The organism is Persephonella sp. (assembly GCF_027023985.1).
Lineage (GTDB): Bacteria > Aquificota > Aquificia > Aquificales > Hydrogenothermaceae > Persephonella_A.
The window spans coordinates 1-57,671 of sequence record NZ_JALVTW010000025.1; the positions used below are offsets into that span (position 1 = coordinate 1).

Here is a 57,671-nt window from a genome sequence, read left to right on the forward strand (position 1 = left end):
CCATTTGAAGGATTAATACCTTTTTCTAAGAATTTTTCATAAAAGGAAAAAGCCACTATGTTTTCAGTTAGGTTTAAAAACAACCCTACATTTTTTTCAGCTTTGGGTGATGGGATATCATATTTTGATAGTAATTCTTCTAAAAAGATAGATTTAAGTAGATAGTTAAGGTATTTGTTTACTTCCCTAAAAGTCTGATTTTTTGATATGGAATAATTTAGCAGGTCTATGGCTTCTGAAATAGAAAAAAGATTTTTAAGGGTTAGTGCTTTTTTAGTCAATATCTCAAATCCTAATGAATAATCTGGGTTTTGTGGAAAACTTATTTTTTTGTATAAATGGATTTTGTTAATTTTTCCTGTTTTGTCCAAATAGATTATGTTTGTGTTCTGATTTTTTAATGTGGATACTATCCAAACCGGAAGATAAAAGATAGTGAAAACGTTTTGTATATCATTTATGTTGATTTTGGTTATATCCTCTTTTTTGTGGACAAATATATAACTGTCTTCTATGGTGAGGTTTAGAGGATTTTCTTTGAAAATGAACATATTTTTACGGATTAGATAGTCTTTCATTTCTAAGAACCTCAAATTTTGAATGATTTTGTATTTTATAAACGATGATTTTTAAAAAATCTGACATCTAATCTGTACCGGATATGAATATGATATAAATCATAAAATCCTCTCTAAAGGGCTTAAAATCTGGATTTTATAATTGAGATAATATTGAGATTTTAAATTTGACAAAATCAAGGAAAATTAGTATTCTAATAACAGGTCTGTCCAGAGTAAAGGTTTCTTGGAAACTGAATATGTTGATTTTCAACGATTACAGAGGGGGCTCTTGAAACTGACCCGTTTAATGAGGGTATTGCGACTTTTATTCAGGTATTCTTCTATTTCTTCCCTGTATTTCTCTTGAAACTGACCCGTTTAATGAGGGTATTGCGACTTTGGTTGCCATTATGTCCATTATTATTGCCATATCTTGAAACTGACCCGTTTAATGAGGGTATTGCGACTCTGGGATATAATTTTCAAGCATGGTTTGGAATTCTCTTGAAACTGACCCGTTTAATGAGGGTATTGCGACATTGCGACCTCCTGTTATACAAGCTGAATCACGATGGACTTGAAACTGACCCGTTTAATGAGGGTATTGCGACCACCGGTGCATCACATAACTGGACGCCGCCTTGGCATTCTTGAAACTGACCCGTTTAATGAGGGTATTGCGACCACCGGTGCATCACATAACTGGACGCCGCCTTGGCATTCTTGAAACTGACCCGTTTAATGAGGGTATTGCGACGCATCTTCATGCACCTCCGTAGTTATTAGCTACACTTGAAACTGACCCGTTTAATGAGGGTATTGCGACTAAACCGCATTTATTCTTTCTTCTGGTGTTTCATATCTTGAAACTGACCCGTTTAATGAGGGTATTGCGACGCAGGACAGCTGCAGAAAATATGACTCTGCCATTTTCGTCAACTTGAAACTGACCCGTTTAATGAGGGTATTGCGACATTCTCTTTAACATCCCAGTGCAGTCTTTAATGCCGTCTTGAAACTGACCCGTTTAATGAGGGTATTGCGACAATATAGAGAAATGTTTTCAATATTCTGTCCACGCTTGACTTGAAATTGACCCGTTTAATGAGGGTATTGCGACAATCATATCCCGCTTCTTTTAGCTCAGTAATAGGAACCTTGAAACTGACCCGCTTAATGAGGGTATTATGTAGCAAATTATAGAGAAAAATAAGAGAAGATTAGATTTTAAGACTAATTTGAGTAAATACTTCCAGGGCTGATTTTGTATTAGGATTTTTATATTAAAAAATACTTTTTAGTCTGCTATCTTTTATATCAAAAACCGGATAGTATTTATCTTCCGGTGCTGAAGCATTAAAGTTGAAGTTATAAACATACCCATCCCAAAAGTGTCCAATAGCCATTCCCAATGCAAAAGCAATCGGAACAGGAACACTAAGGAAAAAGTGATATTTCTGAATCTGGTATTTCACCTTAAGCACATTAAGGACAGAATAAATCTCTGATACATATCTAATCCAGTAGTCCTCAGGAATATCCTCAAAATCCTGAGGCAAAGGAATATCACCCTGAAATTCCCTTGACTCAATCTTTATTAAAGGCCAATTTCTTCCAGTAGTCTCAAGATAATTTTGAACATCTCCATAAGGACTATGACTTGCCAGCCAGATAGCAACAGCTACGTTTTCCCAGCTCTCTATATTTTCTGGTATTTCAACTTCTATATTTTTCATCTGTTTTTGTATATTTTTGCGAATATATTTTATTTTTCTCAGTTTTGCGGTCGTAGATAAATCTATAACAGGAATATACTCATCTGATTGGTAATGATAAACTAAAACAGGTTTCTTGGTTCCCAATTTTATTCCAAGCCCCATTGCCAGAGATATAGGAACAGATAAACCTATATGCAACACTCTTTTTTTTAAATCTACTTTTGAATAGATATTTTTTAATTTTTCCTCAAAATTCAAAACCTGCTTAATCCATTCATTTTCTTCTGAGAGTTGTTCTGGCGTTATAGCTGGAAGGGAATTCTCATAAGAAATAGCTAAATCTTTTCTTTCAATACCTAAAATATTTTTCAAACCATTAATAGAAAAATCCTTTTCCTTTTTCTTTATTTTCTTCTCTATTTTATTTAATGCTATGGTTGTTTCCTGTGGTGGTCTTTTTACCAAATAGACAAAAGGAATATCTACAGGTTTATCTCCAAGCCAGTAAATAAGTTCGTCTATTTTATCAAGGCTATCCGGAGTTATAAGTTTAAGATTATGTGATTTGGCAATTTCTTCTTTTTGAGGAATATATGAAACCTCAAATATTTCTCCCTCTTCGTTAACCACTCCGGTAAAAGCAAAATTTTTTATATTTTCTTCAGGAAGCAATAAACCTGCTGTAACTGCCAGCATAAAGGATTTTCCGGTGAAATCTCTGTCAAAAACTACAAAAAAGTTTTGAATTTGGTGTTTCTTAGTTTTCAGCAGTTGTTTTATAGTGCTTAAAGCCTGCCTTATTTCTAAATTTGACGAAAAAGTTAATGTATCTATCGGTTTCGGGAGAGGTATTATATAGGCTGTTGCAAGTTCTCCTTTATTGTTTAAAGCAATTGGGAATTTTACCTCTATTGGTGTTGATTTGAATATTTTTTTAGTGTTTAGCTCTGAAGTTTTTAGAAGTTTAGAAAGTTTTTCTATATCAAATAAATCTTCTCTTTTTTTTATTTGTGTCCATATTAAGAATTTAATTTCATTAGAGGTGGTTTTATCATTTAGAAGCTGATATAGTTCATCTACTTCTTTTGGTTCAACGGCTCCGCTTCTTAAAATCTCTTTAAGCCTTTCTGGTTTATTTTTATACTTTAATAATTCCCCCAATTATTTGACCTCTTTTATGGTTATGTTTTGTCCAATATAGTCTATGTTAATATTATCTTTGAACTCTTCCGGAATAGCTATTTGTATAACTTTTGGAAGATTTTCAAACTCATATTTTTCACCGAAAATTTCCAGCGCCGCAGGTTTATCTATTAGCTCTTCAGCTGGTTCTAACTCAAGGATTTTTTCTTCTTTGTTGTAAAACAGGGTAAAATTCTTACCTCTGTAAACAGTCTTTTCTTCCCCTGCAGCCAAAAGCTGTTTTTCTAATCTTTCAGGGGAAAGTTCTATAATAGTTTCCTCTTCCCAAAACTCAGGGGATTGAGCAAATACTTGCATTTTAAATGTCCTCTCAATTTCATCTTTTAAAAATTGTTCCTGATAAAATCCCTCTCCTTCAGGATAAGAAAGACCTCTTCTATCTTTTGGGAGTTCTTCAATTTCTCCGTTATAGAATTTTTGAAGTATATCTATATCCTCTTTCTTCAATTTTCCAATATAAATAGCTTCATTTTTAATAAATTCTTCATCTAAGTTTAAAATTATTGGTAAAACAGCAAATTTGTTAGAAATAGGATGTTCAAAATCTACGATAAGAGCTTTATCAGAAGCAAGTTGCCAGTAAGGTGTCATAACAAGAGCTATATATAAATCTTCTGTTTTATCCAAAATTGTGAAGAATATAGGTAAATTCTCGTCGGGATATTCATATACATTTCCGGCTTCAATTTTTTCATTTTTTTCAAATTTTGAAGGGGATACTTTATCTAATATTTTCAAAATTTTATCTACCTCCTCTTTGGAAACTTTAAATTCCGGAGCTTCACCTTCTACTTTTTGCTGTGAAAGAGCTTTTTTGTATTCGTTGTATATCAATTCTATTAGACGCATATCTGTTCTCCTCGCTAACTTCCTTTTAATAAACAAACTTTTTTACAAATTTCTGACATCAGAATACCTTTTTCTACGGCATATTCATAAATTTCGTAAGGAAACTTATGCTTCAGCATAATATCTTTTAATTTTTTTCTGTATCTTTCTCTGCCTTTATAGGTAGCGTCTTTTGAGCTGTCTTTTATGCAATCTTCAAGGTTATATTCATCAAAACAAAGAACTTTTTTCTCTTTTTCAGTTAAATTTTTTTGCAATAAATCAGTTAGATGATTTGCTTCATCAAATAATAAAATTTCATTTTCCAGATTAACAGGACTTTCCAGACTTTCTTCCCGGGTCTTGTCAGTGCTTTCCTTGTGTTCAGGCTCATTTAAAGATATCTTTTCAAATGCAAGTTCAGATTTGTATTTTTTTAAAGGGTCTAATATGAAGTTGTTTTTTACAATGGTTTTTAGATAACTCTTTATATAGGACTGATTTCTATTCTGTATCACATTCAGGATTTTTTCTTTTTCTTTGTAGATTTTTGTTACCAAAAAAGGAAAAATTTCTTCAACGCAGGATATAATTTTGTCTGAATAGGAATCTTCACAAACATACTCGGTTGTAAGCAGTTTGTATTTGTAATTAGTTGTATCATCTTTGAGAAAATCTTTTATTGCAAAATATATAATTTTTTTGAGCTCTATAAATAAAAATTCCAGCTCTTTATCAGAAACATTATTTTCATTAGTTAAAAATTTATATAAACCTTCTTTAAATTCCATTCTTAGCCTCTTTGATATTTCTTAATTTGCTTATATATATCTTCAATTTCTTGTTTATCACAAAATCCACAGGGTTGTGCTATATATTTAAGTTGCTCGGTGGTCAGTAAAAAAATTATTTTGTTTCCCCATAATCTAAAAACCTTTGATTTATTTTCCCATTTAAATAGTTTATTTTTACAAATACAGACTTTTTTTGTGCAGTTATTTATATTGATAGGAAGGAAATCTCCCTTTGTAGTTAGAAAAATTATTTTCTTTATAATCTTTTTATTTTTAGACAAAACTATTAATGGCCTACAATCTCGTCCCCTCTGACTTCCTAACGGGACTTTAAGAGTTTTTTCTGCTTTGTTAACTTCTGACAACCATAAGGAAGCAAAATCATCTTTTTGTAGTTTTTCTTCAATCTTTGTTTGTAATATTTTCTTTAATTCTTCTCTGAAATTCATATCACTTTAAATAATAATAAAATCTCAGCAGCGGTGTCAAAAGTCATTGATTTTTTCCGTTAATTAATAAAAATCCTATAGGAGAAGGAAATGGCTAAGAAAAAAATAAGGCAAAATAAAATGGCTGTTGCTGTAAACAAATCTATTGCGAACAGACAGGCCATTAGCACACTTGGAAGAGCAAGAATGTTTAAAAACAAGAAAAAGTAAAAGCCTCCTAAAAAAATCAAAAATATTGATGAGTTTTTATATTAGGTGTCAGATTTTTGGAAAAATATCTGTTAATAAAATTAAAAAATCTTTAAGGAGGTAAGTTGATGAAAAACTTTAACTTTGACGAGGAAAAACTTAAAAAGTTTGTTGAGGAGAATATCCCTAAGGTTACCGAGAAAGATATACAGAGGGTTTTAGATAAAGAAAAGGAACTCCGTAAAAAGTTTCAGGGCAATACTCCTCTGGGGCAGTTTGTTAAAGACTTAAAAATTTTGTTTTCTATGATAAAAGATTATGCTAACGGCTTATATAGAGAAATACCCTGGTTATCTATCGCTGCAATAGTATTTGCTCTCTTGTATGTTCTATCTCCCGTAGATTTTATACCTGATTTTATCCCCGGAGTTGGGTATGTAGATGATGCCTTTGTTATGGGACTTGTCCTGATGATGATAAAAGAAGATTTATACAGATATAGAGAGTGGAAAGTCCAGAGTGAGCTTAAAAACTCTACGCAGGGAGGGGGAGAAAATATAACATAACCAATTACTTTTGGGGTATCCCCCTCTTTTTTAACTTTAAATAATATTCTTCTGTTGTAAAGTCAGTTTGATTAATAACTTAATCATTTTTACAAACTTGATTGCAACTTTGTATGTCTTATAATAGTTTTAGTTAGGAATAATATTACCGAGGCTAAGATGGATATACTGCATAATATTGCATTATGGATTTTGGACTTATTTGACCACGGGTTAAAAGCATTTGAACCTTTACAGGGGAGAGTTGATTTAGATGAAAAAAAATATACTGCAATGCAGGGGATTGTGCACTTTATAGGTTGGTCTGTTGCTATAGGAATTATCATCTGGGTATTTAAATATATGAAAAAACATGCCCAGCAAGATGAAAGAATGAAAAAGTATTACGGTAAATCAGAAGAGGATAAACCTCAAAATTGAAACTCTTTTTGAAGAACTTTTTCCTTTTTATCTTTCCATGAAAGTTTTCTCAAGATTGTAATCACTACTTTATCCGGTTTTGAATCAATAAAGAAATCCATCTCTTTCCATTTTCCAAATTTTAGAGGGTCTTTGGAATTTATTATCTGCATCTGATTAAAGATTTCATCTCCATTTTTAAATCCTGTCAAGTATATATAAAGCTTAGGTTTTCCGTTATCAGCTGTAGGAACTGAATGGGGTATTCCTGTGTTTTTTATGCTAAGGGTAAGGATATCATCATCAATGGAAACCTTAACCTGAAAATCCTTTTCAGAGGCTATAGAAGCAGGAAATTTATGGGAATGGATATCTTTTTTAGAATGCAGGTATGTAAACGGGAATTTTTGGATAAGTCTGCCCTTTTTGGCTGGCATGTGGCATTCCTGACAGTTTCTCTTTGAAGCTGTCTGTTGCCATTGCTGATAAGTTTTTTGATGGCAGGAAGAACAAACCTTTGATGTTATATAAACAGGGTCATAAGTGGAGTAGTGAGGCGGAGAAAATACATCATAGGGACCATGCATTGAATTTGTTTCTTCTTTGTAATGGCAGGAAAAGCAGTTAACTCCTTCTTTCCTAAGTTTATTTCTTAGCTGTGGTTTTTCTTCAGGATGTATCTCAAGGGGTGCGTGGCAGGAAAGACATTTAGTTTTAGTATGGTTATTACTTGCTTCTATATAATGGGGAGAAGTCCATGCTTTTGCATGTCTGGAATCAAGCCATTGGTTGTATATGTTTTGATGGCATTCTGAACATCTTTTGGCAGGAGGACGCTGGAGCAGGTCCTCCTCTAAGAATAATTTTTCTACTTTGTCGCAACCTGCTATGAAAGCCGCTAATAATAGCAGGAGTAAAGGCATTTTTAATCACCAAATTTTTCTTTAAGCAAATAAAGTGTTTGGTGAACATTATGGCATTTAACACAATTGTTTTGTGCTATCCAGCCGATATGGGTTGAAATAGCTTTTTTGTCTGATTTTTTGATAGCTTCCTGAAGGGCATTTATATGCTTTTGAGTTCTCTCTCCAAAGTATATCTTTTCTGAACCTTCTTCCTGTGTATGACACTCACTGCAGGATTGGGATAATCCTTTCAGTCTTTTTGTAAATGAAAGACCGGCTTTTTTTGCTTCTTTGTTTTTTCCTTCTGTAAGGTATACTTTCAGCAGTTTCATATCATTTGCTACATTTTTCATATAATCGCCGTATTCAAGCTTTTGACCGGATACCGGGTCTTCAACATTTATTTTCTTAAAATCAGGGGTATGATATTTAACTTTTACAGAGGCCTGATATGTTCTATGACACTGGACACAGGTTCTTCCTATTGCTTTTAGATTTTCCATTGCTGTTGCTTTGTCTTTGTTTTTAACTGCTTCTATTAATTTCTCTGCATTGGCTTTTTTTAGGTTTCTATCCCATTTTTTGACCATTTGGCCGATTTTTAGATAATTTTCCTGTAATTTTTTAGCCCATAATTGTGCATTCTGCCAGTCTTCTCCTTTAAGATTTACAACCAGACCGGTCATTGATGTTGAAAGCTGATGCATCAGGCTTAGAAATTCATATTTTTCAGATTTAGGTGGATAGTATTTTGAAAGTTCATCTGGGGGGTCTTTCAGTTTTACATTTTTTGCAAAAGCAGATGTAAGTAGTAATAAACTTAATATCCCTGCTAAAGCTCTCATTTTTGTCCCTCCTGTCTTTTTATTTTATAAATTTGCAGGAGGGGAATTTATCTTTTTATGGCCATAATCATAAAAACAGGATAATCTCTTTTTTGCCCTTCTCTTTCTTTGGTTATGGTATGGACTATCTGGTATTTGACTTTTTCCAGACCGCTTTCTTTTAGCCAGTTTTCAACCTCTTTCTCATCAAAGCCAAAATGTTTTACATCTGTATTATCTGAATGAAATGTGCCATCTTCTTTGTAGAGGTCTATTACTGCAATATAGCCCCCTGTTTTAAGATATTCCTTTAGCTTTTTTAGGACTTCAATTGGGTCATCAAGATGGTGAAATGTCATTGAGGTGATAATCAGGTCAAAATCCTTTTCAGGAAAGCCCTCTGATATAATGTCATGTTTATAAATTCTTATGTTGTTTATATTATTTTTCTCAATTTTTTCTTTGAAAACATTAAGCATTCCTTCAGAAAGGTCAAAAGCTACAATCTCTTTTACGTAAGGTGCAAGCATTATATCCAGAATACCTGTGCCTGCTCCTATATCCATAACTTTAAAGCTCTTGGTATCAGGAAGATTGTTTAAAATAGCCTTCAGGAAATCCTCAGACCTTTTGTATTTTTCCGGGGTGTCGTATCTGTTTGCAACTGCGTCAAATCTTTTTCCTATATCCATCAGTCAATCCTGTAAAAATGGGATTTAGGATATTCACAAACAGGACATCTCCACTTATCAGGAAGTTCCTCAAATCTTATTCCTGGGGAAATAGCCCTTTTTTCATCTCCTTTTTCAGGGTCATATATATACCCGCAGACTTTACATCTAAACCTGCCTATAGTCCTGTCCTTGATAATCACCTTTTCCTTCATATCTAAAATATAGCATAAAATTCATATCTTTGAATTTTGTAGAATTATCTTGTGCAAGCTATTAAGACAATAATTATAAATTGTAGTAGTTCCTTATTAATAATTTTCAATAATTTTCAAAACAGCATTTATATGTTTTTCTCCATGCTTCTTGCACCAATCACTTTCGATTTTATAATACTTAAAATTGCTTTTCTTTTTTGTATAATATTTTTTCCAAGGACTAATATTTTCGCCTTTTAAACATCCACAAGAAATAACTAAGTAATTCTTAAACTTTTCTTGATTTAAAACATTATATATGTTTTCATCAATTCCTATTACCGTTTTGTTAGAAAAACGTTTCACATTTTTCGAGATTAATGCTGCATTATTGATAGCATTACCTGCCCAAACAAAGAATTTATCATCTCCTCTTTGTCCAATTAGTTTTACTAATAGATCTCCTTTAGAAATTCCGATTCCAAAAGAAAGATTTACACCATATTTATTTTTGAATTTTTCCCTTACATACTCTTCTTGAAACGTTTTGAACGTTTTAGCTGCCAGAAAAGCTTTAATTTCCGCATATTCACCAGAGAAAAGAGATATTCCCCCATCTCCTTTTATGTCAATAAATTCGGAACCAAAGCTTTTGCTAATCTTTACAAATGGATATCCCGTATACTCTAAAAATTTAGCATAAACTCTTTTTGTTTTTCTATTAGAGATCTGTGTTGAATTCTTTAAATCTACAAGAACAACTACAACGTTATCAACTCTATTCCAAATTGGCTTTTCTACTTTTGCATTATTTATTGCTTGTTCTATAGTATTGTAGGTTTCTATTCTAATATTTTCTAAATAGCTTAGTTTTTCTTTTAATTTCTCAAAGAAACCCCAAAGTTCCATGAGAATTTAGCCCTATATATTTTGGGTAGTTAATGCTAGTTTTTTATATCCTATTTTATATATTTAATTTTATTTTCTACATGTAGTAGTTTTAGAGATTACCCTTATATGTTTTCGAGATTGATTTTGAATATTTTGCATAATCAGCCATCAAAGAAAAATATTAGATATGTGTGCTCATGTCTATAAAATTATAAGATATTGTTGCTTAATTAATAATGTGTTCTGAAATTTTTATTGCCTTTCAGAATATATTTTTATCCAAAATCCAAATTTTCATCTGTTTCAAGTGCTATATCCAAATCTGAGAAATATGAGGCTCTTCCGGTGGCAAAGGAACTAAAAAGATAAAGCCTGAATGAAATTTTAATATTTTCCCTGAAAATGCTCACAATCTCTTCTAAAAGCCTTGCTATTTTTTCATCTTTGTAAGACAAACTTTTTATCTTTTCCATACTATAAAGTCTAATTACCTTTGAGTTTGTTGTAAACTAATAAAAAAAATAATAGGAGGAAGGAATGGTAACAGCAAGTTTGATAGATATTGAAGGAACAGTTTCACCTATAACATTTGTAAAGGATGTTCTGTTTCCTTATTCAGAAGAAAAAATGGAAAAGTTTATAAAAGAAAACAAAGACAAACCTGAAATAAAAAATATTCTCCAGCAGGTTCAGGGGATAGAAGGAAAGGATATGGATATAGATGAGATAATCCAGATATTAAAAAGATGGATAAAAGAGGACAGGAAAATAGCACCTTTGAAAGATATACAGGGATTTATATGGAAAGAAGGCTTTGAAAGTGGTCAGATAAAAGCTCCTCTTTATGAAGATGCATACCGCAAAATGAAAGAATGGAAAGAAAAGGGATATAAGCTTTATATTTACTCTTCCGGTTCTGTTCAGGCTCAAAAATTATTTTTCTCTCATACAGATAAGGGGGATATTCTGGACTGGTTTTCAGGGCATTTTGATACCAAAATAGGAAACAAAAAAGAGTCAGAATCTTACCGCAAAATCGCACAGGAGATAGGACTAAAGCCTGAAGAAATACTATTTTTATCAGACAATCTTGATGAGATAAAAGCTGCTGCACAGGCAGGAATGAAAGTTTACAGACTGGTAAGGCCGCAAGATGCGGAATATATTGAAAATTTTGAATACCCTCAAATAAAAAGTTTTGACGAGGTTCAACTGTGAAGAAAGGACTTGTTATAGATAGAGAAGCGCAGATGATAGGGGTTTATACCCTTGATGATAAGAAGACATACAGAGGAATACCCAGAAAAAAAGTGTTAAAAAAGACAAAGATATATGCAGGAGATTATGTTTACGGTGAAGTTGTTGATGAAAACACATTTGCCATAGAACAGGTGGAAGAAAGGAAAAATTTCCTTGTCAGGCCACCTGTTGCAAATGTTGATAAAGTGCTGATTGTTTCTGCTATAAAAATGCCCGAGTTTGATAATTTCCTGATGGACAATCTACTTGTTGTTTATGAACATTTTCAGACAGACCCGGTTATTATTTTTAATAAGATTGACCTGCTTAATCAAGAAGAAAAAGCAGAATTGGAAAAATGGACACAGATTTACACAGATGCCGGTTATGATGTGCTCTGGGTCAGTGCAGCTAAAAATGAGGGAATTCAGAAACTAACAGACTATCTGGAAGGAATGATTTGCGTTCTTGCAGGACCTTCAGGAGTAGGTAAGTCTTCAATCCTATCCAGACTTGTTGGTGTTCAGCTGGAAGTAAGGGAAGTTAGCGAGAAAACAGAAAGGGGAAGACATACAACAACAGGTGTAAGGCTGTTTCCATTTGGGGAAAACTCATTCATAGGCGACACCCCTGGATTTTCCAGCGTTGATGCGCTGTATTTCCTTAAACCAAATGAAGTAAGGCTTTATTTCAGAGAGTTCCTGAGATACGACTGTAAGTTCCCTGATTGCACACACACCAGAGAACCGGGATGTCAGGTCAGGGAAGCAGTAAAGAACGGTGAAATATCCTGTGAAAGATACAAAAACTACATAAAAATAATAAAGGAAGACCCTGCCTTATGGCAGGAATTATGTCAATAGATGGAGCTTATAGACTGCTCCTCTTCTTCTTTATTTTCTGGTTTTTGTATGTTTTCCCCTTCAATTAATCTTTCTGCCAGATAGTCTGCAAGGTGGACAACTTTTATATTTTTGTAATCTCCGTGTTTATACATTCCATCAGCTATGTTAAATATACAACCTGGGCAGTCACTTAGGACATACTGAGCTTGGGTTTTTTCTATATCTTTAACCTTTCTCTTTTGTATTTCTGTAGCAACTTCATAATTTGATACTGAGAAATATCCTGCAAAACCACAACACATCATTGCATCTTCACCTTCTACATACTCAGCATCTATAACACCTTTCAGAAGGTCTCTGTAAACGTTCGGGTCTGTTGACATAGCTGTGTATGAGTGACATGGAAAGTGAAATGTTACCCTTTCACCTTCTCCTTTGAACACCAGATAACCTTCTTCTCTCAGTATCTCTGCAAAGTCTTTTACAGGATAGCCATATTCCTCTTGGAGAGCTCCACCACAGGTTGGACATGCAACAACGATATAATCAAATTCATACTTATCTATCTCTTCCTTGTTGTGTTTGTAAAGTTTTTCAAACAGTTCAACATAACCACCGTATAACTGGGGTGCACCGCAACATCTTATATTTTCAGGGACAACAACCTCGTAACCTGCCTTTTCCATAAGTTTTATAACACTTTCACCTGTTTTGCCGTAAAAGGCATCTATCATGCAACCTGTAAAGAATAATAGTCTTCCCTTGGGTTTTTCAGGTTTTACCTCTACTCCCCTTAGACCAAATGGTTTTGCTGTTGGTTTAGGAAGTAGTTTTGTAAACTTTGGAATTCCTGTATTAAGAAAAACTGCGTTATATTCAGGGACATCTTTTTTAAACATCTTTCCATAAGCATTCATCAAAGAAGGGGCAAATTTCATAGATACCTTTGTTACAAAATTACCTGTCATTGCAAGGCCTTGGTAGACAGCTGTTTTAACAGGGTCAAACTTGGATTTTTTCTTTTCCTCGGCCATAGCCCTTGCCCTGAACATAATATCCTTGTATTCAACTTCATTAGGGCATATCCATTCACATCTTCTACACATTGCACATTCATTCCACTGCTGAGCTATCTCTTCTGTCAGAGGAAGAACCCCATCAACAACAGCTTCAGCAAGTGCTAATCTACCTCTTGGAGATGACCTTTCCTGTTTCACAACAGAATAGGTTGGACATACAGAGCGGCATGCAGAACATTTTACACACTGGTGCGCCAGATTTTCTGGCAGTGTTACATCTATAATATCACCCATTTTGTTCTCCTTTTACACCTAAGATTTTGTTATGACATTTATCTATCTCAATCAAACCATCTATATAAAGTTCATTTACTAATTTTTGAATACTATTTCTATCAATACCGGTTAGTTTTTCCAGTTCTCCTACCTTTAGAGGTTTGCCTGCTTCTTTGACAATTTGAAAAATCAGCTGTTTTTTGCTCAATTTCCCTGCCTCTTCTTCAGGTATAAACTGAATATAAAAACATTAATATTTAAACACCATAACCAAAATCATAAAAGTTAGTAAAGGTTAACCCAACAACCATTGACACAAAATCCTATTAATAGTATTCATTAATAATATAAGACGATAATTAATATAAAATTCAGGTTAGGAGGGAAATATGGGATTTATAAAGTTTAATGACTCTTCAGATAGTAATATCCCTGAAAAAAATGATACACCTGCCCCGCCTCAAACACAACAATCAAAAAATATTTTTCCAATGGGAGATAGCATGGACTTAAAACAGCTTGCCCAGAATTTATTAAGTAAAATTCAAGAGGGTATGGCTGCTATCGAAGAACTGAAAGGAACAATGGAACAGATTGCTGCTGCCGCTGAAGAAAGTGCAGGAGCAGCAGAAGAAAGTTTAAGTGCAGTTACAGAAATCAAACAGAATGCTGCTTTAATGCAAAAAGAAACAGAAAAAGCTCTAATTGTAATAGAAAATTTTGAAAATCTAATCAAAAATGCCACCGAAGATGTGAATGAAAGCGGAGCAGGAATGGCGAGAACTGCCGACAGTGCCCGTAAAATAGCCCAGAAAACAGAAGAGTTATTTAATGCAGGCAAAAATATAACCGATGCAGTAGACCTTATAACAAAACTTGCTAAAAAAACATCTTTACTCGCTTTAAATGCAGCTATAGAAGCTGCCAGAGCAAAAGAAAAAGGCAAAAGCTTCACAGTAATGGCCTCAGAAATTAGAACAATGGCATCAAAATCAAATACTTATGCCCAGAAAATAAAAGATATAGTTAAAGAAATTCAGGACAAAATAAAACTAACAAGAGATGAAATGGAAAAATTAGAAAAAGAGATGTTAAACGCCTCAGATGAAAGTAATATAGCTGTTCAAAAAATGGAAGAGTTATTAAAGGCCTTTGAGGATATAGTAAGAAAAACAGAAGAGATGCTTGACCAGGTTAACAGGGTTGTAAATGAGATAGATATTCTACATCAAGGCTCTGAGACAATAGCGGCAGCAGCAGAAGAAGCAGCAGGAGCAACCAGTGAGGTGAGTAATACAGTTGCTTCTGAAGTTGTTGCTTTTTCTCAGATTGAAGAGGCTGCCCGCTCAATACTGGAAATCTCCATAAAAATAGATACAAAAAATAGCCAGATTGTAGCCAATGAGATTGCAACTGCATCTGAAGAACTTTCTGCATCTATAGAAGAACTGGAAAAATCTATGGAACAGATAGTTGAAGCTCTCAACCAGATAGAAGAAGCAGCCAAAATATCCGAAGAAGATGCCACTAAAAACTCGAATGTTGCCCAGAACTGTGTAAGCTACATTGAGCAGGCAAATAACTCAATTCAGAATATAGTTAATACCCTCCAAAAACTGTTTGAAGACTATAATCAGATTTTTGAAACAGTAAAGAAAACCCGCCAGTTATCAAAACAAAATACAGAAAAATCAGAAGGGCTGAAACTTCATCTGAACCTGATTAAATCAAAGATAAACTCATTGAACAATACAATCCGTAAAATTGAGCTGGCACTGGTTCAGACCACAGCTTTATCAATTAACGGAGCAGTTGAGGCAATAAGAATAGGGGAATTAGGGGAAGGCTTTAGTGAGGTAAGCAGAGATATAAGGGAGCTTGCAACAACTTCAGAGGAAAATCTGGATAAGGTTATAGAAATCATAGACCATGTAAATGAGGAAAATGACATAATTCTGGTTGAGCTAAACAACATAGTTCTTACTCAGGATAGAGAAAATGAAAAACTTCAGAAATTAGAAGTAGATTTCGGAAAAAATTTAGACTCCTTCAAAGATCTTATGGAAACTATGGAAAAGCTAAAAAAATCTATAGAAGAAACAAAAGTAGCCCTTGAACAATCAAAAATAGCAGCAGACCAGATAAAAGAAGCTGCAGAACTTTCCCTCAAAAATGCCTCGGAATCTAAACAGGCAGCAGAGCTGATACTAAACACCGTTAGAGAAATGGACACAGCAGTTAATATACTCTCTGCTGTTGCAGAAAAACTGTCTAAAGGTGTGTCAGCATGAAAGTGAGTGTTCTGGAGTTTACCATTGGGAATAGTTTATTTGGAATTCAGGCAGATTATATAAAACTCATATTTGATGTAGAAGTTATAAAAGATGTAGATATGATGCCTGATTATGTAATTGGTATAACAAGATATGGGGAGAATGTTTATCCTCTTATATGCACAGCCAGAATTCTGGAAATGGAAGGGGATTTTTGCAGTCAGCCTATAGGTAAAACTGCCATTGTTGTAAAGACCAGAAAAGGTCTGTATGCACTTCTTATTGATGAAATAATAAAAATTCAGGAGATAGAAAAAACAGATGAAAACAGCATAATAAACTTTTATAAAGAGCAGGATACAGTTTTAGAAGAAATCACCCCAAAATTTATTGAACGAAGGGTAAATATTCCCAGCTTTTTTGAGAAAAAAGAAAAAGAATTTGCAAAAACATTATCACAGGAAGAAAGAGCCTTTGTTTTATCTGAAATAGAAGATAGGATTATTGGATTTGATATTGATTTAGTTAAAAAGGTTGAAGATATAGAAGAGTTAACCCCCTCAAAAATCCCAACAGAAAATTGGGTAAACAGGGTTTATTCCCTAAAAAATATAATTATTAAAACAGGCAATCTTAGAAAATTGCTTAATATCAATGAAAAAAAAGGAGAAAATCTCATACTATTAGGCAAAGGTAACAAAATCCTGGGAATTGAGGTGGATAGGATAAACGATTTTGCTGCAGTTCCAGAAAATGAAATAAGTATTTCAACAGAAGAGGAAATTTTTGACAGATATTTTATACATAATGGGAAAATTGTGTCTGTTATAGCAAACAAGCATATAAATAACTGGATAGACCAGTATGCCCTGAAATCTGAAGTTCACCACGAAGAAGAAACAAAAAGAAAAGATACAAAGGAAATCCTACTGATAAAAATAGGAAATAAAAGATTTGCCTTAAGAATGGACGAAATTGTGGAAGTCTTGAACTACGAAGATGTAAAAATCTCAACATATCCAACAAAAAATCCTTATATAAAAGGAATAATGGCCTTTAGAGAAAAAACATATTATTTAATTTCATTTGAGACAGCACTTAATCAGAAAATAGATATTGATGAAAATACTAAAATATTGATATTCCAGAAGGACGGTAAAGAGGGAGCTCTTATAATATCAGAAATAGAAGATATCTTATCTGTTCCAGAAGAGAAGATAATTCCTGTTTCATCAGAGGATTCATTTATAGATGGAGCCTTTATTTCAGATACAGGGGATATTATTAACTTCTTGAATCCAAACTGGATATATAATGCAGGAGGATTAAAAGGAGAGCTGGTGGAGCATGGGCAATAAGAAAATACTTGTTGTAGATGACTCTGCATTAGTTCGGAGAATTCTGTCTAAAATTATTCAGGAATTAGGATATGAGGTAGATACAGCAAAAGATGGAGAGGAAGCTCTCCAAAAAATTCAGCAGGAGAATTATGACCTGATTACTCTGGATATTGAAATGCCTGGTAAAAATGGCATAGAAGTCCTGAGAGAAATTATGGAAAAAAAGCCTACACGGGTGATGATAATCAGCTCCTACGCAACTGATAATGCAGATGTCACACTGGAAGCACTGGATTTAGGGGCTCTTACCTATATAACAAAACCAGGTAAACTGGGAGTAGACCTTAAGAAAATAGAAGAGGAAATAAAAGTAAAAATAGAAGAATCCCTAAAAGTCCCCAAATACAAAATAATAGCCAATAGAAGAAACAAAACCCCAAAAATAATCCACAAAGAGATATCTACAACAGATTTTGTTCCCAAAAAAGACCATAAATATGTTCTGATAGGAGCCTCCACAGGAGGACCCAGACTTATTGAAGAAATAGCAAGAACACTTCCAGAGAATTACCCTTATCCAATATGTGTGGTTCAACATATGCCTGTGAATTTCACAAAAAAGTTTGCCGACAGGTTAAACAGTATCAGTAAGCTTACCGTTGTTGAAGCTTCCAACGGAGAAGAAGTTGTTCCCGGGAAGATGATAATAGCAAAAGGCGGATATCATCTGCATTTTAGAAGAAGACAGGATGATGTTATTGTGTGCAAACTGGTATCAAACGCCAGAGGTAGAATTTTCGTTCCATCTGTAGATGAGATGTTTTTCTCAGCTTTAGAAGTTATGAACCCAAAAGATATAATTGCAATTCTTCTTACAGGAATAGGGGATGATGGCGCAGATGGTATGGTGGCTCTCAGAAAAGCAGGAGCTTACACCATAGCAGAAAGCGAAGAAACGGCAACAGTTTACGGAATGCCTAAGGAAGCTTATGTCCGAGGTGGAGCTTCGAAGGTTCTACCATTTCCAGAAATATTAGAAGAACTAATAAAATTAGGAATGGAGACAGATGTTCAAAAAGCATGACCAGACTTATCATATACAGAGGTTTAAAGAGTTTGACGAAGCAAGGGTGTTTATAGAAGATATGAGCAAAGATGAGGAAAGCACCCTTGCAGCTATTGATTATATGATTACCCATAAGGAGTATTACTTTTTACTGAAAAATCTACTTAAAAACATAAAAAACAACAGACTAAACAGAAAAATGTATGAGTATGCTCTGTTATCCCTTGATAAATGCCCTAAAAGAGAAGAAGAAAAAGAAATCTACAGACAGATTTTAAGAACAGAGAGAACTGCTTTTGTGGAACCTTTAATAGACTTTCTCAAAAGTTGCAGCTGTGAGTTAAAAGATTTTCTGTTTTCACTTATGGATGAAAACAGTCCGGAGCTACGTAGAATAGCAGTAAAGGCATTGCAACACTGTCCTGATAAAACAGCGGATAATCGTATTCTTCAGCTTGCAGTAAAAGAAAGAAACCAAAAGGTTTTAAGGGAAATAGCAAAATATATTCAGCTATTTATAACAGATAAACAGAAGCTGGAGGAGGTGATACAAAAAAACTCAGAATTAAAAACGATAATAAGGAATTATACACAGGAAGGTTAATTGTATGGATGTATCAACGCAACAGTTAAAAAAGCTTAGAGATTTTATCCAAACACATATAGGAGTTTTTATAGATGATGAGAAGTTAGATAATATATACAAAAGAAAAATAAAAGAACTTCTCGTCAAAAATAATTACAGGGATTTTGATTCTTTTTACAGGGATGTATTAAGAAATCAATCCCTCAGGCAGGAGCTATACAACGCAGTTACCGTAAATGAAACATATTTTTTTAGGGAAGAATACCAGTTTAAAACCCTTGTTAAGTATATAATTCCTGAGCTGGATAAAATTCGTCCTCCAACTGAGCCTATAAATATTCTCAGTGCTCCCTGTTCAACAGGGGAAGAGGTCTATAGTATCGCCATTTATATAATGGAAGAAGGTCATTACATCAAAAAAAGGGATTTTATGCTTCTTGGAATAGATATAGATAGTGATGCCATAAAAAAAGCCAAACAAGGAATATATTCAGAAAGGAGTATAAGTAAATTACCACAGCATATAAAAGAAAAATACTTCAAGAAAATAGGAAATCAGTATCAGGTCATTGACCAGCTGAGGAAAGCTGTTTCATTCAAAGTGGTAAATGTGATGGATAAGCACACAATGAAACGACTTGGGAAATTTGATGTGATTTTTTCAAGAAATATGCTGATTTACTTTAACGAGATACACCGTAGAGAGATACTATCCACTTTTTACAATATGCTAAAACCAAACGGTTATCTTTTTCTGGGACATGCAGAGCGTATTCCTCCAAATTTGAAGCTGTTTAAACAAATCAAATTGGGGGAAAGCTTTGTATACAAAAAGGAGTAAGTATGGCTTAGAAGAAGGGAAAATTTATATGATAGAAACAGATAAAGATTTAAATATCTTAGAGGTGCCCCAGAAGAATTTCTTAGGTTATAAAAATATAAAAGGGGAGAATTTTGTCAATTTTATACAGAAAAAACAGGTTGCCGAATTCAAATCAAAAATAAAACAACTAGGAATAGGAAATAAATTTATCTTTTTCCCAAAACTTCGTCTTGTAACTGCTGATAAAAAAATTGAATATTTTGATGCTGTAATAATTAATCATGAAGAAATAATATGTATTTATCTTATAAATGTAACAGACAGTTATGAAAAGGAAAAAGTGTTTAGAAAAATCCTTGAAGTTGCTCCTATAGGAATATTTTTACATATCAGACTAAAACCTATTTTTGCGAACTCAAAAGTTGCAGAGATTCTGGAAATTCCACAGGAAGAACTGGAAAACTTTAATGTTGAGAAACTTAAAGCTATTATTTATCCAAAAGATTGGCCAGTAATAGAAAATTATCTGGAAAAAAGGTTAAAGGGTGTAAAAGAAACAGCTGATTATATAGTGAGGATAAAAACTCCCAAAGGAAAAATCAAATGGGTGCATGTTGTTTCAGACACTATCTTTGTAAAAGGTATGCCTGCAGCTCTCGGTGCAGTTGAAGATGTAACGAAAAACATTTCTCTGGAAAATGCATACAGACTTTTATCTTCCATAAACAGAGCGATTATTAACACCTCCTCTGTTCATACGTTATTCAGACACCTTGTTGAGATTTTTGTTGATATAGGTAAGTTCAAACTTGCTGTTATTGAAAAAATTTCTCCTATCAGAGAAAGCATTCCAATAATGTATGAAGCTGATGAAGAAATTGCTGACAAAATAAATATAGAAAAACTTTCAGACAAAAATTTTATACAAAATGAACTTCCCGAAATTTTAGATCTGTATTTTGCCGTAAGTATCCCCATTGTCATCAAAGGAAAAACAGAATTTGCTTTATCTTTATACTCAGATATGCCTCAATTTACGAGTTTTAGAGAAAACGAAATATTTAGCGAGATTGCAGGGGATATCTCACTTGCTATTAGTTATATAAGAAAAGAACATGATTTATTCAAAAAAGAATACTTTGACGGTTTAACAGGAATTGGTAATAGAAAACTACTATTTAAAAAGTTAGATGAATTAATTTCTGAAAATCACCCATTTTATTTAATCCTTATTGATATATACAACTTCAAACATATAAATGAAGTTTATGGAGAAGAAACAGCAGATTTAATACTTAAACAATTTGTGGAAAATCTAAGAAAAGATATAACTGTCCACTTTATCTTTAGAAGTGGTTCAGATGAAGTTGCTATTATATATACAGGTGATGATATAGTTAACTTCCTAAATAAATTAAAATCTATCATCCAGACGCCAATCAATATAAAAGGTAATCTAATAAATCTTGATGTTAATATGGCTGTGGTTGAATATCCTAAAGATGCAAAATACAGGATGGAACTGATTCTGAAAGTTGAGAGAACACTTGAAATGGCAAAAAAAGAAGGTAGAAACACAATAAGATTCTTTAATGAAGAAGAGTATAAAAAAACAAGAAATTTTCTTTCTATGGAAGAAATTATAGAAAAAGCAATAAAAGAAGATCTATTTTTTATAAATCTTCAACCTATAGTTTCTTTTGCAACAGGAGAGGTTGTTGCAGCAGAAACTCTTATCAGACTGAAGGATGAAAACGGTAATTATATATCTCCTGCAGATTTTATACCTGTTGCTGAACAGACAGGTCAGATTGTTTTAATAGATGACCTTGTAATAAGAAAAGTAAGTAAAATCATATCCCAGTGGAAAAAGGAAAATCTGAAACCCGTTAAGATTTCTATTAATGTAACCCCATCAAATATCAAAAATTTAGTTGAAACATTTCACCATAAAAATCTCAATTACAATAACTCAGGATTTTCCCCAGAAGAGATAGAGAATCTGAAAAATTACGTAATTTTTGAACTGACAGAAAGGGAGTTTGTAGAGATAGCAGAAAATAAAAAAGAAATAGAAATTTTAAGGGAATTAGGATTTGAGATAGCTATAGATGATTTTGGAACAGGATACTCAAATCTGAACTATCTGGCAGAGACAGATATAGATTTTATAAAGATAGATATCTATTTTGTTAGAAATATGCTTTCCAATGAAAAAATATATAGATTGGTTAAATCTATAATAAATATTGCAAAAATATTTGATATCAAAACTATAGCTGAAGGTGTGGAAAATACAGAAGAATACACAGCCCTAAAAGAGCTGGGCTGCGATTTTTATCAGGGATACCATTTCTGTAAACCTGTTCTCCCTGAAGAGTTCAAAAAATATCTCAAAAAAGCCTAATCTTCCAGTGTTTTTATACTTTCTTTTAACATATCTAAGAAATAATTTAGCTCATCCTCAGATATAACAAGAGGAGGCATTATTACCATAACATCTCCAAGAGGTCTTACCCATATACCTCTTTTGAGCATTTCTTTTGCCACCTTAAAGCCTATTCTTTCTCCATAAGGGAAAGGTTCCATCTTTTCTTTGTCTTTTACCAGTTCAATACCAGCCATAAATCCGTATTGCCTAACATCCCCTACATGCTTCAATTCCCAGAACTCTTTTAACCTTTCTTCTAACAGCTTTATTTTAGGCTGAAGTTTTTTTAATGTTTGTTCTTCCTCAAATACTTCAAGGTTTGCTATAGCTACATTGCAGGCTATTGGGTTTCCTGTGTAAGTATGTCCGTGGTAAAAATGTTTCGCTTCTCCAAATTCTCCTAAAAAGGCATTGAATATCTCATCTGTTACAAGGGTGGCTGCAAGGGGAAGATATCCGCCTGTTATGCCTTTGCCAAGAGCCATTATATCCGGCTCAATTCCTTCCTTTTCGGAGGCAAACATATATCCAGACCTTCCAAAGCCTGTTGCAACCTCATCAACAATCATGAGAATGTTATACTCATCACATATTCTTCTGACTTCTTTTAAGTATCCCTTAGGGAAAGGAAGAATTCCTGCTGCTCCCTGCACTCCTGCCTCAAGGACAAATGCAGCTATCTCCTGATGATTTTTGAATATAAATTCTTCAACCTCTTCTATAAGAAGTTTTGTTGTGTCATATTCAAGGGCTTTTTCCCTCCCGACTTTTTTAACAGCCTCAAGATACGGAGAAGGCATTTTATAAACATCAAAAAGAAGAGGCTTATATTTTTCATGGAATATGTTTATACCACCTACAGAAACACTTCCTATAGTATCCCCGTGATAAGCTTCAGACAGAGTTACAAACTTATTTTTTTGTTTTTCCCCTTTGTTGTGCCAGTAGTGGTATGCAATCTTTATGGCAATTTCCATTGCCTCAGCACCATCTTCAGAGTAGAAAACCTTTGTAAGTTTAGGAGGAGTTATCTCCACAAGATTTTTGGCAAAGACTATTGCAGGGACATTAGAAGCACCAAGGGTGGTAAAATGAGCTATCTTTTGAACCTGCTCAATAACAGCCTGATTGAGTTTTGGATGGTTATGCCCATGAACATTACACCATAGAGAAGCAACACCGTCTAAATATTTATTCCCGTATATATCATATACATAAACACCTTCGCCCCTTTCAACAATAACATTTTCTTCTTCCCTGTAAACTTTCATCTGTGTAAATGGATGCCAGAAATACTCCTTATCCCACTCCTCAAGATATTTTCTGTTCAGCATGTTTCCTCCTGTATTGATAAATATTAATTTTTTCTGTGGACGAATTTAGTATCCTTAAATTATATTTAAAAACGAAGGAAGATGTTGTGCAATACTTAAATTACTAAGGATTTAGATGAACTTTATTAAAATTTATAAAAGAGAAATTCTATACGCTGTAATTATCTTTATTTTCCTTAGTTTTATAGGTGTTTTTATTTCTTACAAATTTTATATTCAGAGTGAGCAAAACTTTATAGATAGAGCATTAAAGACCAATAAATATATAATCCTATCTGAATTAAATTCCCTTACTGATATGTCAGATATTACTTATGACATAAGAATTAATCAACCTGATGTTCTACTTCTTATGTATATGGCCAATCATACCAAAGCTAAAAATACTTATCGGATACAGCTTTATAAAAAACTTTTGCCTGTGTATAAATCTTTAAAAAAACATGGCATTCGCCAACTACACTTTCACCTTCCTGGTTCCATAAGCTTTTTGAGATTTCATAAGCCTGATAAATACGAGGATTCCTTAGAAGGAATTAGATACACTATAGACCTTGTAAACAAAACTAAAAAAGTAGTTCGAGGATTTGAAGAGGGTAGAATATTTAATGGATTTCGGAATGTTTACCCGCTTTTTTATGAAAATGAGTTTATTGGAACCGTTGAAATATCTTTTTCTGCTGTTCCTGCAATAAAATCCTTAAACTATTTACATTTAGGATTTTATGGATTTCTAATCAGAAATGATTTGATTACCAAAAAAGTCTGGAAAGAAGAAAGAATACATTACATCCCTTCAAAAGCTATTCAGGAATATAGCTGGGATAAAAAAGTGTTATTTGCAATCTTAGGAAATAAAGACAAAATTAAAACTTTACGGCATCTTGAAACTATATTAAAAGGTAAATTGCCAAAAGTTATAAAAAAAGATATTGCATTAAGAATTTCATACAACGGAAAAGATTATCTTGCTTTCTTTATTCCTGTCAAAAATGTTAAAGGTGAATATGCTGCAGCTTTTGCCGGTTTTGTCCCAGAAGTATTTTTCAAAAAGAATCACCACAAATTCATATTTATGGGAATATCTGCTATAGGTTTCAACTTTTTTTTAGCCCTACTTATTTTTATACTACTTAAAAAAGATAAAGACTCTAAATTATCCCTTGAGAAAAAATCAATAGTAGACCCTTTAACAGGACTTTTGAATAGAAGGGGTTTCTATAAATTATCTGAGTCAATTGTTGCGGCTGCAGAAAGGAAAAACAGACCTGTTTCTCTTATGTTTGCAGATATTGACCATTTCAAACAGATTAATGATAAGCATGGACATCATATAGGGGATAGGATTCTAAAAGAATTTGCAAGAATATTACGTTCAAATTTAAGAAAAAGCGATATTATCTCCAGATGGGGAGGAGAAGAATTTTTAATTCTTTTAAATGATACAGACACCCAGCAGGCCAAAAAAGTTGCCGAAAAAATTAGAAAAATTGTTGAAGACTCTCAAACCTCCCCTAAATTTACTGTCAGCTTTGGAGTTACTCAGAAAAGAAAAGAAGAAAAATTAGATTCTGCTATTGAAAGAGCTGATAAGTTATTGTATAAGGCCAAAACAACAGGCAGAAATAAAGTAGTTTCAGACTGATTTTCTCTGAGCTTTCTCATACCTGAAAACCTTAAAAATAAACATACTGTAGTCAATTTATATAAGAAAAGGAGAGAAATATGATAAGGGAAGAAAATATTTATATGGTCATAAAAACGGAAAATGGAGAGAAAAGATTTGGCTGGGTTTTTTCAGAGGGTTATCCTAAGGGGGCTTCTGAATATTTCATCGCAACAGAGGAGATAATAAAGGATAAAGAAAATCCCTTAAAATATTTAAAAACAGTCAAATGGGCAATATATAGCGGGAAAACCGGAGAAAAATTAACACAGGATTTTGATTGGATTTCTCCGCTGGGGCTGGTAAAAGGGCAATCTCCATACTTCAGAGGAACATTAAATGGCAAAGATGCTTTATTTTCTCTGGAGGGACAAAAAACGGACTGGTTTGAAAAAATCAGGGATAGAGGAGCTTTAACAGGAGAAAGTAATTACTACTGGGGCAAGAAAAGTGGATATTTTGCCCTTTACGATATAATAACAGGAGAAAAGCTTACCGAAGATTTTAAATCCTCTGTTATAGCAGGGGCTTTGGTTGGAAAATCAGAAAACCTTATTGTAGGCAGCTACGGAGACGAAATATTTTTTATACTTGATATAAAAACAGGGGAAAAACTTACTCCGGATTTTGATGAGCATAAATTAATAGAAATATTAAAACATGGGGATTTAGAAAGAGCAGTAAAGGAGCTTAACAATGGAAAAAATACTTAAAGCTGCAGAGTTTGCCAATGAAGCCCATAAACACCAGAAAAGAAAATCAACAGACCTGCCTTATATAACACATCCTTTATCTGTGGGTCTGATACTGTCTAAATTCGGTGCAGAAGAGGATGAAATAATAGCAGGCTTGCTCCATGATGTTATAGAGGATACAGAATATACCTATGAAGATATCAAAAATGAATTTGGTCAAAAAATAGCGGATATTGTTCTTGAACTTTCTGAAGAAAAGGAACTTCCATGGGAAGAAAGGAAGAAAAAGCATATTGAACATCTAAAACAGGCTGATATTTCAACCAAAAGGGTTGCCCTTGCAGATAAACTGGCAAATCTATACAGCATAAAACACGAGCTTAAAGAACACGGAGAAAACCTGTGGAATAGGTTCAACAGAGGAAAAGAACAACAAAAATGGTATTATACCTCAATGGTTGAAGCCTGTGGCGGCGGTATAGAAGATGAAGTAATAAAAAAGCTTTATGAAGAGGCACAAAAGGTTTTAAAAGAAATATTTGCTGATTAACCGAAGCATACCTTACAGGTTTTATTCAGATGTGCCTCAAATTCTTCAGGGAATTTCTTCAAAGCATCTGCTATGGCGTTAGGAGCAGAAAAACCAAGTCCACATATAGAGTTTGCAGGTATATTTTTTGCAAGATGTTTTAAATATTCTAAATCTTTTTGTGTAGCAGTTCCTTCTTTTAGCTTTTTCATGATAACATGTTGCTCATAGGTTCCGACTCTACAAGGTGTGCACTTTCCACAGCTTTCATGATGAAAGAAGTTTGTTATTACAAGTAAGGCATCAATTATACAGTCATCCTCATCTAAAACTATTGTTGTTCCTGTTCCACCAAATCCTTTAGGAGAGTAGTCCATAGGTGTATCAAGTTCATCTGCAGAATACACTCCCAATGCACCGGCAAAAACGGCTTTAATCTTCTTGCCATCTTTTACGCCACCGGCCATTTCTATAAGCTCATTAAGGGTAATATCCATAGTAGATTCATAAACACCAGGTTTGTTTACCTTCCCGCTTACAGGGAATAATTTGGGGCCAAAAAATCCGGCAGGACCAATATTCATAAAATGTGCTTCATAGGTAACAATAATCGGGATATTGGATAATGTTTCCACATTATTAACAACTGTAGGTTTACCGTATAAACCAACCTGTGCAGGATAAGGAGGTCTTAGTCTTGGGTGACCTCTTTTTCCTTCCAGACTCTCAAGCAGTGCAGTTTCTTCACCGCAAATATATGCTCCTGCTCCTCTGTAAACCTTTATATCAAAGGAAAAATCAGTTCCGAGGATATTTTCACCTAAAAATCCATGCTCTTTTGCTTCCTGTATGGCATTTTCCAGTATGAGATATCCTGCAGGATATTCTCCTCTGATATATATGTATCCCTCTTTTGCACCAAGGGCATATCCGGCAATAATCATACCTTCTAAAAGCAGATGAGGGTCTCTTTCTATGATTATTCTATCTTTGAATGTTCCCGGTTCTGATTCATCTGCATTACAGACAAGATATCTTGGAGGAGGATTCATTAAAGCAAAACGCCATTTTCTACCTGTTGGGAAACCTGCACCACCTCTTCCCCTGAGGGTGCTTTCCTCAACCAGAACAACTATATCCTCCGGTGTAAATTTTGTGAGGGCTTTTTTTAATGCAGAGTATCCCCCTGTTGTTACATATTCCTCTATATCAACTGTCCTGTTTTCTTTTGCTCTTCTAAGCAGCAGGTTCAGATTACTTTCAACATGTATCTCAGGTAGTCTTGGAATTTTATCCCTTATACTCATTACTCATACCTGCCAAGGATTTCTTCTATCTGCTCTTCGGTTTTTATATTGCTTCCGTCATAAAGGTCATCATTTATTAAAAATGCAGGTGCAATACCGCAACTTCCTATACACTCAACTAATTCAATATACCATTTTCCGTCTGGACTACTTTTTCCTATATCTGCTCCGGTTTTCTTTTTTATCATCTCAAGGATATTCTGATATCTGGCAAGATGGCAGGGCAGATTCCTGCAGATTCTTATATGATTTCTTGCGTTCTTTTTATATCTGAACATATCGTAGAAGGTTACTATACCTTCTATATCTGCAAGGGGCACATGAAGATATTCTGATAGCTCTTCTATAGCCTGCTGGGGAATATCCCTATAAATATCAAGGATTTTATGCAGTGCTGGAATAATACACTGCTCCTTCAAAGGAAATCTTTCCCTGCACTTTTTTATCTCAGCAATAATCTGCTCATTTAAATATTTAAATTCCATTTACTACCCCGTTTATGAGACGTATGCACCTACTTCCACGTCTCCATCAACAGTTAACAGTCTTAATGTTTTATCATCTTTTGCAGCTAAAATCATTCCCTTTGATTCTATACCGAAAATCTTTCTCGGTTTAAGATTTGCAAAAACTATTATTTTTTTGCCTATAAGCTCCTCAGGTTTATAATACTGTGCTATTCCTGAAACTATTGTTCTTTTTTCATCCCCAAGGTCAACTGTAAGCTTGAGCAGTTTATCTGCCTTTTCTACTTTCTCTGCTTCTAAAACCTGCCCAACTCTGAATTTTAGTTTTGCAAAGTCTTCTATTGTTACAATTCCTTCTTCCTGTTTTTGTTCTTCCTTTTTCTCTTCCACCTTTTCCTCCTCTTTAAGTTCAATTCTTGGGAACAATGGTTTTATTTTCTTTTTGACTTTTGTATTTTCCGGAAAACTAAATGGTTCTGGCTTTTCCGGTAATTTTTCAAGCCCAAGATACTCAAGGGCAGTTTTCATCTTTTGGGGCATAAATGGGGTAAGTAAATAGGTAATCAGCATAAGCCCATCTGCCAACGTATAAAGTGTAGTTTTCAGATAAGGGTCATTATTTTTATTTAATGCCCATGGCTCAGTTTTGACTATGTATTTATTCAAGAAATCAATAAACTCCCATACAATCTCCAGAGCCCTGTTAAAGCCCAGATTTGATAATTCCTTATCAAACTGTTCAATGGTATGTAAATAAAGCTCTTTGTATTCCTTTTCCAGCTGTGTATGTTTGTCAGAGCATTCAACAACGCCTTTATTGAATTTATTAATCATAGAGAGTGTTCTTGAAAATAGATTTCCGAGGTCATTGGCAAGGTCTGAGTTTATCCTTCCTATAACTGCCTTTTTGGAAAAGTCTCCATCTAATCCAAAAGGCACTTCTCTTAGGAGAAAATATCTAAGCTCATCTACGCCATATTCTTTTGCTGCTTGGAAAGGATCAACCACATTTCCAAGGGATTTTGACATCTTATGCCCTTCAACAGTCCACCAGCCGTGTGCAAAAACCTTTTTCGGCACTTCCAGTCCTGCACTCATTAAGAATGCAGGCCAGTAAACTGCATGGAAACGGAGAATATCTTTGCCAACTATATGGACATCTGCAGGCCAAAAGGTTTTAAACATTTCTGAATCAGTGTCAGGATAGCCAAGGGCAGATATATAGTTTGTAAGGGCATCAAACCAGACATATATGGTATGGCTTTCATCAAATGGAACAGGAATTCCCCATTTTACCCTGCTTCTTGGTCTTGATACAGATAAATCCTTTAATCCCTGTTTTACAAAGGCAATAACTTCATTTCTCCTGTAATCAGGCTGTATAAACTCAGGATATTTTTCATACAGCTCTAATAGTTTATTCTGATATTTTGAAAGCCTGAAAAAATAACTTTCTTCCTTAACCTTTTCGCATTTTTTCATATGGATTGGGCATTTGTAGTCATACTCTTTTATCTCCGTTTCTGTTTTAAACTCTTCACAGCCTACACAATACCAGCTTTCATACTCAGACAGGTATATATCTCCATTTTCGTAGCACTTTTGGAATATATGCTGGACTGCTTTTATATGGTCTGGGTCGGTTGTTCTAATAAATCTATCATAGGATATGTTTAAAACTTTCCATAGTTCCTTGAATTTTAAATGGGTTTTATCTGCCAGTTCTTTGGGTGTTATTCCTTTTTCTTCTGCAGATTTTTGTATCTTTAAGCCGTGTTCATCTGTTCCTGTCAGGAAAAATGTTTTATTTCCTTTTTGTCTGTTATACCGCGCAAGCACATCAGCAGCGATTGTTGTATATGCATGTCCAAGATGTGGAACATCATTTACATAATATATAGGTGTAGTTACATAAAATTTCTGCTGTCCCATTTACAACCTCATTTTGTTTATTATAAGCAGTATTAAATTATATAACTGTTTAAATTTTTCCGAAAATGAATATTATTAAAATAAAAACTACTATGTATGAAAATGAAACAAAAACAGGAAAATAGATATTTAAAATATAACCAGTTCCTTGAAAAGAGGGCAGGGATAAAAAGTTATGGTCAGAAGGTTGTATTAGTTTTAATTTTATTATTTTTTATCTCATTTATTGCTGCTGCCGCAATATTAACAGTTATAAACATTCAGGATGAAATTCAAAGAATTAAAATAAGCCTTGAAAAAACAATTAATATAGAAAAAAAGTTGATTAAGAAGGAACTGGAAACAATAGAAAATAATGCTAAAGTTTTTATATCAACCTATGAAAAGAAAAAGAATTCTACAAACACAAATATTGATTTCAATATACTAAAAAAGTCCCATATATACAGTATTTACAATAATGTTGAACACTATACAATTGGAAGAAAAATTCCAATTTCCTCTGTAGAATTACTCCAATACTCAGATGACAAATATATTCTGCTTACAGACTATCTCATAATAAATATGCAAAATATGTATTATGTATTTGTTAATAAATCTGCTTTTGATTATATCTTATCTCCTCAAAATTCGCCCTTAAGTGATTATGACCCTGTTTTTGTTTTAAAAAACTCACCTAAAACTTTCAGTTCCTTTATATGTTCTTCTTCCAAGTTTGAAAATAGCAACTTTTACATAATTGGATGTGTGGATAAGTCAACTGTCATATACGGCAAAATTATTTCCACCGTATTTGGTAGTATTGTTGTATTTTCCGTGTTTTTCTTACTTTCTTTGTCTTTTTATACTTTTTTCTTCAAAAAAATTCTTCTCTATCCTATTAACCATTTGAGGAAAAATGTTCAATATATGAGTGATAAAGGTCTGGAAAAAGTAACATTTGACCTTCATAAATACGGAGATGATGAATTTGCCAAAATATCCCAGGTTCTTGAAGCAACAAGGCAAAAAATACTTAAACATCAAAAAGGTATGAACTTAGTTTTGACTACAACTGCAAAAATGATATCTATGACAAACGATATACATAACTTTGCTTTATTTGCTATAAATAGCCTTGACGAGCTTCTAAATGCAGAAGGAAGTGTTTTATGCCTATATTCAAAATTAGAAGACCATTGTTCAATACTTGTTCATTCAGACAATTATTTACTTAATAAAATCCCATTTAATCTGGAAGAAAAAGAGTTCAAAAAATTACAAAAAACTCACCATGCAAATAATATAATCCTTGACAAAAACGGGGATAGATACATAGCCTCAATAAAAAAAGAAGTTAATGATGAATATTCCCTTTATATAGTTATCTTTAAACGAGGAGAAAGACTATCGGAGGAGGAACTTAAATATACTGATATGATTTTATCCCATCTGGTATATAGCATAAATCTGCTAAACCTTGCAACCTATGACCCGCTTACCAGACTTTATAACAGAAGGGCAATTGTTGAATATGCAGAAAAAGAAGTTGAGAGGGCAAAAAGATATAATCATGATTTTAGCATTATATTACTGGATATAGATGATTTTAAAGGAATAAATGATACTTATGGTCACACCATGGGAGATATTGTTTTAAAACAAGTAGCAGAAATTATTCAGGAAGAAACAAGAGATGTAGATAAGGTAGGGAGATATGGTGGAGAAGAGTTTATTATTGTATTACCTGAAACAGAAACAGAAAGTGCCTTGAGACTTGCAGAAAGAATTAGAAAGAAAATATCAGAGAAAGAATTCAAAATAGGTGATTATAAGATATCAATCACAATAAGTGCAGGTGTTGCAGGCCTTGGTATACACGGAGAAACATTTGAGGAAATCTTACAGGCTGCAGATCTTGCACTTTATCAAGCCAAGAAAAACGGTAAAAATCAGGTTGTTATGCTTGGTAAAGAAGAAATTTCACAGATACTTGAGGAAGAATTTGAAAGTAAAAATTTCCTTCTTGATGCAATCTCAGAAGACAGGGTTATACCTTACTTTCAACCTATTGTTGATTTAAATACATTTGAAATAGTTGGATATGAAGTTCTCGCAAGGATAAAAGAAGGTGATAGAGTAATTCCAGCTTACAAATTTATAACAACAGCAATTAAGTTTGGAATTGTTTTAAAAATAGATGAGATAATTCAAAGAAAAACTGTGGAATTTTTATTAAAAAGTGAGAAAGTTCCTCAAATGATATTTTTCAACTTATCAAGGCCGTATATTCAGGATATATACCATATTTCCCAGTTCGTTGAGCTTCTTGAAAAGAATAATATTCCTAAAGAGAACATTGTTCTGGAAATAACAGAAGAAGAAGCAATCAGTGAAATCACAATAGTTAAAGAGGCCATCAGAATTGCAAAATCAAAAGGAATCAGATTTGCCCTTGATGATTTTGGAGTGGGCTATTCAACCTTTTCTTATATAAAGCATTTTGATATTGATATAATTAAACTTGATGGTTCTCTTGTAAAAAATATTCACAAAGACAATGATAATCAGATTATTGTCGGTGGAATAGCCTATATATGTCGAGAAAAAGGAATAAAACTCCTTGCAGAAATGGTAGAAACAGAAGAAGAAGTGAAAATACTAAGGGAGCTTGGCGTATCCTATGCACAGGGATATATTTTTGGAAAGCCGCAGGATAATTTTATAGAAAATATAATGGAGGAATTATAATGGGAATTAAGTTTGGGACTGATGGATGGAGAGCAGTTATCGCAAAGGATTTCACATTTGATAATCTTCTTAAAGTAGCACAGGCACATGCAGACCATCTCAAAGAAAAAAATGGAAAAAAAGTAGTAGTAGGATACGACACCAGATTTATGTCAGAAAATTTTGCTGCAGCAGTTGCTGAAGTTTTTTCATCAAACGGTTTTGAGGTTATACTATCCTCCACTTTTTGCTCTACCCCTGCACTTTCACTGGCAGCAAGGGATTTTGATGCAGATGAAGGAGTAATGATAACAGCCTCCCATAATACATACGAATACAACGGATACAAAATTAAAGGAGGATACGGAGGTCCTGCAACTCCGGAAATAATCAGCAGTGTTGAAGAAAAATTAGGTAATACATCTCCTAAAACAGGCACTACAAAATGGGAGGAAATGGATTTTAACAGTTATTACATAAAAACATTAAAAAAATATCTTACCCCCGGTGTATTTAATCAAAAGCCTGAAAAGGTAATCCACGACCCTATGCACGGTGCAACAATAGGACTGCTAAATAGAATACTTGAGGATACCCTCATTGATGTTGTTGAGATAAACCATTTCAGGGATGCATTTTTTGGTTTTAAACATCCTGAGCCTGTGGAAAAAAACCTACCTCTTTTAAGGGGAAAAACCGTCGCTGAAGAAGCAGTAGCAGGTATTGCAAATGATGGAGATGGAGATAGGGTTGGTGTAGTAGATGAAGCAGGGGAATTTATAAGCACCCAGATAGTATTTGCCCTTTTACTTCTCCACACAATAAGAAACAAGAAGACAGAAGGAGCAATAGCAAAAACAGTATCAACAACATATCTGGTTGATAGGATAGCAAAAAAAGAAGGAAGAAAGTTATACAAAACCCCTGTAGGTTTCAAATACATTGCAGATTTATTCCTGAAGGAAAAAATAGCTTTTGGCGGTGAAGAATCAGGAGGCTACGGATTTGGTTTTCATATTCCTGAAAGGGATGGGTTATTATCCGGGTTGATGATTCTGGAAATGATTCATCTTCACGGAAAATCTCTTACACAGCTTGTTGAGGATTTATTCTCAGAATTTGGAACAGCATATTACAAAAGACTTGACCTCAAAGTAGAAGGAGATCAGGGAAGAGTTCTTATTGAAAAACTGAAAAAAGAGCCTCTAAAAGAAATAGCAGGATTTAAAGTAAAAGAAACTGACCTGACAGATGGAGTCAAATTTATATTTGAAAATGACGGCTGGGTATTATTCAGAGCTTCCGGAACGGAGCCTGTCCTTAGAATTTATGTTGAGATGCCAGAAAAATCAGAAGTTGATATGATATTAGAAGAAAGTAAAAAACTGATTGGAGGATAAACGGTGGAAGAGCTGGTTTTTCATCCTTATGATGTAAGAATGTCTGAAGAAGGGGAAATAATTGCTATAGTTGAACCTGACGAGTACCTTAAAGAAATGATAGAAAACAAGGAAACATGCTGGGAAGTGGATATAGATGTGGATTACGATGAGGAAGAACACGAACCATACCTGCTTGTAACACTTCTGAAAGATAAAGGCCAGATATCTATGGCTTTTCCCTATGGAGAAGCATGGGAAGCTTTATCAGAAAAGGGAGTAATATCTGTAGTTCTTCTTACACAGTTTGACCTTGACCACGGAGATACATCAGATGCAATTTCTATAACTGTTGAAATAGACGGCTTCCTCAAAGGTTATATAGCAGGTGCAATGAGAATGTGGGAAGCTGTAAGCGAAGAGATTGAGGAAGAATGAAACTTAATTACAGCAGAAAAGTTCATTTTTATGAGACAGATGCACAGGGGGTAGTTCACCATTCAAACTATCCCCGTTATTTTGAAGAGGCAAGAGGATATTTTTTAGAGGAACTGGGGTACCCTTATCACAAAGTAAGAGAAGAACTAAATATAGATATAGTTCTTGTTGAGCTTTCTGTTAAATACAAAAATCCATTAAGATATGGTGATATTTTTAATATAGAGTTCTGGATTTCACATATGGACAGATTTTTCTTTGATTTTGATTATGTGGTGACAGCAAATCAGACTCAAATTGCAACAGGAAAAACAAAACATGTTTGTATAGACAGATTTTCCAGAAAATTAGTTTCTGTCCCAGAGGTGCTTAGAAAAGGCTATGGAGAAAAATAAGATAGTATCCTCAGTTTCAGATCTTTTATCAGGCTATCAATGGGAGATATACATATCCTCGGTTCAGACTTTAAAGGTCGTTTCCGGCAATTTATCTATGGAAAGCCTGACAAAATCAAAAGAGACAGGGGTAGGAATCCGGATTAAAAAAGGAGAAAAAACCGGATTTTTTTATATATCAAATCCGACAGAAGAAAAAATTAATAAAGCAGTTCAAAAGGCTATACAGTCCATTGAGATATCCGAAGATGACCCTTATATCCAATTTTCAAGCCCTACTGACAATCCTGTAAATCCAGAAATATACGATAAATATTTTGCAGAAAATTTATCTGATGCTGAAAAATCTCAGATTGCACTGGAATTTGAAGAAAAAATAAGGTCAAAGGATAGCAGAATAACCAATATTAGAAATTGCAGTTTTATTGAAAAAATATCTGAATATACTCTGATAAATAGTAATGGAGTAGAAATTTCTGAAAAATCCACAGCATACACAATTATGGCAGCAGCCATAGCAACAGGGGAAAAAGATAGCCAGATTGCATGGGGATTTGACTCTTCCAGGTTTCTGTCTGATTTAAATGTAGATAAAACTGCAGAAGAGATGGTTCATAATGCTGTTTCTCTACTGGGAGCAAAGCCTATTCCTTCACAGGTAATACCTGCTTTATTTCCTCCTTATGCATTTACACAGATTTTGGAAGCCTTTTTCCCTGTTTTTTCTGGGGAAAGTCTTATCACAGGAAAAACTTATCTAAAGGATAAACTACAGGAAAAAATAGCACCTGATTTTTTAACATTGATAGACAGCGGATTACTTAGCAGAAAAGTAGGTTCCAGAAAATTTGATGATGAAGGAACTCCAACCCAGAGCACAGAGATAATCAAAAATGGAGTATTCCAGACATTTCTACATAGCATATACACAGCAAATAAAACTTCATCTACACCAACAGGTAACGGATTTAGGAATTCTTTTAAAGATACCCCATCGGTTCAGCCTTCAAACTTTTACCTATCAAATGGCAGTCAACCTGTAAAACCAGAAGGAAAATACTTTAAAGTAATAGAAATGATGGGGCTTCATACAGCAAACCCTGTTACAGGTGATTTTTCCGTAGGAGCAACAGGATTGCTTATTCAGGATGGGTATGAATATCCTGTAAGCGGAATAACCATATCAGGTAACTTTTTTGAGCTGCTTGGAAATATAGTCCAGATAGGTAATGACCTGAAATTCTACGGAAGATTTGGAAGCCCTTCTGTATTTGTTTCCAGAATAAATATTGGAGGAGATTAAATGGTGCCCAGGGCGGGAGTCGAACCCGCACGCCCGTTAAGGGCACTGTCCCCTCAAGACAGCGCGTCTGCCAATTCCGCCACCTGGGCAATTGAGGATAATATTATAAGCAAAAGGAGGGTCTTTTGCAAGTAGTTTTTTTAGCTGAAGGTGCAGACCTTGATGCACTTTCTACAGCTTACGGAATAACGCTTTTATACCCTGAAACAAAGATTTTGCTTCCGGGAGCTTTATCCTCAGGGGTTAGACTGGTTTTAAAACATTTTGAAAAACTATTTAAAAATAAACTAATTAAAAAAGAAGAACTATCCCAAATTGACACACTATTTCTGGCAGATACCAATAACTATAAAAAAGCAATAAAAGAATTAAAGGGGTATGTATCCCAAGAAACAAAAATAATCATATTTGACCATCATCCTGTAAGGATAAAAATCCCTTATAAAATAGAAAAACATATAAAAAAAACAGGTGCTGCAACCACAATAGTGGTAAATAAAATAAAAAAACAAAAAATCCCTATATCTCCTGATGAAGCAACATTACTTGCCCTTGGTATCTATGAAGACACAGGTAGTTTCCTTTATGAGATAACAACACCACAGGATTTGAGGGCAGCATCTTATTTGATATCAAAGGGGGCAGACATTAATTTGATAAAAAATATAATTGAGGAAAAAATAGATATTCAGGAGATAGAAATAATCCACCAGATAGTTGATAATATTCAAAATTTCTATCTTAAAGACAAAAAAATCGTATTTTCCACAGCTTATAGCAGCCAGTATATACCTGATATATCTTCATACCTTCATATGATTAAACCACTGCAGGAAGCAGATGCCTTTTTTATCCTGATTACAGAAAAAACCAAAACAAGTATAATAGCCCGTTCAAAAACTCCTGAAATAGATGTAGGAAAAATAATGTCCTTTTTAGGCGGTGGAGGACATTACACGACTGCCAGTGCTACAGTAAAAGGTCTGACTGTTCAGGAAATAAAAAATTACATAGAAATGGTGCTTATAGGAGAAACCCATAGAAACAGAAAAATAAAAGAATTTATGTCAAACCAGATAATTACCGTTAATAAAAATCAAAAGCTTTCCCAGATTAAAGACCTTCTTGACAAAGCACCTTTGCTCTTTGTTGTAAATAAAAACGGAAAATTTGAAGGAATAGTAATAACGAAGGTTTTAAAGGAAAGCCTGAAACACGGTCTATTGGAAGCAAAAGTAGAAAACTTTATCATTGATAGTGTAATCACATTTGAACCTGAAACAACACTAATTGAAGCAGAAAAACAAATTATGAACTCTTCTCAGGAATATTTCCCTGTTTTAAAAAAAGGTAAGCCTGTAGGAATAATAAACAGAACATATATAATCAAGATTTTACACGGACAGGTATTTGATACAGAAAAGGATATTTTCATATCACGGGAGAGGATTAAACCTCGTTATCTAAATTATGAAAACCGCCTGAGAAATTATCTACCTGAAGATATAATCTCCCATCTTGAAAAAATCGGAAAAATATCAAAACAGCTTGGATATAACACATATCTGGTAGGAGGGATAGTCAGGGATATTATCTTAGGTAAGAAAAGCCTTGATATAGACCTAATTGTTGAGGGAGATGCGATACATCTTGCCAGAGAATATGCAAAAAGTGAAAAACTGCCTGTTCATACCTTTGATGAATTTATGACAGCCCAGATAACCTTAAAAAATGGCCAGAAAATAGACTTGGCAACAGCCAGAAAAGAGATTTATACCCATCCGGGAGCATACCCAAAGGTAGAAAAAGCAACCATAAAAGAAGACCTTTACCGGAGGGATTTTACAATAAACACCCTTGCAATAGAGATCACAGAAGGCCGTTTTGGAACACTGATAGATTATTTTAATGGCATAAAGGATATAAAGGACAAAGTAATCAGAATTCTACACCAGCTAAGTTTCGTTGAAGACCCTATCAGGATACTAAGGGCACTTAGATTTGCAGGAAGGCTTGGCTTTAGACTGGGGAAACACACAGAAAAACTGCTTAAACTATCTGTTGATGAGAATATGCTTGAATTTGCCCCGACAGGCAGGGTAAACCTTGAGTTTACTTATACATTTAACGAGGAAAAAGTGGTTGATATCCTTATGCTTATGAACAAATACAAAGTTCTCCACAGCCTTATTCCTGAATTTTATATGGATGAAAAAAGGGAAGAAATAATCAGCAGAGTCAGAGACACAATTATCTCATTTGAGATGTTTCTTGATATAAAAATAGACAGGGTTTCAAACTATCTCCTTTCCCTTTTATACCATTTGCCATTTGAGATTTCTTACAAATTCCTTGAAAAATATCATTTTGAAAAAAGTAAAAAATTCTTTGAGGAATATTTTGATGTAAAAGACAAATTCAAAAAAATCCCTGAAAAAAATTCGGAGCTATACAAAAAAATAAAATTTATCAGCAAAGATTTACTTGTCTTTATATGTGCCAGCAGCGATATTGAACTTTCTGAAAGAATTATAAAAGTTCTGAAAAAAGAGGAAGAAAAAAAACTGCTTATATCAGGGAAAGACCTGCAGGAGCTGGGCATTAAGCCATCTCCCATATACAAAGTCATAATTGATGATGTGTTTAAAAAATATCTAGATGAAGAGATAAAAACAAAAAAAGAAGCTATTGAATACATAAAATCCAGATACAGAGAGGAGATAAAATGATTTTCCTGAGTTTGATTGCCGCTGTTGTCCTTTCTATAGGGCAGGTTCCCCCTGTTGTCCATCTGGACGGAAAAATAGGAGGCAAAGTTGACGGAAAACCATTTTCCACAGAAATGATAAAAGGAAAGGTCTATCTGGTTTTATATGTTGACCCTGATAAAAGAGACCTGAATGAAGATTTTGCTGAGGCTTTAAAAAAACAGCATTTTGACCACTCAAAATTCGGTTCAATAGCAATCATAAATATGAAGGCAACATGGCTGCCAAACTTTGTGCTGGAAAGCATCCTAAAGAAAAAGCAGAAAAAATATCCCCATACTATTTATGTAAAGGATTACGATAAGGTTTTTGTCAAAAAATGGGGTTTAAAGGATGAAGATTACAACGTGCTACTTTTTGATAAAAGCGGCAAATTGTTGTTTTACAAGTCTGGAAAGCTAACTCCGGAAGATACCCAGAAGGTCATTCAGCTTATAAAACAGAATCTATGATTTATTTCAGTTATTCCCTTTTTTCTCAAGCATAAAATAAGGAAAAGAGGTAATGACCATGAAGATATGCACTTTTAATGTGAACTCTATACGGACAAGAAAAGATCTGATAATCCGTTGGCTTATAGAAAAGGAAAAGGATATAGATATCCTATGTTTTCAGGAAATAAAGGTTGAAGATGACAAATTTCCCTATGAAGATTTTGAAAAGCTTGGATACAAGGCTGTAGTTTATGGTCAAAAAGGATATAACGGTGTTGCAACCCTTTCCAGAAAGGATTTTGTTGAAATTAAAAAAGGTCTTGGGGATGAATACTTTGACCAGCAAAAAAGAATTTTATCTACAAAGATAGGAGATATCTGGGTCATAAATGTGTATGCTCCCCACGGAGATTTAAGAGGCGGAGATAAATACTATTACAAGCTTGACTGGTATAAAAGGTTCAGGCAGTTTTTGGATGAAAACTTTTCACCTGAAGATAAAATAATAGCCCTCGGAGATTTTAATGTTGCCATTGAAGATATAGATGTTTACGACCCGGAGCTACTTGCTGACACCATCGGCACAATGCCGGAAGAAAGGGAATCCTTCAAAAATATCCTTGATTTTGGTTTTGTTGATACTTTCAGATATCTGTATCCAGACAAACAGCAGTTTACATGGTGGGATTATATCGGCGGTGCTATCTGGAAAAATGAAGGAATGAGAATAGATTACATTCTTGCCACAAAACCACTAATTCCACATCTGAAAGATGTTTATGTTGATTTATGGCCAAGGAGAAGAAGGACACCAAAACCATCAGACCACGCACCTGTAATAGCAATATTTGAGGTTTAATATGGATTTATTATTGGAAGGTTATAATCAGGACTTAAAAAGACTTGAGGAAGAAATAGATAAATATTATCAGGAATATCTGACCCTTAATCAGGTTTTTATTTCAGATAAGAAGGATTACGAGCAAATTCTGCTTAACTACGGCACAGAAGAGCTAAAATTTACCCTTGGCTTTCTTACAAGTATTTATAAAAATATCCAGCAAAAAAAATATGCGGTTATAGACAGTATTTTTGATACCATTGAGCATTCCGGAGAATTTGAACTATCAATATTTTACGGAAATCGTATTTTAGAAAAGTTCAAAGGTCAGGATGCAGATGAGTATTTAATTAGACTCTATACCCTAAAAAGAATGCTTAACGCCCTATTGATCCTTGATGACAGACTGGAATTTTTAAAATATCTAATTGAGTTCATAAAAACCTCAAAGGAGTTTTTCAGTTCATACAGTAAACTCCTCAAAGAAAACTACCGTAATGCAATGGATTTTTATCAATTTATCTATGTTTATTATTTGAAATTCCATTCTGATGACGAACAAGCCCTTGGTTCACTTATAAAAAGCTACAATATAAAAAAACTGATGATAGAAAATCAGCTTTTACCTTATCCAAAAGAAAACAATATTTTACAAATTATAAATATAGTCGGCAGCTATCTGCAGATAGAGGATTCTTTCGTTGCACTCGTTATGGACATTGATGATTATATAAAGGAATTTGTAAAGCAGATAAAGGATTTAAAAGAGTTTTCTAAAAAAAGCCCTTCTATTCTGGAATTATACATGCAGCAGCCATTTAAAAAATATATCAACCAGTTTTTAACAAATATATACATAATGGGTTTTGAGGAAGAATACCATCAGGTCAGCCAGATTTTTCCTGAGATTATAACAATAGACCATAAGCTTATAGTTGAGATAAACGAAATCCTTATGAAAGACCCGTTCAAAGAGAAAAAACTTTTATCCCTCAAGGAAGAGATTGAAAGGGCATTTAATAATCTGTCCTCTGAAAAAAAGGAAAGCGTGCTTTATGTTTATTACAATGCTTTAATTTCTGTATTTTATGAAAATCCTGAATTTTTGGAAAAAATAAAAAAAGAAATAGAAGAATACAAATCAAAACTAAGAAATGCTTACAGCCTTGATGTTCCATTGTTCAGGATTCTGGGAGTTCAAGGAGAAAAAGAAAAGGCAAAACAGCTTGCAAATCAGGTAAGGGAACAGGCAGTTATCGCAGGTAAAAAATTTCTTGTCAATGCAATAGATGACTATATAAAAACAGAACTGGATGTATGAACAAGCTTTCCAATTGACACCTTAAATCTTTTTATTTAAATTAAATGACTGATGAGTCAGTCAACAAAAGAAAAGCTTATAAACTCGGCAATACAGATATTTTCCCAGAAGGGATTTTATAACACCAAAATATCCGATATAGTCCAGAATGCCGGACTGGCACAGGGCACATTTTATATATACTTCAAAAGCAAAGAAGATATTTTTATGCATATAGTCCTGATGATAGTTGACCAGATAAACCAGACCATTGAGAAATATTCCTCGCACAAAGATATTCCGGAAAAGGTTATGAAACTCTTTGCAAGGGAGATTTTTGCCCTTCTTTACCAGTATAAACAGATAGCTTATATATTTTTCTTCCAAATAATATGTGTAAATGAAGAATTTCAGAAGATATACTTTGAGACATCAAGGAAAATCTTTGAGTTTTATAAAAAGAACCTTCAAGAGTTTCCGGATAATGAAATTAGAGCAGATATCCTTATTGGTTATGGTAAAAGACTAACAGAGGTTGAACTTCTAATAAACAATCTTAGCTATGAAGAAATCATACAAAAATTTGATAAGGCAATAGAAATAATAACAGGAGCCTGATATGAAAAGGTTATTATTTGCACTTATTCCTATGCTTGCTTACGGGCTAACTATAGATGAAGCAGTAGAAAAAGCAATAAAACAGAACCTTGAGATAAAACAGCAAAGGGTAGAGCTAAAAAAAGCAAAAATCCAGTTAAAAGAGGATTACAACCTGTGGGCACCTGAATTTTTTCTGAATTTTTCTTACACAACCTATAAAGATACTCCTTATACAAAAATTCCTTACGGAGTTTTACCTTTCCCCCTGTCATTTAAACAGGTAGACAAAGATTTTAAAAACTTCTCTGCAGGGATAAACTTCCCTATTTTTACAGGATTTGCACGGCCTAACAAGATTTCTATCTCAAAGCTTGAGATTAAATCTAACAGAGAGTTATTAAAAGAAACCATTAATCAGATAACCGCTAAGACAAAAACAGCTTATCTTGATGCCCTTATGGCACAGGCAATTGTTGAAGTTTATAAAAAACAGCTCGAAGCTGTGAAAAAGCACCTATACCGTGTAAAAGAGTTCTATAAAGAAGGTCTGGTAACAAAGGTTGATATTCTTCAAACACAGGTGAAACTGTCAGAGATAAAAAGGAACCTGAGAAAAGCAGAAGGAGACCTGAAAATAGCAAAAGCAAGACTGAAAAAGATTTTAAATGAAAATATAAATGATGATATAGAGCTGCAGCCGGTAAAAATAAAAATACCAGAAAATTTAAACCTTCAAGCTTTATACAACTTAGCCTTGAGAAACAGAAATATAATCAGGTCTGTTAGATTAAAAGAAAAAGAAATGGAAAAACTTGAGAAAATTAGACTATCCTCATTTTTTCCTAAAGTGGCAGCACAAGCTTATTATTTTTACACAGACCAGTATCCATATTTAGACCCAAAGGATAATTATGCATTATCAATAGGTCTTCAATGGAAATTTCAAGGTATAAAGCCTTATTACTCAGCACTGAAAACAAAACTTGAGGCAAAAAAGGTAAGACTTCAGTTAAAACAGCTAAAAAACAATATAAAACTTGAGGTAAAAGCTACTTATGAAAACTTCCAGACAGCAAAAGAAAATCTAAAGGTGGCAGAAGACACCCTTGCAGAAGCAGAGGAATATTACAGAATGGTGGTTGAGCAGTTTAAAAATCAGCTTGCTTCCACAACCGATGTTCTGGATGCTGAAAGTATGCTTACATCTGCCAGAAAAGGCAGAGAAATCTCTTACTACCAATTTATAAAAGCATTTGTTGAACTGGAAAAGGCTGTAGGGGGAAGGATAAATGCGCAATAAGATAGGATTAATCATAATTGTTGCTTTGATTGTGGTTTTTGCCTTTGTGGCATTTAAATGGATAAAACACAGGATTGATTATGCCGTTACAGATGCAGTTTTTGTTGAGAGTGACCAGATGGCTAATCTCTCTTTTTACAGGGCACAGGGAAAAATTATAAAACTGTATAAAAATGAAGGGGATACTGTTAAAAAAGGAGAGGTTATTGCCGAGATAGACCCTACAGACTATATAACAAAGCTAAAACAGGTAAAACATCAGATACAAGCCCTTCAGGCAAAAAAAGCGTCCCTTGAGGAAAAACTGAAAAAAACCACACAAAAAGTTTCAATAAAAGAAAAAACAGCTTATTTAACAAAAGAGCAGGTAAAAACTTCAATAAAAGCCCTTGAACATCAGCTAAAACAGATAAAAGCAAAAATTCAGCTTGTTAAAAGAGACGTTGAAAGATTTGAAAGACTGGCAAAAAAAGAGTTAATCCCCCATAGAAAATATGAAGAAGCCCAGACACAGCTTAAGATATTAATCCAGCAGAAAAAAGCCACTCTTCAGCAGATAGAGAGTCTGAAACTTAATCTTAAAAAAGCACAGGAAAGTATAAAACTGGCAGAGGCGGAAAAGCTAAGTATTCCTGAAATAAAGAAAAATATAGAAAGTCTACAAAATAAAATTCTGGCATTACAGCAGCAGAAGAAGGATTTAGAAAATTTAATCTCATATACAAAGTTAATTTCACCATACAACGGAAAAATAGCCAAAAAGTTTGTTAGCGAAGGAGAAGTAGTTCCTGCAGGGAAACCGATTTATGCTATTGTTCCGGACAACACCCTTTATATCCTTGTTTTACTTGAAGAAACAAAACTGAAAGGTGTAAAAATAGGCAGCAAAGCAATAATACATATTGATGCTTATCCGGACAAGGAATACAAAGGAGAAGTCTTTGAGATAAATCCTGCAACGGCAGCAAAATTTGCTTTAGTTCCAAGGGATGTAACTGCCGGAGAGTTTACAAAAGTAGCCCAGAGGATACCTGTAAAAATAAAAATTACAGAAGGGGATTTATCTGTCCTGAAAGTTGGTCTTGGCGGAAAAGTAGAAATAAAAAGGGAAAAATAAATTGAACACAGATACACCTATTTATCAGCAGATATCAGTCTGGGAAAGAACGCTTATAACGATAATAGTAATGCTTGGGGCTTTTATGGCTATTCTGGATACAACCATTGTTGATATTATTGTTCCAAAAATCACAGCCCCTTTAAAAACTGACCTTTACGGTGCCCAATGGGTTATCACAGCATATATGATAGCCTCTGCCACTATGCTGATACTGGCTGAATGGCTAGACAAAAATTTTGGTCTGAGAAAAATCTATATATTCGGGGTTTTCCTGTTTGCTATTTCTTCTTTTGCCTGTGGTATATCAGACAGTCTTGAAACTATGGTGGCTGCAAGGGTTTTTCAAGGGATGGGAGAAGCCTTTATTATGGCAACGGCACAGGCAATTTTATTCTCCGTTTATCCTCCTGAGAAAAAAGGTCTGGCAATGGGGATTTTCGGGCTTGGTGTTAGTTTTGCCCCTTCTATAGGTCCTACCCTTGGTGGATATATCACAGAATATCTAAACTGGCGATGGGTATTTTTTATAAATATTCCTGTTGGAATTTTGACTGTTCTTCTGGCGCTATTTTATCTTCCTGAAACAAGTTTAATCAGGGAAAAAACAAGACTTAATTTTATTTCCTTTGGCCTCTTATCACTTTTTACCATTACAACGCTGATAATACTTTCAAAAGGACAGCAGCTTGGCTGGTTCATGTCTGATTTTATTGTCTATATGGTAATAATTGCCGTTTTTTCTCTGCTGTTTTATATCCTGTCTGAAATGGTTTCAAAACAGCCTTTAATTGATTTTTCAATATTTAAAATAAAGGAATATTTTGTAGGATTTTCTATATTCTTTTTACTCCTTGGTTTTTCAATGTATCAGGTTTTTTATCTACTGCCCCTTTATTTTGAGTTTTTAAAAGGGTTATCTACTTTTGATGCAGGTTTACATATTCTTGCATTTGCGGTTTTTATTGCACTCTTTTCACCTATAGCAGGGATACTGTCAGACAAAATAGGAGAGAAAAAGGTCTTATATATGGCAATTGTTATTTATTTGATAGCATCATTATACTTCCTGCCACGGCTTGATTATTTCACACCGAATATAAAAGCTGCCATTATGACAATTCCTCTGGGGATATCACTGGGGATGTTTTTTGCACCGGTTACTACACTTGCATTAAGAAATCTTGGGGAAAAAACATCATTGGGAACCGGACTACTGCATTACTCCAGATTTATAGGTGGTTCTTTTGGAACGGCTATAGCAACAAATGACCTGTATAAATATGGTTATCAGCATTTTGAGGGTATCAATAATCAGCAGAACATATCCTATGTGGAAATGTTTATAACAAAGCTTAGTCATATATTCTCCCAGTTTACATATCCGGAAAAGGCAAAAAAGCTTGCAATGGCACTAATTTATAAAGTCCAGTATCTTTATAGTATGAACTGGTCTTTCCACGATACATTTTTGGTTGCAGGATTATGGGGGTTATTTGGGGCTTTACCTGCCTTAATTCTGGTTTATTTTGATATCTTTAGAAGGAGAAAAGCATGAATGCCATAAAAAAATACTGGTTGGGATTTGTTGTCCTGTTTCTTGTTGTGGTAGCTGCTTATTTTATTTATTTGAAGCTAAACCCAAAAAAACTACCCCCAAATCTTGTTATGGGAACAGGAAGAATAGATGGGGATTTAATCAATATAAACACAAAATACCCCGGAAGGATAAAACTCCTTGCTGTAGATGAAGGGGACAGGATAACAAAAGGTCAGCTTATAGCAAAATTACAAAGTAAGGAATACGAAGCACAGCTAAAAGCAATAGAAGCAGAGATTAAAGCAAAACAAAAGGAAATAGAAGCCCAGAAAGTTCAGCTTCAAATTATAAAAGAAACCTTGCCTGAGAATGTCCAGAAAGCCTATGCAAATCTAAAATCCAGTAGATTTATGCTTGAGGAATTAAACCAGCAGATAAACTCTATGAAAAAGATTGTCCAGCAAGATGAAAGGGATTTTAAAAGGTTTAAATCTTTGACAGAAAAATCACTTTTTCCAAAGGAAAAATTTGAAAAAATAAAACTTAAGCTGGAAACAGATAAAGACAAACTAAAAGCCCTATTAAAAAAGAAAAACCAGCTAATCCAGCAGATAAACGCTGCAGAAAGTTCGTTAAAACAGGCAAAATCCACACTAAAAAAAGTTCAGGCAGTTGAAAAATCAATAGTAGCCCTGCAGGAAAGCATTAAAGCCTTAAACGCGAAAAAGCAGCAGATACAGGCTGTCCTTGATGAACTGAACATATATTCTCCAATTAATGGTTATGTGGTTGATAAAGTAGCCAATGTAGGCGAGGTGCTTGGGGCAGGAATGACCGTTATAACAGCAATAAATCCGGATGATTTATATCTGAAAATGTTTGTTGATACAATTTACACAGGAAAAATAAAAGTGGGAGACAAAGCAGAGATATTCCTTGACGCTTATCCGGACAAACCAATTCCTGCAATTGTTGTAAAAATTGCCAAAAAGGCAGAGTTTACACCAAAAGAGGTTGCAGTCAGAGAAGATAGAATTCAAAGGGTTTATGCAGTTCATATAAAACCTGTTGAACCTAATCCATTGCTTAAGCTGGGACTTCCAGCAATTGGAGTTATTTCCCTTGATGGAAAAGGTTTACCAAAAAGTCTAAAGGAGCTTCCGGAGCTTTGAGGGAAGTTTAGATGATGTATCAAAAAGTTATTTTGTATGTGGCTTTAATAGTTTTAACGATAGCAGGCTTTTTTGTTCTGAAAAAATTAACCCCCCGTGTATTGAAAAAATTACAGAAGAAATTCTCAATTAGAGAAAGGGATGTAGTTATCTTAGGAGATATTTTTATCAAAACAGTAGGCATTTTAGTATTTATTATTCTGTTTAATCTAATAGCCCATTTTCCGTATTTGGATAAGTATTTTGAAAAGTATGTTATCTCCTTGCTTAAAACCAGTATTATAGAAACAGAATCTATCAAACTAAGTATTTACTCAATAATCAGAGGAATAATAATCTTTTATTCCCTTCTTTTAATCACAAAATTTTTCCGGAAAATTTTGGAGATTTATTTTTATTACAAAGCCAAAGGTGAAGAAGTTGCCACAACAATTGATATTCTGGTTTACCATTTTGCACTGGTCATTATTGTCCTGATTACATTATCTGCAATGGGAATAACTTGGAAACTGCTTATCCCAATTGCCGGAGCACTGGGAATAGGCATTGGTTTTGGTATTCAGGATATCGTAAATAACTTTATCAGCGGTTTTATTCTTCTTCTGGGAAAAACAATAAAAAGAGGCGACTGGATTTCTATTGGGGACCAGTTTGGCAAAATTATAGATATTGGGGTTAGAACCTCAGTTCTTAGAACTCTTGATAACATTGATATTATTATCCCTAACTCTCATCTGGTTTCAAACAAACTGATTAACTGGTCTCACACTGACCCCGTTGTTCGTATTCATATTCCTGTAGGAGTATCTTATAACTCGGATGTTGAGAAGGTAAAGATGACCCTCTTGGAAGTTGCAGAAAAAGCACCATTTGTCCTTAAAAACCGCCCCCGTGAAGCAAGATTTGTTGAATTTGGAGATAGCTCCCTTAATTTTGAGCTCCTTGTCTGGATAAATGTAAAAAGAACTCCAATACCCCTTGCAAAGAGTGAACTTAACTACCGTATCTGGTATGCATTCAAAGAAAAAGGCATAGAAATTCCATATCCCCAAAGAGACATCTGGTTCAAAAATAAACTGATAATCCAAAAAGAAAAAGATGAAAAAGACACTACAAGTAAAAAATCTGACAGTTAGATATAAGAAAAAAATCGGGATTAAAGGGGCTTCTTTGGAAGCTGATGAAGGGGAGATTATTGGCTTTATTGGTCCTGATGGAGCTGGAAAAAGCTCATTAATGCATGCTATCGCAGGTGTAATTAAGTTCGAAGGAGAAATTATTTATAGAGATCATACTTATCGTTCTCCAAAAGAAGCAGAAAAAATAAAACCATATATAGGCTTTATGCCACAGGGAATTGGACTGGTCTTATATCCACTTTTAACTGTAAAAGAGCATTTAGATTTTTTTACGGCAATAAGAAATCTTAAAAAGGATGATGAATACTGGCAGTATCGGGAAAGATTGCTTAAAATGGCAGGTTTGTATCAGTTTCAGGACAGACAGGCTGGACACCTTAGCGGTGGTATGCAGCAAAAATTATCTTTAATCTGCACTCTTATTCATAAACCAAAACTTCTTATACTTGATGAACCTACAACAGGAGTAGACCCACTCAGCAGGCGGGAGCTTTGGGAAATTATTGATGAAATAAGAAAAAAAGAAGGAATTATTGCTCTTATAAGCACAGGATATATGCAGGAAGCAGAAAAAATGGACAGGGTTCTACTTTTTGAAGATGGGCAGATTATTGCAAAAGGAACAGCTCAAGAACTTATAGACTCTGTTAGAGAGTATACATATGTTGAAACTGAATGCCATGATGAATGTTTTTCATTTAATAAAAGAACATACTCTTTAAAGCCTTTAAATGTTCCTCACGCAGAGCCAGACCTTGAAAGTGTTTTCTTTGTGGATGCCTTGAAAAAATATAAACATATTTCAGAAATAACCGTTGAAGAAAGGGAAACACAGATAGAAATCCCGGAAATAGTTATGGAAGCAAAAGGCTTAACAAAAAGATTTGGTGATTTTGTAGCAGACGACCATATAGACATGATTTTGAGAAAAGGAGAAATACTCGGGCTGTTAGGTGCCAATGGTGCAGGAAAGACAACATTTATAAAAATGCTACTAGGACTTTATCCAATTGATGAAGGAGAGCTCTGGCTACTTGGAAAAAAGATAGAGAGCTACAAAGACAGGCTTGAGCTAAAAAGCAAAATTGGATATGTCAGCCAGAAATTTGCCCTTTATAAAGATATGACAGTCAGGGAAAATCTAATTTATTTTGCAAATATGCACAGAATACCTGTCTCAAAAGCCATAAAAAGAATAGAAAAATTGGCAGAGGGTCTGGGATTTAAGGAGTATATGAACTATTTACCAACAGAACTCCCTCTTGGTATAAACCAGAGATTTTCTGTTGCTGCTGCTATACTCCACGAGCCAGTGGTTTTATTCTTAGATGAACCTACAAGTGGTGTTGATGCAGTTGCAAGGGCTCAGCTTTGGAAATTACTGCATCAGCTTAAACAAAAATGGGGAATATCTATTCTTATCACCACCCACTATATGAGCGAAGCTGAATACTGCAACAGGGTGGTTGTTCTGAAACAAGGTAAGAAAATCGTTGACGACACTCCTGAAAACCTTCACAAAAAATTCCCAGACGCCAAAACTTTTGAAGATATTTTTGTTAAATTTTATGAAGAGAATTAAAAAGTTTAAAATTATGTTTAAAAGTTTTAGGAAATTTGAATAATGAAGGATATAAAGCTGATTTTACAGGAAATTGAAAAGCATATTGATACTTTAGATTACGAAACAAAAAAGCTGAAAGAGCTTAACTTGTCTCCAGAAGATTTGGATAATTATGAAAACATAGTTTTACTTGATGCCTTTATTTTTAGATTTATAAAACTTCAAAGTGCAATAGGAGAAAAATTATTTCCATTATTTTTTGAAATTTTGACAGGAAGAAATTATACAGAAGTTACTTTTATAGATATATTAAACACTCTTGAAAAATATGGTTTTTTAGAAAGTGCTGAAGAATGGAACAAAATTAGAAAACTAAGAAATGAGTTTGTCCATATATACCCGTGGGAAACTGATATAAAATTAGAAGCAGTCAAAAACGCAATAGAAAAATTAAATTATATTAAAAAGACTTTTTTCAAAATAAGGAATTATCTTAATGCAAAAGGTATATAAAAAAGTCAGACTTTCAAAAGATGTTATTGATGAAATCATAAATTTATCTAAAAAATATTTTGGGCAAAATTGCCGAGTCTGGATTTTTGGTTCAAGGGCGGATTTAACGAAAAAAGGCGGTGATATTGATATATACATAGAAACGCCAGAATACAAAAATATCCTTGATAAGAAATTAGACTTTTTGGTTGAACTTGATAAAAAAATCGGCGAACAAAAAGTTGACTTAGTAATAAAACCATTAGACAGTCAGAACTATATATCACAGGAAGCAAAATCAACAGGAATCAGGATTTATTAAAACTTTTAGCATTTCTGAGGATTACCCAGTATCTTTATTTTTAGGATGAGAAAATATGTAATTATCCTTGGAATAGTCAGCTTACTAACTGATATATCCAGTGAAATGATTTTCCCGATTTTACCTATTTTTTTGGAAAAATTCCTGTATGCAACTAAAACCCAAATAGGTTTGATTGAAGGATTAGCAGCATTAATAACAAGCTTTTTAAAGGTTTTTTCCGGATACCTGTCAGATAAGATTGGTAAAAGGAAACTTCTGGTGGTTTTGGGATATACTTTATCTGCTTTTTCAAAGCCCCTTTTATATTTTGCAACAAGCTGGATAGATGTTTTATGGATTAGAGCCTTAGAAAGAACAGGCAAAGGCGTAAGAACAGCCCCGAGAGATGCCATGATTTCCTCATTTTCTGAAGGAAAAAGCGGGCAGGCTTTTGGAATTCACAGAGGTATGGATACAGCAGGAGCAGTTTTAGGTTCGCTTTTTACATTTCTTTTTCTTATTTATTTTGGTGAAACCGAGGAAAATTTCAGAAAAATATTCTTATATGCCTTCTTTCCTGCAATAGCTGCAGTTGTTATTTTAATCGCTTTTGTAAAAGAACCTAAAATAAACAAAACCAGTTCTGAAATCAAAATTAGCTTTAAAGATCTTCCATCCGATTTTAAAAAATTTGTGATAATCCAGTCTGTTTTTACACTTTTTACTATGAATTATACTTTTATTATTTTGAAAGCCAATGATGTCGGTATTTCTATCGGTTTTATTCCTCTTGCTTATCTGCTTTTTAATATTGTTTATGCTTTTTCCAGTTTTCCATTTGGTATTTTTTCAGACAAGATAGAAAAAACAAAAGCAATGCTGCTTACATATATTTTGTTTTCAATTACATCTTTTGTATTTTTGATAAAAAATTCATTCTTTGGCTGGCTGGGTTTTATTTTTTATGGAATATTTATGTCAGGTTATGAAGTGGTTTCAAGGGCTTTCATATCAGATTTAATAAAAAGTGAGAAAATAAAAGGCAGTGCTTATGGAATTTATCACACTTTAATTGGGATAACGTCGTTTTTGTCTATGTTAATTGCAGGTATTTTATGGGATAAATTTGGCAGCTATATGCCTTTTTTAATCTCCTGCGTTATTTCTTTGTTTTTATCTTTTACTTTTGGGAAGTTGTTCAGGTAAAACTTAATAATAAATGTTATCGATTTTTTAAATTTTTTTAGTGATACTGTCCTAAATCATTAATAATCCTTAAAGTTTGGATATACGCTAACTTGCTTAGATATGCATATTAGATTATTATTATTTAACAAATGAACCTAAGAGCAAAATTTTTACTACTTTATACAGGGATATTTTTATTTCTGATTGGTTTTTTCTTATTTTTTTACTTTAATCTGGAGACAAAAAATTTTAAAAATATTGAATACAAGTATATATATTCCACATTTGAACATGTAGATACTGACCTTAATAAACAGGTCAAAATCCTAAAAAACCTTACCAAAAACGAAGCTTATTGGGATGATATTTATCTGTTTGTTCAGGGAAAAAATAAAAATTTTGTTCAAAGCAATTTTGATCCTAAAAATACAACCTTAAAAGACTACGGAATTAATATATATGCTGTTTTAAACTTAAAGAAAAAAACTGTTTTAAATAGATGTTATCCAAAATCTCTAAATTGTGATGAACTATTAAATAATCTAATTAAATCAATTACTTTTAATTATGAAAAAACCGGATTTATCTGGATAGATAAACATCCATGGATAGTTTCAGTTCAATATATCCTCCCCACCAGTGGAAAAGGTAAAAAAGCAGGATTTCTTATATTCGGTAAGATGGTAAAAACTCCGGAGCTATCTCTGGATTATATTAAATTTGCAAATTATCCTATACAGATACCATTTCCCGATAAAAAAATAAGACTTACCAATGGAGAGTTATATCTAAAAGAGAATGAGAATAATTATATCTTTAGCCTTATGGAAGAAGATATAAATAAAAAGCTGTTGCCTATTTATTCTGGTAGTATTAAGCCGGTGATAATGCAACAGGCATATACATTTATGATAATTGCCGGTTCGATTTTCGTTTCTATGTTCTTAGTAACATTTGTAGCACTGTATTTTCTATTCAGGAACTTCTTTAGACAACCGCTGGCGAACATTATAGAAAAACTGAGGAATGTTGCAGAAAAAGGGGACTTTAACCGGAGATTACCTGAAAACTACAATTCAAAAGAGTTTAAAACACTGGCGAAAGAGATAAATCTTTTACTGTCTGCAGCTGAAAATTATTTGAAACAGGCCAAAGAAAAGTCTCATATGTTTGAAGTTCTTGCTGAAAATGCACCTGTAGGAGTTTACCTTTTCCGAGAAAAAATTGAATATATGAATCCGTTTATAGAAAATATCCTTGGATATACACCAGCAGAAGTTATAGGAAGACCTTTTACAGATTTTTTAACAGAAGTAGATCCAGAATTACGGGAAAAAATAATAAAAAATGTCCAAAGAAGATTAAAAGGAGAAAAATTCAGAAACGAATTCCAAATAAAAATAAGGGCAAAAGATGGAACTTTAAAAGACATCCTAATTATATCAAACACTGTTTTCATAAACGGAAAACCCTATGGTATGGGTATAGCAATTGATATTACCCAAATAAAAGAATTAGAAAAAAAACTAAAAGAAATGATAGAGAAAGATTCTTTAACGGAATTACTCAGCAGAAGAGGATTTTATAATAAGCTTGATTATTTCATAAACCTTTATCGCAAGAATAGAAATAAATTTTTCCTGTTATTTATAGACCTTAATCATTTCAAGAATATAAATGATAATTATGGTCATTCAATGGGAGATAAAGTTCTAAAAGTAATTGCAGATAGATTAAAAACAGCTCTTTGGAAAGAAGATATTGTAGGAAGACTGGGAGGAGATGAATTTGGTGTTATCATTCCTAATTTTGCTAAGTTTGAAGATATTGTAATTATTTTAGAGAAGATAATAAGAGAAATAGAAAAACCTGTGGAGGTTAACGGCCTCAAATTTACCATAACAGCCAGCATTGGAATAACTGTTTTTCCAGAAGATGGAACTACTGCTGAGCAATTAATCAAAAGGGCTGATATAGCAATGTATAAAGCCAAAGAAAAATCCCGTAAAACAAATCAAAGTAGCTTTGTATTTTTCTCGCCGGAATTTGAAAAACATATCAAAGAAAAATTTGAGATAGAAAAAGAACTTAAAAGGGCTGTTCAGGAATCTTCTGAAGAGTTTTTTGTTTTATACCAGCCTATATTTGACCTGCAGGCAAACAGACCGGTTAAAGTTGAAGCTCTCGTTAGATGGAATTCGGCAAAATTCGGTTTAATGCAACCTTCTGTTTTTATTCCTGTTGCAGAAGAAACGGGTATTATTAGCTCTATTACAAAAATTGTTATTGAAAAAGTAACAGAGCAGCTTAAAAAATGGCAGGAGAAAGGAATTGAACTAAGGGCTTCAATAAATATATCTCCAATAGATTTTAAAAATAAAGATGTTCTTGAGTTCCTTATAAATAAAGTAATAGAAAACAACCTTCAAGGAAAAATATGTATTGAAATTACAGAAAATATTCTCCTTGAAAATATTGACCATAATAAACGCATACTTGATAAGCTCACCTTAAATGGTATAGAAGTCATGCTTGATGATTTTGGAACAGGATATTCATCATTAACATACCTGAAAAAATTCCCAATATCAGTTCTGAAAATAGATAGAGAATTTATAAAAGATATGACCCATGATGAATATGACAGAGGAATAGTTTTCACCGTAATTAAGCTGACACAAATACTATCAATGGATTCCCTTGCCGAAGGAATAGAAACAGAAGAACATCTAAATATCCTTAAAGAGTTTGGCTGCACATATGGACAGGGATATTATTTTAGTAAGCCGGTAACACCACAGGAAATTGAAAATAAATATTTTTCCACAATTTCTATATAACAAATTTCCCTAAATTTCAAGATTGATTTAGGCGAAAAATTTTTATAGATTTTTATTCCTCAAAACAGATACGGGGTTGGGAAAATGTCAAAAGATTTTGTTCATCTGCATCTTCATAGCCATTATTCAATGCTTGATGGAATGATAAAAATACCTGAATTGGCACAGAAAGCACAGGAGTATGGATACAAAGCAGTGGCCTTAACAGACCATGGAAATATATTCGGTGCCATTGAGTTCTATCAAGAGATGAAAAAGGTTGGCGTAAAGCCAATCATTGGAATGGAAGCCTATTTTACAAATAATAGATTTGAAAAGAAAGGAGAAGGTTCAGACAGCATTCTGGCAGACAAAAACTACCACCTGATTTTGCATGCCAAAGACAAACAGGGATTTAAAAATCTTATGAAACTTTCTTCTCTTGCATATACAGAAGGTTTCTATTACAAACCCCGTATTGACTGGGAACTCCTTGAAAAATACCATGAAGGGCTTATATGTCAGACAGCCTGCCTTAAAGGATTTATTCCACATCTACTTTCAAAAGGAAAATTTGACGAAGCCTATGAGTATGGAAAAAGGCTTAAGGACATATTCGGAGAAGACCTTTATTTTGAAATACAGCTAAACGGACTTGAAGAACAGGATATAGCAAATAAAGGTATTATAGAACTTGCTAAAAAACTCGGTGTAAAAATAGTAGCCACCAATGATTCCCATTATCTTAATGAAGAAGACGCAGAAGCACACGATATCATAAAAGCCCTTCAGATGAAGATGACCCTGAAAGAACTTAAGGAAAAGGGGAGAGCATTTAAAGTTAGAGGACTTCATTTCACAACACCGGAAGAGATGTATCAAAAATTCAAAGGCTACGAGGAAGCCCTGAAAAACACAATGGAAATTGCAGAAAAATGCAATGTTGAGATAGATACAGCAGAAACAAGAGGATATCTATTCCCTAAATTCCAGATTCCCGGACTTGATAGGGAAGCCACCTATGAAGAAAAAGAAAAATATTTTGAAAAACTGGCATGGGAAGGTCTGGAAAAAAGATTATCAAAAATGAAAGACCTTCCAAAAGAAAAATATCAGCAGTATAAAGAAAGACTTGAGTATGAGATAAATATAATCAAACAGATGGGTTTTCCTGAATATTTCCTTATTGTGCAGGATTTTATTAATTATGCAAAAGAAAACGGTATTCCCGTTGGCCCGGGTCGTGGTTCTGCCGCAGGTTCACTTGTTGCATATACACTTGGAATTACTGATGTAGATCCATTGCAACACGGCCTTATTTTTGAGAGATTTCTAAACCCAGACAGAATTTCTATGCCAGATATTGATGTGGATTTCTGCCAGGAAAACAGACCAAAAGTCATAGAGTATGTGAAAAATAAATATGGCGAAAATGCTGTTGCCCAGATTATCACATACAACTTTATGAAATCAAAAATGGTTATCAGAGATGTTGCACGGGCTCTGGGCTTTTCCTATACAGAAGCAGATAAGATTGCAAAGATGATACTCCCGGGTCCTGTGCAAGGTTCAACCCTAACAATTGATGAAAACCTTGAGGCAAATCCAGAATTTAGAAAACTTTATGAAACAGATGAAAAAGTCAGAAAACTTATAGACCTTGCAAGGAAGCTTGAAGGTTCAGCAAGACATACAGGAATTCACGCTGCCGGTGTGGTTATCGCCCCCGGAGACCTTGATGAATACGTTCCGGTATATGTGGACAAAGATGGGACAAAGGCCACCCAGTTTGATATGGGAACCCTTGAAATGCTTGGTCTTGTTAAAATGGATTTCCTCGGTCTGAAAACCCTCACCGAACTTGATTATATGAGAAAACTGGTCAAGGAGAGACACGGGGTTGAGCTGAATTTCCTTGAGCTTGGATTTGACGACCCGAATGTTTATAAACTGCTGCAATCAGGCAAAACCACAGGTGTATTTCAGCTTGAATCAAAAGGAATGCAAAATCTCTTAACAAAACTGAAACCGGATAAATTTGATGAAATTATAGCTATTCTTGCTCTGTTTAGACCGGGACCCCTTATGTCAGGAATGGTAGATGAATACATAGAAAGGAAACATGGAAGAAAACCAGTTGAGTATCCTTTTGATGAAGTAAAGGAAATTTTGGAAGAAACCTACGGGCTGGTAGTCTATCAGGAACAAATAATGTTTATGGCTAACATCTTATCTGGTTTCACAATGGCAGAAGCGGACACACTCAGAAAAGCCATTGGTAAGAAAAAGGCTGATGTTATGGCCAAAATGAAAGATAGATTTATATCCGGAGCAGTCAAAAACGGATTTGATAAACAAAAAATAGAAAAGCTATGGGATGATATAGAAAAATTCGCATCTTACTCCTTTAACAAATCACACTCTACAGCCTATGCTTATCTTACATACTGGACAGCCTATATAAAAACCTATTATCCGGAGGAGTTCTTTGCCGTCAAGCTGACAACTGAAGGAAATGATGATAAATTCTTAAATCTTCTTCTGGATATGAAAGATTTTGGAATACAACTACTCCCTCCTGATGTAAACAAATCCCGTGCAGAGTTCTATATTGAGGATAGAGGAAAAATCAGATTTGGACTTGCAAGAATCAAGAATGTGGGAGAACAATCTGCAGAAGAAATAGTAAAAGAAAGAGAAGCAAATGGAAATTATACAGATATCTTTGATATTGCAGAAAGACTGGATTCAAAAAAACTAAACAAACGAGTTCTTGAAGCCCTGATAAAAGCCGGTGCTTTTGATTTTACTGGTGTTGATAGAGGTATTATGCTGGCTACTGTG

51 protein-coding genes, 1 tRNA gene and 1 CRISPR repeat array (1 of these 53 running past the window's edge) are annotated in these 57,671 nt (G+C 33.8%); of the genes, 34 read left to right on the plus strand and 18 right to left on the minus strand.

The window, feature by feature from the left end; translation table 11 throughout:
- The 5 genes from MVE07_RS06080 to MVE07_RS06100 form a co-directional block, all read right to left on the minus strand.
- Positions 1-578 (minus strand): hypothetical protein (locus tag MVE07_RS06080; protein WP_297455373.1); only part of this gene is annotated, 578 nt, incomplete at its 3' end.
- Positions 579-847: 269 nt separating this feature from the next.
- Positions 848-1,752: direct repeats of the CRISPR family, unit length 35 nt; unit sequence CTTGAAACTGACCCGTTTAATGAGGGTATTGCGAC.
- A gap of 91 nt (positions 1,753-1,843) precedes the next feature.
- On the minus strand, positions 1,844-3,439 hold the full coding sequence (locus tag MVE07_RS06085) for an SAVED domain-containing protein (RefSeq protein ID WP_297455375.1): 1,596 nt from the start codon (positions 3,437-3,439) through the stop codon (positions 1,844-1,846).
- On the minus strand, positions 3,440-4,330 hold the full coding sequence (locus tag MVE07_RS06090) for a hypothetical protein (protein ID WP_297455377.1): 891 nt from the start codon (positions 4,328-4,330) through the stop codon (positions 3,440-3,442). It lies immediately after the preceding gene.
- A gap of 14 nt (positions 4,331-4,344) precedes the next feature.
- A complete protein-coding gene (locus MVE07_RS06095) occupies positions 4,345-5,100 on the minus strand; it encodes a hypothetical protein (protein WP_297455379.1) in 756 nt (251 codons plus the stop codon).
- A gap of 2 nt (positions 5,101-5,102) precedes the next feature.
- Entirely contained in the window at positions 5,103-5,552 is a 450-nt protein-coding gene (locus MVE07_RS06100) for a hypothetical protein (RefSeq protein ID WP_297455381.1), read from the minus strand.
- A gap of 317 nt (positions 5,553-5,869) precedes the next feature.
- On the opposite strand from MVE07_RS06100, the gene MVE07_RS06105 reads away from it, so the two are divergent.
- Positions 5,870-6,307, plus strand: coding sequence for a YkvA family protein (locus MVE07_RS06105; RefSeq protein WP_297455383.1), 438 nt, complete (start codon positions 5,870-5,872; stop codon positions 6,305-6,307).
- 159 nt (positions 6,308-6,466) lie between these two features.
- The gene (locus tag MVE07_RS06110; RefSeq protein WP_297455385.1) at positions 6,467-6,727 is read left to right on the plus strand and encodes a hypothetical protein; all 261 of its coding nucleotides are present in this window, start codon (positions 6,467-6,469) and stop codon (positions 6,725-6,727) included.
- Here the strand turns inward: MVE07_RS06110 and MVE07_RS06115 are convergent.
- The 6 genes from MVE07_RS06115 to MVE07_RS06140 form a co-directional block, all read right to left on the minus strand.
- Positions 6,718-7,629: a multiheme c-type cytochrome gene (locus MVE07_RS06115; protein ID WP_297455387.1), complete on the minus strand. Its 912-nt coding sequence runs from the start codon at positions 7,627-7,629 to the stop codon at positions 6,718-6,720. The two genes, MVE07_RS06110 and MVE07_RS06115, sit on opposite strands and share 10 nt — an antisense overlap.
- A gap of 2 nt (positions 7,630-7,631) precedes the next feature.
- Positions 7,632-8,456: a hypothetical protein gene (locus MVE07_RS06120; RefSeq protein ID WP_297455389.1), complete on the minus strand. Its 825-nt coding sequence runs from the start codon at positions 8,454-8,456 to the stop codon at positions 7,632-7,634.
- Between the two features lie 47 nt (positions 8,457-8,503).
- Complete coding sequence (locus MVE07_RS06125; RefSeq protein ID WP_297455390.1) at positions 8,504-9,127, minus strand: class I SAM-dependent methyltransferase; 624 nt, start codon at positions 9,125-9,127, stop codon at positions 8,504-8,506.
- Positions 9,127-9,309, minus strand: coding sequence for a rubredoxin (locus MVE07_RS06130; RefSeq protein WP_297455392.1), 183 nt, complete (start codon positions 9,307-9,309; stop codon positions 9,127-9,129). The genes MVE07_RS06125 and MVE07_RS06130 overlap by 1 nt, the downstream gene beginning before the upstream one ends.
- A gap of 108 nt (positions 9,310-9,417) precedes the next feature.
- Entirely contained in the window at positions 9,418-10,212 is a 795-nt protein-coding gene (locus MVE07_RS06135; protein WP_297455394.1) for an adenylate/guanylate cyclase domain-containing protein, read from the minus strand.
- Positions 10,213-10,469: 257 nt separating this feature from the next.
- Positions 10,470-10,667, minus strand: a complete 198-nt coding sequence (locus tag MVE07_RS06140; RefSeq protein WP_297455396.1) for a nucleotidyltransferase domain-containing protein — start codon at positions 10,665-10,667, stop codon at positions 10,470-10,472.
- Positions 10,668-10,731: 64 nt separating this feature from the next.
- On the opposite strand from MVE07_RS06140, the gene mtnC reads away from it, so the two are divergent.
- Together mtnC and rsgA are read left to right on the plus strand one after the other, a co-directional pair.
- Positions 10,732-11,412, plus strand: coding sequence for an acireductone synthase (gene mtnC, locus MVE07_RS06145; protein WP_297455398.1), 681 nt, complete (start codon positions 10,732-10,734; stop codon positions 11,410-11,412).
- A complete protein-coding gene (gene rsgA / locus MVE07_RS06150) occupies positions 11,409-12,296 on the plus strand; it encodes a ribosome small subunit-dependent GTPase A (RefSeq protein ID WP_297455399.1) in 888 nt (295 codons plus the stop codon). The genes mtnC and rsgA overlap by 4 nt, the downstream gene beginning before the upstream one ends.
- Here rsgA and MVE07_RS06155 read toward each other — a convergent pair.
- Together MVE07_RS06155 and MVE07_RS06160 are read right to left on the minus strand one after the other, a co-directional pair.
- Entirely contained in the window at positions 12,290-13,591 is a 1,302-nt protein-coding gene (locus MVE07_RS06155; protein WP_297455401.1) for a (Fe-S)-binding protein, read from the minus strand. The two genes, rsgA and MVE07_RS06155, sit on opposite strands and share 7 nt — an antisense overlap.
- Positions 13,584-13,781 carry a helix-turn-helix domain-containing protein gene (locus tag MVE07_RS06160; RefSeq protein WP_297455403.1) on the minus strand — a complete coding sequence of 66 codons (198 nt, stop codon included), beginning with the start codon at positions 13,779-13,781 and terminating at the stop codon, positions 13,584-13,586. Before MVE07_RS06160 ends, MVE07_RS06155 begins: the two co-directional genes overlap by 8 nt.
- Positions 13,782-13,962: 181 nt before the next feature.
- Between MVE07_RS06160 and MVE07_RS06165 the strand changes: the two genes are divergently transcribed.
- The 6 genes from MVE07_RS06165 to MVE07_RS06190 are packed head-to-tail and all read left to right on the plus strand — an operon-like array spanning position 13,963 to position 22,068.
- Positions 13,963-15,864, plus strand: a complete 1,902-nt coding sequence (locus MVE07_RS06165; RefSeq protein ID WP_297455405.1) for a methyl-accepting chemotaxis protein — start codon at positions 13,963-13,965, stop codon at positions 15,862-15,864.
- Positions 15,861-17,204, plus strand: a complete 1,344-nt coding sequence (locus MVE07_RS06170; protein ID WP_297455408.1) for a chemotaxis protein CheW — start codon at positions 15,861-15,863, stop codon at positions 17,202-17,204. The genes MVE07_RS06165 and MVE07_RS06170 overlap by 4 nt, the downstream gene beginning before the upstream one ends.
- The gene (gene cheB, locus MVE07_RS06175) at positions 17,194-18,270 is read left to right on the plus strand and encodes a chemotaxis-specific protein-glutamate methyltransferase CheB (RefSeq protein ID WP_297455410.1); all 1,077 of its coding nucleotides are present in this window, start codon (positions 17,194-17,196) and stop codon (positions 18,268-18,270) included. The genes MVE07_RS06170 and cheB overlap by 11 nt, the downstream gene beginning before the upstream one ends.
- Positions 18,254-18,856, plus strand: coding sequence for a hypothetical protein (locus tag MVE07_RS06180; RefSeq protein ID WP_297455412.1), 603 nt, complete (start codon positions 18,254-18,256; stop codon positions 18,854-18,856). Before cheB ends, MVE07_RS06180 begins: the two co-directional genes overlap by 17 nt.
- Positions 18,857-18,860: 4 nt before the next feature.
- Positions 18,861-19,679: a protein-glutamate O-methyltransferase CheR gene (locus MVE07_RS06185; RefSeq protein ID WP_297455414.1), complete on the plus strand. Its 819-nt coding sequence runs from the start codon at positions 18,861-18,863 to the stop codon at positions 19,677-19,679.
- On the plus strand, positions 19,660-22,068 hold the full coding sequence (locus MVE07_RS06190; RefSeq protein WP_297455416.1) for a bifunctional diguanylate cyclase/phosphodiesterase: 2,409 nt from the start codon (positions 19,660-19,662) through the stop codon (positions 22,066-22,068). Before MVE07_RS06185 ends, MVE07_RS06190 begins: the two co-directional genes overlap by 20 nt.
- On the opposite strand, the gene bioA is transcribed toward MVE07_RS06190, so the two are convergent.
- Complete coding sequence (gene bioA / locus MVE07_RS06195) at positions 22,065-23,426, minus strand: adenosylmethionine--8-amino-7-oxononanoate transaminase (protein WP_297455418.1); 1,362 nt, start codon at positions 23,424-23,426, stop codon at positions 22,065-22,067. The genes MVE07_RS06190 and bioA overlap by 4 nt on opposite strands.
- A gap of 115 nt (positions 23,427-23,541) precedes the next feature.
- Between bioA and MVE07_RS06200 the strand changes: the two genes are divergently transcribed.
- The 3 genes from MVE07_RS06200 to MVE07_RS06210 all read left to right on the plus strand — a co-directional run bounded on the left by MVE07_RS06200 (position 23,542) and on the right by MVE07_RS06210 (position 26,337).
- A complete protein-coding gene (locus MVE07_RS06200) occupies positions 23,542-25,071 on the plus strand; it encodes a diguanylate cyclase (RefSeq protein ID WP_297455420.1) in 1,530 nt (509 codons plus the stop codon).
- An 80-nt stretch (positions 25,072-25,151) separates the two neighbouring features.
- Positions 25,152-25,805, plus strand: coding sequence for a hypothetical protein (locus tag MVE07_RS06205; RefSeq protein WP_297455422.1), 654 nt, complete (start codon positions 25,152-25,154; stop codon positions 25,803-25,805).
- On the plus strand, positions 25,789-26,337 hold the full coding sequence (locus tag MVE07_RS06210; protein ID WP_297455424.1) for an HD domain-containing protein: 549 nt from the start codon (positions 25,789-25,791) through the stop codon (positions 26,335-26,337). Before MVE07_RS06205 ends, MVE07_RS06210 begins: the two co-directional genes overlap by 17 nt.
- Here MVE07_RS06210 and nuoF read toward each other — a convergent pair.
- The 3 genes from nuoF to metG are packed head-to-tail and all read right to left on the minus strand — an operon-like array spanning position 26,334 to position 30,022.
- On the minus strand, positions 26,334-27,623 hold the full coding sequence (nuoF, locus tag MVE07_RS06215; protein ID WP_297455426.1) for an NADH-quinone oxidoreductase subunit NuoF: 1,290 nt from the start codon (positions 27,621-27,623) through the stop codon (positions 26,334-26,336). The genes MVE07_RS06210 and nuoF overlap by 4 nt on opposite strands.
- Entirely contained in the window at positions 27,623-28,108 is a 486-nt protein-coding gene (locus tag MVE07_RS06220) for an NAD(P)H-dependent oxidoreductase subunit E (RefSeq protein ID WP_297455428.1), read from the minus strand. Before MVE07_RS06220 ends, nuoF begins: the two co-directional genes overlap by 1 nt.
- A 12-nt stretch (positions 28,109-28,120) precedes the next feature.
- Complete coding sequence (gene metG / locus MVE07_RS06225; RefSeq protein ID WP_297455430.1) at positions 28,121-30,022, minus strand: methionine--tRNA ligase; 1,902 nt, start codon at positions 30,020-30,022, stop codon at positions 28,121-28,123.
- 102 nt (positions 30,023-30,124) lie between these two features.
- On the opposite strand from metG, the gene MVE07_RS06230 reads away from it, so the two are divergent.
- Genes MVE07_RS06230 through MVE07_RS06250 form a run of 5 tightly spaced genes read left to right on the plus strand, consistent with a single transcriptional unit; the run spans position 30,125 to position 36,249 of the window.
- A complete protein-coding gene (locus tag MVE07_RS06230; RefSeq protein WP_297455431.1) occupies positions 30,125-32,755 on the plus strand; it encodes a bifunctional diguanylate cyclase/phosphodiesterase in 2,631 nt (876 codons plus the stop codon).
- Complete coding sequence (locus MVE07_RS06235; protein ID WP_297455433.1) at positions 32,755-34,134, plus strand: phosphoglucomutase/phosphomannomutase family protein; 1,380 nt, start codon at positions 32,755-32,757, stop codon at positions 34,132-34,134. Before MVE07_RS06230 ends, MVE07_RS06235 begins: the two co-directional genes overlap by 1 nt.
- 3 nt (positions 34,135-34,137) lie before the next feature.
- A complete protein-coding gene (locus tag MVE07_RS06240) occupies positions 34,138-34,551 on the plus strand; it encodes a hypothetical protein (protein WP_297455435.1) in 414 nt (137 codons plus the stop codon).
- Positions 34,548-34,946 (plus strand): thioesterase family protein, encoded by a 399-nt coding sequence (locus MVE07_RS06245; RefSeq protein ID WP_297455437.1) that lies wholly within the window; start codon positions 34,548-34,550, stop codon positions 34,944-34,946. The genes MVE07_RS06240 and MVE07_RS06245 overlap by 4 nt, the downstream gene beginning before the upstream one ends.
- On the plus strand, positions 34,933-36,249 hold the full coding sequence (locus MVE07_RS06250; protein WP_297455439.1) for a TldD/PmbA family protein: 1,317 nt from the start codon (positions 34,933-34,935) through the stop codon (positions 36,247-36,249). Before MVE07_RS06245 ends, MVE07_RS06250 begins: the two co-directional genes overlap by 14 nt.
- A 1-nt stretch (position 36,250) precedes the next feature.
- On the opposite strand, the gene MVE07_RS06255 is transcribed toward MVE07_RS06250, so the two are convergent.
- A tRNA-Leu gene (locus MVE07_RS06255) sits at positions 36,251-36,338 on the minus strand.
- Between the two features lie 36 nt (positions 36,339-36,374).
- Between MVE07_RS06255 and MVE07_RS06260 the strand changes: the two genes are divergently transcribed.
- The 16 genes from MVE07_RS06260 to dnaE form a co-directional block, all read left to right on the plus strand.
- The gene (locus tag MVE07_RS06260) at positions 36,375-38,978 is read left to right on the plus strand and encodes a CBS domain-containing protein (protein WP_297455441.1); all 2,604 of its coding nucleotides are present in this window, start codon (positions 36,375-36,377) and stop codon (positions 38,976-38,978) included.
- Complete coding sequence (locus tag MVE07_RS06265; RefSeq protein ID WP_297455443.1) at positions 38,975-39,469, plus strand: YtfJ family protein; 495 nt, start codon at positions 38,975-38,977, stop codon at positions 39,467-39,469. Before MVE07_RS06260 ends, MVE07_RS06265 begins: the two co-directional genes overlap by 4 nt.
- A 58-nt stretch (positions 39,470-39,527) precedes the next feature.
- Entirely contained in the window at positions 39,528-40,310 is a 783-nt protein-coding gene (xth, locus tag MVE07_RS06270) for an exodeoxyribonuclease III (protein ID WP_297455445.1), read from the plus strand.
- Between the two features lies 1 nt (position 40,311).
- Positions 40,312-41,613, plus strand: coding sequence for a hypothetical protein (locus tag MVE07_RS06275; RefSeq protein ID WP_297455447.1), 1,302 nt, complete (start codon positions 40,312-40,314; stop codon positions 41,611-41,613).
- 51 nt (positions 41,614-41,664) lie between these two features.
- Positions 41,665-42,210 (plus strand): TetR/AcrR family transcriptional regulator, encoded by a 546-nt coding sequence (locus MVE07_RS06280; RefSeq protein WP_297455449.1) that lies wholly within the window; start codon positions 41,665-41,667, stop codon positions 42,208-42,210.
- Between the two features lies 1 nt (position 42,211).
- A complete protein-coding gene (locus MVE07_RS06285) occupies positions 42,212-43,492 on the plus strand; it encodes a TolC family protein (RefSeq protein WP_297455451.1) in 1,281 nt (426 codons plus the stop codon).
- Positions 43,482-44,609 (plus strand): HlyD family secretion protein, encoded by a 1,128-nt coding sequence (locus MVE07_RS06290; protein ID WP_297455453.1) that lies wholly within the window; start codon positions 43,482-43,484, stop codon positions 44,607-44,609. Before MVE07_RS06285 ends, MVE07_RS06290 begins: the two co-directional genes overlap by 11 nt.
- A gap of 1 nt (position 44,610) precedes the next feature.
- Positions 44,611-46,167 carry a DHA2 family efflux MFS transporter permease subunit gene (locus MVE07_RS06295; protein ID WP_297455455.1) on the plus strand — a complete coding sequence of 519 codons (1,557 nt, stop codon included), beginning with the start codon at positions 44,611-44,613 and terminating at the stop codon, positions 46,165-46,167.
- Positions 46,164-47,321: an HlyD family efflux transporter periplasmic adaptor subunit gene (locus MVE07_RS06300; protein WP_297455457.1), complete on the plus strand. Its 1,158-nt coding sequence runs from the start codon at positions 46,164-46,166 to the stop codon at positions 47,319-47,321. Before MVE07_RS06295 ends, MVE07_RS06300 begins: the two co-directional genes overlap by 4 nt.
- An 11-nt stretch (positions 47,322-47,332) precedes the next feature.
- Positions 47,333-48,457, plus strand: a complete 1,125-nt coding sequence (locus MVE07_RS06305; protein WP_297455459.1) for a mechanosensitive ion channel domain-containing protein — start codon at positions 47,333-47,335, stop codon at positions 48,455-48,457.
- Positions 48,420-50,042: an ATP-binding cassette domain-containing protein gene (locus MVE07_RS06310; RefSeq protein WP_297455461.1), complete on the plus strand. Its 1,623-nt coding sequence runs from the start codon at positions 48,420-48,422 to the stop codon at positions 50,040-50,042. Before MVE07_RS06305 ends, MVE07_RS06310 begins: the two co-directional genes overlap by 38 nt.
- A 42-nt stretch (positions 50,043-50,084) precedes the next feature.
- Positions 50,085-50,537 (plus strand): hypothetical protein, encoded by a 453-nt coding sequence (locus MVE07_RS06315; protein WP_297455463.1) that lies wholly within the window; start codon positions 50,085-50,087, stop codon positions 50,535-50,537.
- Positions 50,521-50,838, plus strand: coding sequence for a nucleotidyltransferase domain-containing protein (locus MVE07_RS06320; RefSeq protein WP_297455465.1), 318 nt, complete (start codon positions 50,521-50,523; stop codon positions 50,836-50,838). Before MVE07_RS06315 ends, MVE07_RS06320 begins: the two co-directional genes overlap by 17 nt.
- A 45-nt stretch (positions 50,839-50,883) precedes the next feature.
- Complete coding sequence (locus tag MVE07_RS06325) at positions 50,884-52,026, plus strand: MFS transporter (protein WP_297455467.1); 1,143 nt, start codon at positions 50,884-50,886, stop codon at positions 52,024-52,026.
- Between the two features lie 131 nt (positions 52,027-52,157).
- Positions 52,158-54,848: an EAL domain-containing protein gene (locus MVE07_RS06330; protein ID WP_297455469.1), complete on the plus strand. Its 2,691-nt coding sequence runs from the start codon at positions 52,158-52,160 to the stop codon at positions 54,846-54,848.
- Positions 54,849-54,932: 84 nt separating this feature from the next.
- Positions 54,933-57,671, plus strand: the 5' portion of a protein-coding gene (gene dnaE, locus MVE07_RS06335) for a DNA polymerase III subunit alpha (protein WP_297455471.1). 759 nt of this gene lie beyond the right edge of the window; 2,739 of the gene's 3,498 nt are visible here — the first part of the coding sequence; it begins with the start codon at positions 54,933-54,935; its stop codon lies beyond the right edge, outside the window.

What these genes read in the sequence shown, in the direction of transcription:
- MVE07_RS06090 (WP_297455377.1), bottom strand. Translation starts at nt 4,330, where the DNA reads ATGCGTCTAATAGAATTGATATACAACGAATACAAAAAAGCTCTTTCA.
- MVE07_RS06095 (WP_297455379.1), bottom strand. Translation starts at nt 5,100, where the DNA reads ATGGAATTTAAAGAAGGTTTATATAAATTTTTAACTAATGAAAATAAT.
- MVE07_RS06100 (WP_297455381.1), bottom strand. Translation starts at nt 5,552, where the DNA reads ATGAATTTCAGAGAAGAATTAAAGAAAATATTACAAACAAAGATTGAA.
- MVE07_RS06105 (WP_297455383.1), top strand. Translation starts at nt 5,870, where the DNA reads ATGAAAAACTTTAACTTTGACGAGGAAAAACTTAAAAAGTTTGTTGAG.
- MVE07_RS06110 (WP_297455385.1), top strand. Translation starts at nt 6,467, where the DNA reads ATGGATATACTGCATAATATTGCATTATGGATTTTGGACTTATTTGAC.
- MVE07_RS06115 (WP_297455387.1), bottom strand. Translation starts at nt 7,629, where the DNA reads ATGCCTTTACTCCTGCTATTATTAGCGGCTTTCATAGCAGGTTGCGAC.
- MVE07_RS06120 (WP_297455389.1), bottom strand. Translation starts at nt 8,456, where the DNA reads ATGAGAGCTTTAGCAGGGATATTAAGTTTATTACTACTTACATCTGCT.
- MVE07_RS06125 (WP_297455390.1), bottom strand. Translation starts at nt 9,127, where the DNA reads ATGGATATAGGAAAAAGATTTGACGCAGTTGCAAACAGATACGACACC.
- MVE07_RS06135 (WP_297455394.1), bottom strand. Translation starts at nt 10,212, where the DNA reads ATGGAACTTTGGGGTTTCTTTGAGAAATTAAAAGAAAAACTAAGCTAT.
- MVE07_RS06140 (WP_297455396.1), bottom strand. Translation starts at nt 10,667, where the DNA reads ATGGAAAAGATAAAAAGTTTGTCTTACAAAGATGAAAAAATAGCAAGG.
- mtnC (WP_297455398.1), top strand. Translation starts at nt 10,732, where the DNA reads ATGGTAACAGCAAGTTTGATAGATATTGAAGGAACAGTTTCACCTATA.
- MVE07_RS06155 (WP_297455401.1), bottom strand. Translation starts at nt 13,591, where the DNA reads ATGGGTGATATTATAGATGTAACACTGCCAGAAAATCTGGCGCACCAG.
- MVE07_RS06165 (WP_297455405.1), top strand. Translation starts at nt 13,963, where the DNA reads ATGGGATTTATAAAGTTTAATGACTCTTCAGATAGTAATATCCCTGAA.
- MVE07_RS06170 (WP_297455408.1), top strand. Translation starts at nt 15,861, where the DNA reads ATGAAAGTGAGTGTTCTGGAGTTTACCATTGGGAATAGTTTATTTGGA.
- cheB (WP_297455410.1), top strand. Translation starts at nt 17,194, where the DNA reads ATGGGCAATAAGAAAATACTTGTTGTAGATGACTCTGCATTAGTTCGG.
- MVE07_RS06180 (WP_297455412.1), top strand. Translation starts at nt 18,254, where the DNA reads ATGTTCAAAAAGCATGACCAGACTTATCATATACAGAGGTTTAAAGAG.
- MVE07_RS06185 (WP_297455414.1), top strand. Translation starts at nt 18,861, where the DNA reads ATGGATGTATCAACGCAACAGTTAAAAAAGCTTAGAGATTTTATCCAA.
- bioA (WP_297455418.1), bottom strand. Translation starts at nt 23,426, where the DNA reads ATGCTGAACAGAAAATATCTTGAGGAGTGGGATAAGGAGTATTTCTGG.
- MVE07_RS06200 (WP_297455420.1), top strand. Translation starts at nt 23,542, where the DNA reads ATGAACTTTATTAAAATTTATAAAAGAGAAATTCTATACGCTGTAATT.
- MVE07_RS06205 (WP_297455422.1), top strand. Translation starts at nt 25,152, where the DNA reads ATGATAAGGGAAGAAAATATTTATATGGTCATAAAAACGGAAAATGGA.
- MVE07_RS06210 (WP_297455424.1), top strand. Translation starts at nt 25,789, where the DNA reads ATGGAAAAAATACTTAAAGCTGCAGAGTTTGCCAATGAAGCCCATAAA.
- nuoF (WP_297455426.1), bottom strand. Translation starts at nt 27,623, where the DNA reads ATGAGTATAAGGGATAAAATTCCAAGACTACCTGAGATACATGTTGAA.
- MVE07_RS06220 (WP_297455428.1), bottom strand. Translation starts at nt 28,108, where the DNA reads ATGGAATTTAAATATTTAAATGAGCAGATTATTGCTGAGATAAAAAAG.
- metG (WP_297455430.1), bottom strand. Translation starts at nt 30,022, where the DNA reads ATGGGACAGCAGAAATTTTATGTAACTACACCTATATATTATGTAAAT.
- MVE07_RS06230 (WP_297455431.1), top strand. Translation starts at nt 30,125, where the DNA reads ATGAAACAAAAACAGGAAAATAGATATTTAAAATATAACCAGTTCCTT.
- MVE07_RS06235 (WP_297455433.1), top strand. Translation starts at nt 32,755, where the DNA reads ATGGGAATTAAGTTTGGGACTGATGGATGGAGAGCAGTTATCGCAAAG.
- MVE07_RS06245 (WP_297455437.1), top strand. Translation starts at nt 34,548, where the DNA reads ATGAAACTTAATTACAGCAGAAAAGTTCATTTTTATGAGACAGATGCA.
- MVE07_RS06250 (WP_297455439.1), top strand. Translation starts at nt 34,933, where the DNA reads ATGGAGAAAAATAAGATAGTATCCTCAGTTTCAGATCTTTTATCAGGC.
- MVE07_RS06265 (WP_297455443.1), top strand. Translation starts at nt 38,975, where the DNA reads ATGATTTTCCTGAGTTTGATTGCCGCTGTTGTCCTTTCTATAGGGCAG.
- xth (WP_297455445.1), top strand. Translation starts at nt 39,528, where the DNA reads ATGAAGATATGCACTTTTAATGTGAACTCTATACGGACAAGAAAAGAT.
- MVE07_RS06275 (WP_297455447.1), top strand. Translation starts at nt 40,312, where the DNA reads ATGGATTTATTATTGGAAGGTTATAATCAGGACTTAAAAAGACTTGAG.
- MVE07_RS06280 (WP_297455449.1), top strand. Translation starts at nt 41,665, where the DNA reads ATGAGTCAGTCAACAAAAGAAAAGCTTATAAACTCGGCAATACAGATA.
- MVE07_RS06285 (WP_297455451.1), top strand. Translation starts at nt 42,212, where the DNA reads ATGAAAAGGTTATTATTTGCACTTATTCCTATGCTTGCTTACGGGCTA.
- MVE07_RS06290 (WP_297455453.1), top strand. Translation starts at nt 43,482, where the DNA reads ATGCGCAATAAGATAGGATTAATCATAATTGTTGCTTTGATTGTGGTT.
- MVE07_RS06300 (WP_297455457.1), top strand. Translation starts at nt 46,164, where the DNA reads ATGAATGCCATAAAAAAATACTGGTTGGGATTTGTTGTCCTGTTTCTT.
- MVE07_RS06305 (WP_297455459.1), top strand. Translation starts at nt 47,333, where the DNA reads ATGATGTATCAAAAAGTTATTTTGTATGTGGCTTTAATAGTTTTAACG.
- MVE07_RS06310 (WP_297455461.1), top strand. Translation starts at nt 48,420, where the DNA reads ATGAAAAAGACACTACAAGTAAAAAATCTGACAGTTAGATATAAGAAA.
- MVE07_RS06315 (WP_297455463.1), top strand. Translation starts at nt 50,085, where the DNA reads ATGAAGGATATAAAGCTGATTTTACAGGAAATTGAAAAGCATATTGAT.
- MVE07_RS06320 (WP_297455465.1), top strand. Translation starts at nt 50,521, where the DNA reads ATGCAAAAGGTATATAAAAAAGTCAGACTTTCAAAAGATGTTATTGAT.
- MVE07_RS06325 (WP_297455467.1), top strand. Translation starts at nt 50,884, where the DNA reads ATGAGAAAATATGTAATTATCCTTGGAATAGTCAGCTTACTAACTGAT.
- MVE07_RS06330 (WP_297455469.1), top strand. Translation starts at nt 52,158, where the DNA reads ATGAACCTAAGAGCAAAATTTTTACTACTTTATACAGGGATATTTTTA.